At 68.8% G+C, this 57,671-nt stretch carries 38 protein-coding genes and 1 riboswitch (1 of these 39 only partly in view); of the genes, 21 read left to right on the top strand and 17 right to left on the bottom strand.

Translation table 11 applies throughout. The annotated features are described in order from the left end of the window. The 4 genes from AB0F72_RS01725 to AB0F72_RS01710 form a co-directional block, all read left to right on the top strand. Positions 1-693, top strand: partial view of a glycosyltransferase family 4 protein gene (locus AB0F72_RS01725; RefSeq protein WP_360423438.1) — the 3' portion only. 327 nt of this gene lie to the left of the window's left edge; the window shows 693 of its 1,020 coding nt (coding positions 328-1,020); its start codon lies off the left edge, out of view; it ends in the stop codon at positions 691-693. Positions 694-900: 207 nt separating this feature from the next. Next, positions 901-2,154 (top strand): glycosyltransferase, encoded by a 1,254-nt coding sequence (locus tag AB0F72_RS01720; RefSeq protein WP_360423435.1) that lies wholly within the window; start codon positions 901-903, stop codon positions 2,152-2,154. Then, a complete protein-coding gene (locus AB0F72_RS01715) occupies positions 2,151-3,284 on the top strand; it encodes a glycosyltransferase (RefSeq protein ID WP_360423432.1) in 1,134 nt (377 codons plus the stop codon). Before AB0F72_RS01720 ends, AB0F72_RS01715 begins: the two co-directional genes overlap by 4 nt. Positions 3,285-3,328: 44 nt before the next feature. Beyond that, positions 3,329-4,765, top strand: coding sequence for a glycoside hydrolase family 130 protein (locus AB0F72_RS01710; RefSeq protein WP_360423818.1), 1,437 nt, complete (start codon positions 3,329-3,331; stop codon positions 4,763-4,765). Positions 4,766-4,823: 58 nt separating this feature from the next. Here the strand turns inward: AB0F72_RS01710 and AB0F72_RS01705 are convergent, their stop codons facing one another. Beyond that, the gene (locus tag AB0F72_RS01705; RefSeq protein ID WP_360423429.1) at positions 4,824-5,675 is read right to left on the bottom strand and encodes a methyltransferase domain-containing protein; all 852 of its coding nucleotides are present in this window, start codon (positions 5,673-5,675) and stop codon (positions 4,824-4,826) included. 222 nt (positions 5,676-5,897) lie between these two features. Between AB0F72_RS01705 and AB0F72_RS01700 the strand changes: the two genes are divergently transcribed. Then, complete coding sequence (locus AB0F72_RS01700; protein WP_360423426.1) at positions 5,898-6,917, top strand: Gfo/Idh/MocA family oxidoreductase; 1,020 nt, start codon at positions 5,898-5,900, stop codon at positions 6,915-6,917. A gap of 31 nt (positions 6,918-6,948) precedes the next feature. Here AB0F72_RS01700 and AB0F72_RS01695 read toward each other — a convergent pair whose 3' ends face one another. The 5 genes from AB0F72_RS01695 to AB0F72_RS01675 all read right to left on the bottom strand — a co-directional run bounded on the left by AB0F72_RS01695 (position 6,949) and on the right by AB0F72_RS01675 (position 11,444). Further along, the gene (locus tag AB0F72_RS01695) at positions 6,949-8,001 is read right to left on the bottom strand and encodes an amidohydrolase family protein (RefSeq protein WP_360423423.1); all 1,053 of its coding nucleotides are present in this window, start codon (positions 7,999-8,001) and stop codon (positions 6,949-6,951) included. 161 nt (positions 8,002-8,162) lie between these two features. After that, positions 8,163-9,389 (bottom strand): kynureninase, encoded by a 1,227-nt coding sequence (gene kynU, locus AB0F72_RS01690; RefSeq protein ID WP_360423420.1) that lies wholly within the window; start codon positions 9,387-9,389, stop codon positions 8,163-8,165. Between the two features lie 86 nt (positions 9,390-9,475). After that, on the bottom strand, positions 9,476-10,327 hold the full coding sequence (gene kynA, locus AB0F72_RS01685) for a tryptophan 2,3-dioxygenase (RefSeq protein WP_360423417.1): 852 nt from the start codon (positions 10,325-10,327) through the stop codon (positions 9,476-9,478). Positions 10,328-10,366: 39 nt separating this feature from the next. After that, positions 10,367-10,768: a YchJ family metal-binding protein gene (locus tag AB0F72_RS01680; RefSeq protein ID WP_360423414.1), complete on the bottom strand. Its 402-nt coding sequence runs from the start codon at positions 10,766-10,768 to the stop codon at positions 10,367-10,369. A gap of 118 nt (positions 10,769-10,886) precedes the next feature. After that, entirely contained in the window at positions 10,887-11,444 is a 558-nt protein-coding gene (locus AB0F72_RS01675; protein ID WP_360423411.1) for a methyl-accepting chemotaxis protein, read from the bottom strand. Between the two features lie 275 nt (positions 11,445-11,719). Between AB0F72_RS01675 and AB0F72_RS01670 the strand changes: the two genes are divergently transcribed. The 6 genes from AB0F72_RS01670 (at position 11,720) to AB0F72_RS01645 (ending at position 21,752) form a co-directional block, all read left to right on the top strand. Next, positions 11,720-12,790, top strand: a complete 1,071-nt coding sequence (locus AB0F72_RS01670) for a LacI family DNA-binding transcriptional regulator (RefSeq protein WP_360423407.1) — start codon at positions 11,720-11,722, stop codon at positions 12,788-12,790. Between the two features lie 363 nt (positions 12,791-13,153). Further along, the gene (locus tag AB0F72_RS01665) at positions 13,154-14,500 is read left to right on the top strand and encodes a sugar ABC transporter substrate-binding protein (protein WP_360423404.1); all 1,347 of its coding nucleotides are present in this window, start codon (positions 13,154-13,156) and stop codon (positions 14,498-14,500) included. A gap of 124 nt (positions 14,501-14,624) precedes the next feature. Beyond that, positions 14,625-15,524 (top strand): sugar ABC transporter permease, encoded by a 900-nt coding sequence (locus AB0F72_RS01660; protein WP_360423815.1) that lies wholly within the window; start codon positions 14,625-14,627, stop codon positions 15,522-15,524. 7 nt (positions 15,525-15,531) lie between these two features. Then, a complete protein-coding gene (locus tag AB0F72_RS01655) occupies positions 15,532-16,404 on the top strand; it encodes a carbohydrate ABC transporter permease (RefSeq protein ID WP_360423401.1) in 873 nt (290 codons plus the stop codon). Between the two features lie 60 nt (positions 16,405-16,464). Further along, a complete protein-coding gene (locus AB0F72_RS01650; protein WP_360423398.1) occupies positions 16,465-18,192 on the top strand; it encodes a glycoside hydrolase family 13 protein in 1,728 nt (575 codons plus the stop codon). 167 nt (positions 18,193-18,359) lie between these two features. Continuing rightward, positions 18,360-21,752, top strand: coding sequence for a discoidin domain-containing protein (locus AB0F72_RS01645; protein ID WP_360423395.1), 3,393 nt, complete (start codon positions 18,360-18,362; stop codon positions 21,750-21,752). Positions 21,753-21,829: 77 nt separating this feature from the next. On the opposite strand, the gene AB0F72_RS01640 is transcribed toward AB0F72_RS01645, so the two are convergent. Beyond that, positions 21,830-24,310 carry a bifunctional SulP family inorganic anion transporter/carbonic anhydrase gene (locus AB0F72_RS01640; RefSeq protein WP_360423393.1) on the bottom strand — a complete coding sequence of 827 codons (2,481 nt, stop codon included), beginning with the start codon at positions 24,308-24,310 and terminating at the stop codon, positions 21,830-21,832. 298 nt (positions 24,311-24,608) lie between these two features. Next, positions 24,609-25,709, bottom strand: coding sequence for an NAD-dependent epimerase/dehydratase family protein (locus AB0F72_RS01635; RefSeq protein WP_360423390.1), 1,101 nt, complete (start codon positions 25,707-25,709; stop codon positions 24,609-24,611). Positions 25,710-25,959: 250 nt separating this feature from the next. Here AB0F72_RS01635 and AB0F72_RS01630 point away from each other — a divergent pair, with 250 nt between their 5' ends. The 5 genes from AB0F72_RS01630 (at position 25,960) to AB0F72_RS01610 (ending at position 35,585) form a co-directional block, all read left to right on the top strand. Beyond that, the gene (locus AB0F72_RS01630; protein WP_360423388.1) at positions 25,960-28,797 is read left to right on the top strand and encodes a carboxylate--amine ligase/circularly permuted type 2 ATP-grasp protein; all 2,838 of its coding nucleotides are present in this window, start codon (positions 25,960-25,962) and stop codon (positions 28,795-28,797) included. A 141-nt stretch (positions 28,798-28,938) separates the two neighbouring features. Continuing rightward, positions 28,939-30,879: an N-acetylglutaminylglutamine amidotransferase gene (locus AB0F72_RS01625; RefSeq protein WP_360423385.1), complete on the top strand. Its 1,941-nt coding sequence runs from the start codon at positions 28,939-28,941 to the stop codon at positions 30,877-30,879. 221 nt (positions 30,880-31,100) lie between these two features. Next, complete coding sequence (locus AB0F72_RS01620; protein ID WP_360423382.1) at positions 31,101-33,119, top strand: prolyl oligopeptidase family serine peptidase; 2,019 nt, start codon at positions 31,101-31,103, stop codon at positions 33,117-33,119. Positions 33,120-33,313: 194 nt separating this feature from the next. Beyond that, complete coding sequence (locus AB0F72_RS01615) at positions 33,314-34,633, top strand: MFS transporter (RefSeq protein ID WP_360423380.1); 1,320 nt, start codon at positions 33,314-33,316, stop codon at positions 34,631-34,633. Positions 34,634-35,084: 451 nt separating this feature from the next. Beyond that, positions 35,085-35,585: a DinB family protein gene (locus AB0F72_RS01610; protein WP_360423377.1), complete on the top strand. Its 501-nt coding sequence runs from the start codon at positions 35,085-35,087 to the stop codon at positions 35,583-35,585. 99 nt (positions 35,586-35,684) lie between these two features. Here AB0F72_RS01610 and AB0F72_RS01605 read toward each other — a convergent pair whose 3' ends face one another. From AB0F72_RS01605 to AB0F72_RS01585, 5 genes are all read right to left on the bottom strand, one after another. Next, entirely contained in the window at positions 35,685-37,271 is a 1,587-nt protein-coding gene (locus tag AB0F72_RS01605; protein WP_360423374.1) for an ATP-binding protein, read from the bottom strand. A 274-nt stretch (positions 37,272-37,545) separates the two neighbouring features. Continuing rightward, complete coding sequence (locus AB0F72_RS01600) at positions 37,546-39,204, bottom strand: FAD-dependent oxidoreductase (RefSeq protein ID WP_360423371.1); 1,659 nt, start codon at positions 39,202-39,204, stop codon at positions 37,546-37,548. Between the two features lie 94 nt (positions 39,205-39,298). Next, complete coding sequence (locus AB0F72_RS01595) at positions 39,299-40,498, bottom strand: NAD(+)/NADH kinase (RefSeq protein WP_360423812.1); 1,200 nt, start codon at positions 40,496-40,498, stop codon at positions 39,299-39,301. Between the two features lie 914 nt (positions 40,499-41,412). Continuing rightward, a complete protein-coding gene (locus AB0F72_RS01590; RefSeq protein ID WP_360423368.1) occupies positions 41,413-42,759 on the bottom strand; it encodes a DUF222 domain-containing protein in 1,347 nt (448 codons plus the stop codon). 251 nt (positions 42,760-43,010) lie between these two features. Then, positions 43,011-43,991: a methyltransferase domain-containing protein gene (locus AB0F72_RS01585; RefSeq protein ID WP_360423365.1), complete on the bottom strand. Its 981-nt coding sequence runs from the start codon at positions 43,989-43,991 to the stop codon at positions 43,011-43,013. Positions 43,992-44,332: 341 nt separating this feature from the next. Here AB0F72_RS01585 and AB0F72_RS01580 point away from each other — a divergent pair, with 341 nt between their 5' ends. Then, on the top strand, positions 44,333-44,830 hold the full coding sequence (locus AB0F72_RS01580; protein ID WP_360423362.1) for a substrate-binding domain-containing protein: 498 nt from the start codon (positions 44,333-44,335) through the stop codon (positions 44,828-44,830). A 92-nt stretch (positions 44,831-44,922) separates the two neighbouring features. Here the strand turns inward: AB0F72_RS01580 and AB0F72_RS01575 are convergent, their stop codons facing one another. Both AB0F72_RS01575 and AB0F72_RS01570 read right to left on the bottom strand, forming a co-directional pair. Beyond that, positions 44,923-45,648 (bottom strand): adenosylcobinamide amidohydrolase, encoded by a 726-nt coding sequence (locus AB0F72_RS01575; RefSeq protein WP_360423809.1) that lies wholly within the window; start codon positions 45,646-45,648, stop codon positions 44,923-44,925. 12 nt (positions 45,649-45,660) lie between these two features. Further along, positions 45,661-46,359: a GNAT family protein gene (locus AB0F72_RS01570; protein ID WP_360423359.1), complete on the bottom strand. Its 699-nt coding sequence runs from the start codon at positions 46,357-46,359 to the stop codon at positions 45,661-45,663. 147 nt (positions 46,360-46,506) lie between these two features. Between AB0F72_RS01570 and AB0F72_RS01565 the strand changes: the two genes are divergently transcribed. Continuing rightward, positions 46,507-47,511: a nitroreductase gene (locus AB0F72_RS01565; RefSeq protein ID WP_360423356.1), complete on the top strand. Its 1,005-nt coding sequence runs from the start codon at positions 46,507-46,509 to the stop codon at positions 47,509-47,511. Between the two features lie 113 nt (positions 47,512-47,624). On the opposite strand, the gene AB0F72_RS01560 is transcribed toward AB0F72_RS01565, so the two are convergent. Next, positions 47,625-49,406 carry a sulfatase gene (locus AB0F72_RS01560; protein ID WP_360423354.1) on the bottom strand — a complete coding sequence of 594 codons (1,782 nt, stop codon included), beginning with the start codon at positions 49,404-49,406 and terminating at the stop codon, positions 47,625-47,627. A 97-nt stretch (positions 49,407-49,503) separates the two neighbouring features. Between AB0F72_RS01560 and AB0F72_RS01555 the strand changes: the two genes are divergently transcribed. Genes AB0F72_RS01555 through AB0F72_RS01545 form a run of 3 tightly spaced genes read left to right on the top strand, consistent with a single transcriptional unit; the run spans position 49,504 to position 54,391 of the window. Beyond that, entirely contained in the window at positions 49,504-50,403 is a 900-nt protein-coding gene (locus AB0F72_RS01555) for a TetR family transcriptional regulator (RefSeq protein WP_360423351.1), read from the top strand. Beyond that, positions 50,397-52,244, top strand: a complete 1,848-nt coding sequence (locus AB0F72_RS01550) for an ABC transporter ATP-binding protein (protein WP_360423349.1) — start codon at positions 50,397-50,399, stop codon at positions 52,242-52,244. Before AB0F72_RS01555 ends, AB0F72_RS01550 begins: the two co-directional genes overlap by 7 nt. Positions 52,245-52,300: 56 nt before the next feature. After that, positions 52,301-54,391 carry an ABC transporter transmembrane domain-containing protein gene (locus tag AB0F72_RS01545; RefSeq protein ID WP_360423346.1) on the top strand — a complete coding sequence of 697 codons (2,091 nt, stop codon included), beginning with the start codon at positions 52,301-52,303 and terminating at the stop codon, positions 54,389-54,391. Positions 54,392-54,480: 89 nt separating this feature from the next. Here AB0F72_RS01545 and AB0F72_RS01540 read toward each other — a convergent pair whose 3' ends face one another. After that, positions 54,481-57,396 carry a Calx-beta domain-containing protein gene (locus AB0F72_RS01540; RefSeq protein ID WP_360423344.1) on the bottom strand — a complete coding sequence of 972 codons (2,916 nt, stop codon included), beginning with the start codon at positions 57,394-57,396 and terminating at the stop codon, positions 54,481-54,483. A 14-nt stretch (positions 57,397-57,410) separates the two neighbouring features. Continuing rightward, positions 57,411-57,490: riboswitch (cyclic di-GMP riboswitch) on the bottom strand. Positions 57,491-57,671 lie beyond the last annotated feature (181 nt).

The raw sequence follows: 57,671 nt of genomic DNA, 5'->3' as shown, positions 1-57,671 counted from the left end.
CTCACCACCGTCCACGGCTTCTCCGGGCCGAACATCCTTCCGGCGTACCGGCGGGCCCAGGCTCGCCGGGACAACCCGGCACACTTCGTCTCCATCTCCGACAGCGACCGTTCTCCCGACCTGGAATACCTGGCGACCGTTCATCACGGCGTCGACCTCAGCGGATTGCCGTTCCATCCGGACGGCGGGCGGGATCTCATCCTCTTCGGCCGGATCCATCCCGACAAAGGAACCGATATCGCCATCGAGATCGCCCGGCGCGCCGGACGGCGACTGGTCATGTGCGGAATCGTGCAGGACCACGATTACTTCGCCGAAAGCGTGGAGCCCCTGATCGACGGTGAGCGGGTCGTCTATCTGGGTTCGGTGGGCCCGGAGGAGCGGGGCACGATCCTCGGTTCCGGTGCGGCGCTGTTGCATCCGATCCGGTTCGCCGAGCCCTTCGGCCTCTCGGTGGTGGAGTCGATGGCCTGCGGGACGCCCGTCGTCGCGTACCGGAAAGGGTCTATGCCCGAAGTGGTCGACGAGGGTGTCACGGGATTCCTCGTGGAGACGGTGGACGAGGCGGTGGCCGCTGTCGACCGGATCGCGGAGATCGATCGGGCGGCCTGCTCGGCGCGGGCGCGGCAGCGGTTCTCGGCCGAGCGCATGGTCGAGGAGTACCTGGCGATTTACCGAAAAATCGTCAGTTGAATACCAGACTCTTGTTAACGTCGCAATGTGAATTGCGCGTTAAACGGGCCCTTTTCCTGGCGGTTGGTGCCGGGGGTGGTATCGGCCCGGTCGGGGTCAGCGCAGTTCTCGCGCGGCGAACAAACGAACCGTGCCTGAACGGCACCGTGCCCGCGCGCGCTGAGTCCGTGCTGCGGGGAGGCAGCCGGCCGAGGAGAAAGGCCTGTCATGCCTGCGACATACGGGTTTTTGAGCACATATCCCCCAACCCAATGCGGTTTGGCGACGTTCAATGCGGCACTTGCGACCCACCTCGTCGCGGAGCCGAACTCCGGCTCCGGCGTCGTGCGGCTGCTCGCCAGTGACAACACCAGTGGCGGGATCGCACTCGACCGGTCCGCCCCCCGGGTGGTGCACACCTGGCACACCGACCGGCCCGGCGGGTGGGTGGCCGCCGCCACCGCCCTGAACCGGTTCGGCGTCGCGATCATCCAGCACGAGTACGGCATTTATCCCGGCGACGCCGGCGCGGAGATCCTGCCGGTGCTGCGCGCGCTGCGGATCCCGGCGATCGTCGTCCTGCACACCGTGCTGACCCAGCCGGACCAGCTGCAACGGACGGTTCTCGAGGAGATCGCCGGCACCGCCGACGCGGTGGTGACCATGACCGACACCGCACGCACCCGGCTGGTCGGCCGCTACGACGTGGACGCCCGCAAGGTGACAGTGATCCCGCACGGGGCGGGCAGCCACAACGCCGTCACCCCGGAGAGTACCGGCAACGAGCGGCCGCACCTGCTCACCTGGGGGCTGCTCGGTCCGGGCAAGGGCATCGAGTGGGCGATCCGGGCGCTCGCCTTCCTCGACGACATCGAACCCCGCCCGATCTACACGGTCGCCGGGCGTACCCATCCGAAGGTCCTCGAACAGCAGGGCGACCAGTACCGGGACTCGCTCAAGGCCCTCGCCGAGGAACGCGGCGTCGCGGACTGCGTCCGCTGGTCCGACGTCTATCTGAAACCCGACGACCTGTCCCGGCTGATCTGCTCGGCCGACGCTGTCGTGCTGCCCTACGACTCCACCGAGCAGGTCACCTCCGGCGTGCTCATCGAGGCGGTGGCGGCCGGGATCCCGGTGGTGGCGACGGAGTTCCCGCACGCGGTCGAGCTTCTCGCGGACGGTCCGGGCCTGCTCGTGCCGCATCAGGACCCGGAAGCGATGGCCATGGCCATCCGGCGGGTTCTGGCCGAGCCGGGCCTGCCCGGGCGGCTCACCGGCCTGGCCGGCGGCCCGACGCTGCGCTGGCCCGCCGTGGCCGCCCGATACCAGGCGCTCGCCGCACGCCTGCTCGCCGATCGGCGGCCATTCGCCGCCGGCCCGATCACCAGCGGGCCGATCACCACCGGGACGATGCCGGCCGGGAACATGCCGGCCGGGAACATGCCTGCGGGGAACGTGCCGGCCCGGACGATCTCGGCATGAGCGTGGCGTTGCGGCTGCTCCCGCCGCCCATCCAGCTCCGTGACGTGCCCGAACCTCGCTGGGACCACCTGTTCCGGCTCTCCGACGACACCGGCCTGCTCGAACACGCCCGCAACGCGATACCCCGGCGTGAGCACGGCTACTGCGTGGACGACGTGTCGCGCGGCCTGCTGGTGGCCGCGCGCGAACCCCGGCCGACGCCGGAACTGACCCGGCTGGCCGAGCGATACCTGACGTTCCTCACCCACGCCCAGGGCGCGGCCGGGGGCTTCCGCAACCGGATGAGCTACGACCGCCGATGGCAGGACGAGCCCTCGCTGGGCGACTGGTGGGGCCGGGCCCTCTGGGGACTCGGCACCGCGGCGGCCCGGGCCCGCAGCCCCTGGCTGCGGCGGGAGGCGGCGAACGCGTTCCGTCAGGGCGTGCGCTGCCGGTCGCCCTGGCCCCGGGCGATGGCGTTCGCCGGGCTCGGCGCCGCCGAGGTGCTGCGCGCCGATCCGCGCGACCGGGAGGCCGCCCAGTTGCTCGGCGACGCGGCCACGGTGATCGGGCTGCCCGGATCCGATCCGGGCTGGGTCTGGCCGGAACGGGAACTGACGTACGCGAACCCGGCCCTCGCCGAGGTGGCGATCGCCGCCGGTGATCTCCTCGGCGACGAGGGGCTGCTCACCGACGGCCTGCGGATGCTGGCCTGGCTCTGCCGGGCGCAGGAGCATCGCGGTCACCTCTCCACCGTCCCGGTCTGTGGCTGGCGTGCCGGGGAACACCGGAACCGGATCCCCGACGCCGCTCCGCAGCTGGTCTCCGACTCGCGCACGTCGGGCGCGCTCGATCAGCAGCCGGTCGAGGCGGCGGCCACCGCCGACGCCTGCGCCACCGCCGCGGCGGTCACCGGCGACGAAGGCTGGGACGCGCCGCTGTTCCAGGCGATCGCCTGGTTCCTCGGCGACAACGACACCGGAACGGTGATGTGGGACAGCGAGACTTCTGGTTGTTATGACGGATTGACGGTTGATGGTCCTAATCTGAACCAAGGAGCCGAATCAACCCTCGCGCTCGTCTCCACGCTGCAGCATGCTCGCAGGCTGACGAGCCGGAGCGCGACCCGACCGTCAGGCGGCCTAGCGTGACCGCAACCGTGAATACGCAAGACATCACCCGTCACAACATCACCATGGCGCCGGACGGCCGCCGTGTAGTGATCAAGCTGTTCGTCCCCGGCGAGGACGCGCACGCCACCCACAACCGCACCTCATGCCTGATCGAACGCGTGCTGCAACTCGACGAGAGCGACATCAACACGTTGCTGGACGACGTGCTGAACCGTTTCGCCGGGCGGCATCACGACATCCTCGCCACGTTCCAGCACCACTACGAGGTCGTGCAGCACCGCGTCCCACCGGAGATCGAGTTGTCACCGGCGGCGCGGACGCTGATCGGGGCGTACTTCAGCCACGAGTTCTCGGTCGAGGCCGCGGCCCTCTGCAACCCGTCGATCGTCCCGCACCCCGACCAGGCGGACCTCGCGCCCGGCGAGATGCGGGCGGCCCTCAGCCTCCGGCAGATCGGCGAGGGACACATCTCGTCCATCGGCTTCTGCAGCGTCATCCTCGGGCCGGGGGCGGCGATCCGGCTCGAGGAGCGGGACGGCCCGCTCGCGATCGGCCATCGGGTCGGCGCCAAACACATGAAACACCAGCTCTTCGCGGCGCTCGGCGACGGGGACATCGACAACGAGGCCTCCGCGTACGTCCTCGGCGCGCTCCCGGACCGATTCGACGACCAGGTTTTCGAGGACATTCTCAGCCACCTGCCGCCCGAGATCCTGGCCCGGCCGACCACCCCGAAGACGCTGGACCTGATCCGGCGGATCGTGACGGACGACTACGCCGTCACGTTCCCGGCCACGATGCCGCTGCACCAGCGGGTGCTGTGGCCGGCCACCCCGAGCGAGAGCCGGGGCATGGAGGACGCCCGGTTCGTCCAGGTGATCGATCCGGACGGGCGGCCGGCGTATCAGGCGACCTACACCGCGTACGACGGGTTCAACATCTCCGGGCGCGTGATCTACAGCCGGGACCTGCGGCACTTCGAGGTCACCGCGCTGCACGGCCCGGCCGCCCGGAACAAGGGCATGGCGCTGTTCCCGCGCTACATCAACGGCAGGAAGATGGCGCTCTGCCGGTCCGACGGCGAGACCCTCGGCCTGGCCGTCCGCGACGAGAAGCACCGCTGGCAGCCGGCCGGCCCGCTCCTCGTCCCGCACCGGGGCTGGGACCTGATCCAGGTCGGCAACTGCGGCTCACCGGTCGAGACCGAGGCCGGATGGCTGGTGCTCACGCACGGCGTCGGGCCGATGCGCCGGTACGCGATCGGCGCCATGCTGCTCGACCTGGAGGACCCGTCGCGCGTGCTCGCGGACCTGCCGCAGGGCCTGATCGACCCGGACGAGATCGAACGGGAGGGGTACGTGCCGAACGTGCTCTACTCCTGCGGCGGGCTCGTCCACGACGGGCGGTTCTGGATGCCTTACGCGTCGAGCGACGTGCGGATCGCGTTCGCCAGCTTGCCGCTGGACCGGCTCCTGCACCGCATGGTCCCCGTCAGCTGAATGGTCCCGATCAGCTGAAAGATCCCGAACAGCTGAAAGATCCCGAACAGCTGAAGATCTATCCCGGAACCGTCCCCGCCACCACCCAGATGGTGAGGACGGCCAGGAAAGTGCCGCTCGCCCCGGCCGCGTCGACGCACGCGAGCCATTCGTCACGCAGGCCGGGCGGGGTGGCCCAGCTCTCCTCCGGCACCCGCGGGTTGACCATCGGAAGCACCACGGCGGCCGACTCCGGGCTGGTGAACAGGCACGTCACCGGCGTCGCGGTGATGCCGGTCAACCCGTTCGCCACGAGACGGCGCCGCAGCGTACGCCCCATGTCGTGCTGTTTCGGCGTGAAGTTGCCCCGGACGTGGGCCATCACCACCTCGCCCAGGCCCGACGGCATCCCGTCGAAGGCGAGCGACGACCAGTCCGTGTCGATCAAGCAGATCCGCCCCCCGGGACGGGTCACCCGGATCAGCTCGGCGATCGCCCCCTCGGCGCTGTCGACGTGCTGGAGGACCCGCTCGCACCACACGCCGTCGAAGCTGTCCGACGGCAGGTCCATGGCGCAGACGTCGCCGGTCACGTAGCGCACGTCGCTGCCGTCGTGCCGGGAGACGGCGGCAGCGGTGATCGACGCGGAGTGGTCGAGGGCGACCACCCCACCCGTCGGCTGCGTCTCGCCGGCCGGCTGGCGGGCGACCTCGCCGGCCAGTTGGCGAGCGACCTCACCCGCGCCGGAGCCCGCGTCCAGCAGCCGCTGGCCCGGCTGCGGGCACAGCGCCTCGAACGCGACACGGCGAACCCGCCGGATCTCGGGATGACGGCCCATTTCGGTCAGCGCATCGAGAACCATCGCGGACATCGAGGCCGGCAAGCCGTCGATGTCGGCGAACGGGGTCCGTTCCTTCTGAGCGGGTTCCATGGGTTCGATTGAACATCGCCGAGAAGCCCGACTGGTCGTCCTCGTCATCCATCCGACAGGGCCGGACCTGCCGTTTCACTAGATCGCCGGGTGCGGTGTGCGCCATCCGTACAGCATCGTGCCGGGGAATCCGATACATCGGAGAGTAATGGGGCGTGCATCACACGTAACGACGAAGATCATGTGCAACAGGACGGCAACGGATGTGAAAAACTTCCGGACATGATCGAGCGGGTTAAGTTCGGGCTGGTCGGCTACGGCACCGGCGGACGGGTGTTCCACGCGCCTCTGATCGCCTCGGCGCAGAACATCGACTTCGTCGGCGTGGTGACGACCTCGGAGGAGCGCCGGGCGCAGATCGCCGAGCAGCTTCCGGGCGTTTCGGCGTACGACTCCATCGCCGCGCTGGCCGCCGACGGCGTCCAGGCCGTGGCGATCTCCACCCCGGCAGCGACCCACGCCGCCCTGGCCGCCGAGGCCATCGCGGCCGGCTTGGCCGTGGTCGTCGACAAGCCGTTCGCCCTGGACGCGGCCGCGGCCCGCAAGGTCGTCACGTCCGCCGAGGAGGCGGGCGTGCTTCTCACCGTCTACCAGAACCGGCGCTGGGACTCCGACCTGCTCACCATCCGCCGCCTGATCGAGAACGGCTCGCTCGGCGAGATCCGCCGCTTCGAGTCACGAATGGAGCGCTGGGCGCCGGACCGTGAGCCGCCCGCGGCCGGTGGCGGCACCCTGCTCGACTTCGGCTCGCACCTGGTGGACCAGGCGCTGCAGCTGCACGGCCCGGCCACCCGGGTGTACGCGGAGATGCGTGGCGAGCCCCGCGACGACGACTTCTTCGTGGCGCTGCACCACGCGAGCGGCGTCGAGTCGCACCTGTGGGGCAGCTGGCGGCAGGCCGGACCGGGTCCGCGCTTCCGGGTGACCGGCACGGCCGGCACCTTCATCTCGCCGGACCTGGACTACCAGGAGACCCTGCTGAAGGACGGCAAGTCCCCGGCGAAGCTGGGCGACCGCTGGGGCGTCGAGCCGGAGCACCGCTGGGGCCACCTGTTCCGCGGCTCGACCGGTGCGCCGGTGGAGAGCGCCCGGGGCCGCTGGGACACGTTCTACCCGGCGGTCGCCGCGGCGGTCCTCGGCGAGGGCCCGCTGCCGGTCGACCCGTGGGACTCGATCCGCGCCATGGAGGTCCTCGACGCGGCCCGCCAGAGCGCCACGACCGGAACAGCCGTGACGCTCTGACCACCGGCTCCAGCGGCCCGCTGTGCGCTCTCTAACGGGGGCGCACGGAGTCGTCGAGCACTCGCGCTGTCGCCAGGGAGTCGGGGAATGCTTCCGGGTCGAGGTTCAGGCCGCCCGGCACCCAGCTCAGCTCACTGCTGCCGCTTTCGGTCACGCTGCTGCCGCTTTCGGTCACGCTGCTGCCGCTTTCGGTCATGGCGGAGAGGATCGCGTGAGGATCCAAGCCCACCTCCCGGAGGGCGCGGATCTCACGAGTGTTGACGCCGGCGGGTAGTGGGCCGTTGCCGAGGTCGGTTCCGTAACGGACGGTTCCCCCGTACCCGATGAAGCGCCGCGCGTTGGCGACGGCGATCTCGCGCGCCGGGTCGGGGTCTCCCCATCCGTGGATGTCGAGCGTGCTGATCCAGCGCATGCGTGCGGCGCAGTCCCGCACCAGAGCGTCGTCGAGCAGCTCCGACCAGGGTGTATGCGCCAGCATGTCGGCTCCGGCGGCCAGGGCGGCGGCGACCGTTCCGGGGCCTTCGGCGTGCACGACGACCTCCAGGCCGGACTCGTGCGCGGCCTCGACCAGCGCCCGCATCTCCTCCGGCGGCAGCATCGGGCCTCCGGCGTGCGCGGTCACCTTGATCAGGCCGGCGCCGGACGACGCCGCCTCGGCCACGGCCACTGCCGCGTCCGCCGGTGAGGTGATCTCCCGCCAGCTGCCGGCGGGGGCCCACGAGCGGTCGCTCGGATAGCCGCCGGGGGCGATCAAAAACGGTCCGGCATAGCGGATCCGCGGCAGCTGGGACCCCGGCTGCCGGGCCCGTGCCGCGAGATCTCGCACTTCGGTGGGTACGCCGCCCAGGTCCCAGACCGACCCGATGCCACCGGCCCGGACCGCTCCGAGATCGACCAGCGCCGAGTGCGCGTGCGCGTCGACCAGGCCGGGAAGGAGTGTTCCGGGGAAGCGGCGCGTCCCGGCCAGTGGCGCGAGCTCGGCCGGAACGGGCTTGATCACTCCGTTCTCGGCGATGCGCAGCGCGGCGCCCTTCCGCAGCCGGCCACCCCACCAGATCGAGTCGGCCACCAGCCAGCGCACCACCGGCGTCCCGTCGCCCGGCGTCCCGTCGCCCGGCGCTGAGCAGGCGCTCCGCAGAGCCGCGGCAGCGCATCCGCCACCGGAAGCCCCGCCGCAGCAGCCGCCCGCACCGGCAGCCGCGCCCCCAGCGCCAGACACAGCCGTGCCGGGAGACGGTGCGTTGCTCACTGGTGCTTCTCCAGCAGGTCGCGCAGGACCGACAACCCCTGATGCACCTCGGTGAAGCTGGTGCTCAACGGCGCCGGACCGATGCGCAGGCCATCCGGGCGGCGGTAGTCCGGGATCACCCCGCTGTCCCACAACGGTTCCAGGAACTGCTCGAACCCGGGCCGCCTCAACGTCACGTGCCCACCTCGCCGCGCCGGGTCGCGCGGGCTGACCACCTCGACGCCGTGACCGGCGAGCAGCGCGTCCGCGAGGTCCAGCACATAACCGGTGAGCAGCAGCGACTTGGCGCGGACCGCCTCGATGCCGGCCTCGGCGAGCATGTCCAGGTTCGCGTGGAGCGGGACCATCGCGAGGATCGGCGGGGTGCCGCTGAGCAGTGCCCGTACCCCCGGGGCCGGCTCGTGGCCGTGCCCCATCTCGAAGGCCGCGCGGTGTCCCATCCAGCCCGTGATCGGCTGACGCAGCTCGTCCTGCAGCTCGCGCCGCAGGTAGGCGAAGGCCGGCGCGCCGGGCCCGCCGTTCAGGTACTTGTACGTGCACCCGACCGCGAGGTCCACGCCCCACTCGTCGAGCGAGACCGGCACCGAGCCGGCCGAATGACACAGGTCCCACATGGTCAGCGCGCCGGCCTCGTGGGCGATCCGGTTGATCTCCGGAATGTCGGCGAGCCAGCCCGACCGGTAGGCGACGTGGCTGAACAGCACCAGCGCGGTTCGCTCGTCGACCACCTCGGCGACCTGCGCCGGGTGCACGCCGGTGACCGGGTCCGTGGAGATCCAGACCAGTTCGAGGCCTCGTTCGGCGGCGATGCCCTCCAGGACGTACCGGTCGGTGGGGAAGTTGTCGGTGTCGAGCACGACCCGCCTGCGACCCGGCCGGGCGTCGACGGCGGCCCGCGCCAGCTTGTAGATCAGCACCGTGGTCGAGTCGGCGATCACGGTCTGCCCGGCCGCCGCGCCGAGGGCGATCGCCCCGAGACGGTCCCCGAGAGTCAGTGGCCAATCCAGCCAGCCGTCGGTCCAGCCGCGGATGAGCCGGCCGCCCCACTGCTCCCGGATGAACTCGTCCATCAGCCGGGCGGTCGCCTCCAGGGGCCGGCCCAGCGAGTTCCCGTCCAGGTAGGAGAGCAGGTCAGAGGCGGGCGCGGTGAGGAAGCGGTCCCGGAACGACGCGAGCGGGTCGGCCGCGTCCAGGGCCGCGGCGCGGGAGAGCAGATCGCTCAACGGGGGCTCCGATCTAGCGAACAGGAGAAAGATCTAGGAAGGGACGGCGGTTCAGGAGGGACGGCGGTTCAGGACGGGACGGCGGTTCAGGACGGGACGGCGATCTCGGTACGGACGGCGTAAAGCTCAGGGAAGAATGTCAAATCGAGAGCCGCCTTCAGGAACGAGACCCCGCTCGAACCACCGGTGCCGCGTTTGAACCCGATCGTCCGTTCCACCGTCTTGAGGTGCCGGAACCGCCAGAACTGGAAGTTCTCCTCCAGGTCGACGAGCTCCTCACACGCCTCGTAGACGTCCCAGTTCTGCTCGGCCTTCTCGTAGATCTCCTGGAAGACCGGCAGGAGCGTCGGCTGGTACTCCCAGGGTTCGGTGACATCCCGCCGCAGGACCTCGCCCGGCACCGGGTGGCCGCGCCGCGCCAGGAACTGCAGGAACTCGTCGTAGACGCTGGGCGTCGCGAGCGCGTCCTCCAGCAGGGCCCGCGCCTCCGGCTGGTCGTCGAAGATCTTCAGCATCCGGCGGTCCTTGTTGCCGAGCAGGAACTCGATCGCCCGGTACTGGTACGACTGGAAGCCCGAGGAGGTGCCGAGGAAGCTGCGGAACTCGGCGTACTCGCTCGGGGTCAGGGTGGCCAGCACCGACCACTGCTCGGTGAGGGTGCGCTGGATGTGCTTGACCCGGGCCAGCCCCTTGAGCGCCGGGCGCAGTTCGTCCTTGGCCAGTTGCTGCTGCACGGCACGCAGCTCGTGGATGACCAGTTTAAGCCAGAGCTCGGACGTCTGGTGCTGGATGATGAAGAGCAGCTCGTCGTGGTGCTCCGGGACGCTGACCAGGCGCTGTGCGGTGAGAACCGCGTCCAGGCGCAGGTACTCCCCGTACGAGAGGTTGACCTTGAAGTCCTGGACGATCCCGTCCTCGAGTGGCCTCTGAGCCGGCATGGTGCTCTCCTTTCCTGCCCCATTGCAGGAGATTGTGATCTACAGAGGCAGTGGGCCCCAGTAAACCCACTGTCCCTCGGAGCGCACGAATCGGCTCTTCTCCTGCATCACACCGGGCTTGCCGCCCTCGCGGTAGTGCGCGCGGAACTCGACGGTCCCCTCCGCGTCGAACATGCCACCGCCGGACGTGCCGAGCACCTCGAGGCGTACCCATCGCAGGCCGGGATCGTCGGCGAGCTCCGCCGGATCGCTCGGGCGTGTCTCCGGGTGCCAGGTGCGGACGACGTAGTCGGTGCGGCCCAGCGCATACGCGCTGAAGCGCGAGCGCATCAGAGCTTCCGGGTCCGCCGCCGGCTTCCCGTCATGGAGAGGACCACAACAACGGGGGTACGAGGTATTGCCGCACGGACACACGGAGGGTGAGACACGCCGTTTAGCCATGCCGACAAGTCTGCCGGATCGAAGATCCAGCGGTGCCCGACCCGGTGGCCGGGGCCGGATCGAAGATTCGGCGGTGCCCGCGCCTTGTGAGCAGATGCTAGGCAGAGCTCACCGTAAATCAGCCAGCCTGTTGTTCCACCACGATCCCGCTGATCACCTTCTGGCAGCGGTCCAGTTCCTCGATCAGGCCCTGCATCTCCTCGATCGCGGAGACCGCGTTCTGGGTGTCGCTGCGGATGCCGCCGACCTGGGTGCCGATCTCGCTCGTCGCGGTGGCCGTCTCGTTCGCCAGGTCCTTGACCTCGCTCGCCACCACGGCGAAGCCCCGTCCCGACTCGCCGGCGCGCGCCGCCTCGATCGTCGCGTTCAACGCCAGCAGGTTGGTCTGCTTCGCGATCGTCGCGATCAGCTGGACCACCTTGCCGATCTCGGTGCTGCTCGCCTCGAGCCGCTGGATGACCTGGACCGCGGTCTCCGCCGCGCGCACCGCGGCCTGCGTGGCCACTGCCATGTCGTTGCTGACGTTGGCGAGCCGGTGCACGGAGTCGCGCTGCCGGTCCTGCGCGTTCGCCGACCAGTCGTCCTGAGCTGCCGAAGCGGGTGACGACCAGTCCTGCGTCCCGCCGGACGATGTGTCCCCCGTCGTCCAGGTGTCGTCCTGCTGCCAGTCGGACATGTGGTGGCGGCCCCTTTCTACCCGTCGCCTCAAAACATCCCATCCCGCCCACCCTCCGGGAGGCGTTTTGCCTGATCCAGCGCGCCGTACATCACTCCGTGCCGGAACCCGCGACGCCGGACCTCACGGTGCCGGACCCGGTGCCGGACCCGGTGTGGGCTCGGTGCCGGCTCGGCGCCGGCTCGGTGCCGGGCTTGCAAGGAGTGGCAAGTCCTCTCCGTTCGAAGCGCTTGCCGCTGTTCATTTCTTGCAAGGATCTGACGTAGGATTCCGTCGTGACCAAACGTCTCGCCGAAGTGGCGAAGAAAGCCGGCGTCAGTGAGGCGACCGTCAGCCGGGTGCTCAACGGGCGCAGCGGCGTCTCCGAGGCCACCCGCACGTCGGTGCTCACCGCACTCGACGTGCTGGGCTACGAGCGGCCCACCAAGCTCCGCGGCGAACGCGCCCGCCTCGTCGGGCTGGTGCTGCCCGAGCTGCAGAACCCGATCTTCCCGGCCCTGGCCGAGGTGGTCACCGGTTCGCTCGCGCAGCGCGGCTTCACGCCTGCCCTCTGCGCCCGCACGATCGGCGGCGTGCCCGAGTCCGACTACGTGGAGATGCTGCTGGACCACCAGGTCTCCGGCGTCATCTTCGCCGGCGGGTCGTACGCGCTGACCGACGCCTCGCACGAGCACTACCGCCGATTGACCGAGCGCGGCCTGCCGGTCGTGCTGGTGAACGCGGGCGTCGACGATCTGGGCTTCCCGCGGGTGTCGACGGACGACGCGGTCGCGGTCGAGCAGGCGTGGGGCCACCTGCGCTCGCTGGGTCACGAGCGGATCGGCATGGTCCTCGGCCCGGAAGGCCACGTCCCGTCCAGCCGCAAGCTCGCCGCCCTGATCAACGTGGCCGGAGCCAAAGCAGCCGGGATCAACGCGGCTGGGATCAACACGGCGGGGATCAACGTGGCTGGGATTGAGGTCGCGGGAGGGGAGCCGCTTCACGTCGAGCGCTCCAGCTTCTCCATGGAGGGCGCCCGGGTCGCCGCCACCAAGCTGGTCGAACGGGGTGTCACCGGCATCATCTGCGCCAGCGACGTGCTCGCCCTCGGTGCGATCCGGGCCGCCCGCCGGCTGGGCCGTGCCGTGCCGGCCGACGTGTCGGTGATCGGGTTCGACGACTCGGCGTTCATGACGTGCACCGATCCGCCGCTGACCACGGTCCGGCAGCCGATCGAGACGATGGGGCAGGCCGCCGTGGACATCCTGGTCAGCCAGATCGAGGAGGCGCGCGTGCTCAGCGACGAGTTGCTCTTCGAGCCCGAGTTGGTGGTCCGCGGCTCCACGGGACCAGCGCCCGCCCGCTGACGAAAGGTTCCTGACCAGCCACGACACGGCAACGGCCGTCGACTGCTTCCAGCGGTCGACGGCCTTTTTTCGTACCCGATCCGGCCTTTGACCTCGGGGTCGAACTCACCGAACCCCGGCAAAACGTTGCGCTGTCGAAATCTGCCGCGCCGAAGTCGTGTCTTTGCAGAGCACTATCGAAACCTTGCCGACATAAGTTGGCCTCGTTACAGTGACTCCACTCACTCCCGCGCCGGGAAAGCCAGCCACCGGAAGCACCCGGGCGCGGTGACGAAACACGCAGATCAAGCGATGGCCGTGGATAAGACCCGTTCCCGAAGGGATGGACAGATGTCCGTACCGCAATACCGGAAGCTAGGAGCTGTGGCGCTCGTGGCCGGCCTGGGGCTCAGCCTCACGGCGTGCTCCACGAAGAGCGACGACGACGGGCCGGAGGCCGCCGGCAAGGTCACCATCACGGTCGACTGTCAGCCGGTCGGCGCCCAGAAGGAGCTGCTGGCGAACTGGAACGCGGACGTCGCCGCGTTCCAGCAGGCCAACCCCGACATCGTCATCAAGAGCGTCAGCGTCGGCGAGCAGTGCAACAACCCGCCGGACTTCACGGCCCGACTGGCCGGCGGCACCATGACGGACGTCTTCTACGGGTACATGACCGACCTCCAGCAGGTGCTGGACTCCGGTCAGGCCATGGACATCACCGAGTTCGCGACCAAGGAGAGCATCCCGACCTGGGACAGCGTCGACCCGACGCTCAAGGAGGTCTTCACGGACGGCGGCAGGCTCTACGCCGTACCCGTGGACAACTATTCGATGGGCCTGCTCTACAACAAGGTCCTGTTCCAGAAGGCCGGCCTGGACGTCAACAACCCGCCGAAGACCTGGCCGGAGGTCCGCGCCGCGGCCAAGAAGATCGCCGCGCTGGGTGACGGCATCGCCGGGTACTCGGAGTACAGCGCCGGCAACACCGGCGGCTGGCACTTCACCTCGCTGCTCTACTCGCAGGGCGGCCAGGTCCTCTCCGAGGACGGCAAGAAGGCCGCGTTCAACACCGCGGAGGGCAAGCAGGTCCTGCAGAACCTCAAGGACATGCGGTACGGGGACAACAGCATGGGCAGCCGCCAGTTGCTCCAGTGGGCGGACCTGCTGACAAACGCCGCCGCCGGCAAGGTCGGCATGTTCATCGGCGCCCCGGACGCCACCCAGGCGATCGTCAGCCAGTTCCAGGGCAAGTTCGAGGACTGGGCGATGGCGCCGATGCCCGGCCAGGACGGCGCCGCGAAGGGCACCCTCGGTGGCGGCGAGGGCTACTTCTTCAAGAAGGGCCTCACCCCGGAGCAGGTCAAGGCCGGTCTGAAGTGGGTCGCCTACCAGAAGCTGACGGTTGGCAAGGGCCAGCTCGACTACGTGCGGTTCAAGCCGCAGAACTACCCGGTCGGCCTGCCGCAGCCGCTGCTCTTCGCGAACGGCACCGAGGCGCAGAAGCAGGAGTTCGAGCTCCGCAAGGCGAACGCCAACCTGGACACCGCGAACTTCGCCCTCTTCGAGGCGACCCCGGTTCCGATCAAGGGTGAGCCGCGGAACGCGCAGGCCGTCTACGCGGTGCTCGACTCCGCGATGTCCGGTGTTCTGACCGACCCGAAGGCGAACATCGACGCGCTGCTCAAGACCGCCGAGGAGAAGGTCAACCAGCTGCAGGCCGCCGGCAGCTGACCTGACGGGTGCGGGGGCTCGTTCCCCCGCACCCGTTTCGAACTGGATTTCTCGAGCTGAAGCTTTTTCGGACCAGGAGCTCCCCTTGGCGACCCTCACCGCCCCCGCGCCGCCCCGGCAGGCAGTGGCCCCGCCCGCGTCGAGGAACCGGCGCAAGATCCGGGACAACCTCACCGGACATGCGTTCCTGATCGGAGCGCTGCTCTGCTTCGCCCTCTTCATGTGGTACCCGATGATCCGCGGCGTCGTGATGAGCTTCCAGCGCACCCGCCGCGGCGAGACCAGCTGGGTGGGCTGGGACAACTACATCCGGATCATCAACGACCCGAGCTTCTGGACCGCGTGGAAGAACACCGCCTACTTCACGGTCCTGGCGCTGGTGCTCGGTTTCGTGGGGCCGTTCCTGGTGGCGATCCTGCTCAACGAGTTCCGCCACGCCAAGGGCTATCTGCGGGTGCTGGTCTACCTGCCGGTGATGCTGCCCCCGGCCTCGGCCCTCTTCCTCTTCAAGTTCTATGCGTACGATCCGAGCGAGGCGGGCCTGTTCAACGCGGTCCTCGCCGGGCTGGGCCTGCCCACGTCGGAGTGGATGCAGTCACCCACGATGACGATGCCGGCCATGGTCATCGCGTCGACCTGGATGAACATGGGCGGCGCCGTCCTGATCTATCTGGCGGCCCTGCAGAACATCCCCGGCGAGTTGTACGAGGCCGCCGAGCTGGACGGCGCCGGGATCCTGAAGCGGATCTGGCACGTCACGATCCCGCAGACCAAGCTGATCCTGGCGTTGCTCGCGATGCTCCAGATCGTCGCGACCATGCAGCTCTTCATCGAGCCGCTGATCCTGGCCAACGGCGCCGGCACCCAGGACTCGGCCACCTCGGTCGTGTACCTCATCTACCAGCACGGCTTCTTCCAGAACGACCTCAACGGGGCCGCCGCCCTCGGCGTGATCATGCTCCTGGTCCTGGCCGTCTTCTCCGCCGTGTACGTGCGGCTGAGCACCCGTTCGTCCGAGGAGTGAGGAACTCGTGACCCGCACACTGATCTCCCCGGCGCAGTTGCGGCGCGGCCGCGGCCGGGTCCTCTACTGGCTCGTCCTGTCGGTCGTCGTCCTGGTGTTCACGCTGGTCTTCATCGGGCCGCTGTACTGGATGGTCACCGGCGCGTTCAAGAGCGGCCAGGAGATCGCCCAGACCCCGCCGACGATCTGGCCGCAGGACCCGCAGACGCAGAACTACGTCGACGCGTGGACCAACCTGGCCCTCGGCAAGCTGCTGTTCAACACGTTCTACTACGCGGCCGGCGCGGTGCTGTTCCAGCTGATCCTCGACACCGCCGCGGCGTACTCGCTGTCGAAGCTGCGGCCGGTGTTCGGCAACGCGATCCTCGGCCTGATGCTGGCGACGCTGATGATCCCGGCGATGGTGCTGATCGTCCCGCAGTACGTCACGGTGATCGACCTGCCGATCCTGCACATCAGCCTGCTCGACTCGCCGTTCGCGATCTGGCTGCCGATGGTCGCGAACGCGTTCAACATCTTCCTGCTCAAGCGGTTCTTCGACTCGATCCCGGACGACCTCATGGCGGCCGCGATGGTGGACGGCGCCACACCGCTGCGCACCCTGTGGTCGATCATCCTGCCGATGTCCCGGCCGATCCTCGGCGTGGTCTCGATCTTCGCGGTGACGGCGGTCTGGAAGGACTTCCTCTGGCCGAAGCTGGTCATGCCGCACCCGGACACCCGCACGGTCAGCGTCGGCATCTACGCGTTCGCCGGCGGCACCCCGCAGAACGTGGTGATCGCCGCGTCGGTGATCGCCGCGCTCCCGACGGTGATCATCTTCCTGATCTTCCAGCGCAACATCATGTCCGGCCTGACAACGGGCAGCCTCAAGGGTTAGACCCCCGAATCCTGATTACGGCGGACAACGACGTTCGCCTGGTTGAGCATGCCGAAAAGCATGCCGAAGAGACGCAGAAAGCAGGTGCTCGTGTCCGCTAATGAGGCCCCCGGCAAGGACGCCCCCGGGTGGTGGAAGAGCGCGGTGATCTACCAGGTCTACCCGCGGAGCTTCGCCGACTCGAACGGCGACGGCCTCGGCGACATCGGTGGCGTCCGGGCCCGCCTCGGACATCTGCGCGACCTCGGGGTCGATGCGATCTGGATGAGCCCCTGGTACCCGTCGCCGATGGCGGACGCCGGATACGACGTCGCCGACTTCCGCGACATCGACCCGGTCTTCGGCACCCTGGCCGAGGCGGAGGCGCTGATCGAGGAGGCGCACGCGGCCGGCATCCGCATGATCGTCGACATCGTCCCGAACCACGTCTCCAGCGAGCATCCCTGGTTCCAGGCGGCACTGGCGTCGCCGGACGCTCCGGAGCGGGACTACTTCTGGTTCCGGCCCGCTCACGGGGACCATATGGCCGGCGGGGACAATATGGCCGGCGGGGAGAACATGCCGACGAACTGGACCGGTGAGTTCGGTGGCACCACGTGGACGCAGGTGCCTGACGGGGACTGGTACCTGCACCTCTTCACCCCGCAACAGCCGGACCTGAACTGGGAGCATCCGGTGGTCCGGGCCGAGTTCGAGAGCATCCTGCGGTTCTGGTTCGACCGGGGCGTCGACGGCATCCGGATCGACTCGGCGGCGCTGCTCTTCAAGGACCCGGCGCTGCCCGAGGTGACCGACGGCGAACCGCACCCGTTCCACGACCTGGACGCGGTGCACGACGTCTACCGGTCGTGGCGCCGGGTGGCCGACGAATATCCGGACCGCGCGCTCATCGGCGAGGTGTGGATGCCGGACGTGGAGCGGTTCACGAACTATCTGCGCCCGGACGAGCTGCACGCGGCGTTCAACTTCGACTTCCTCGGTTGTGCCTGGGATCCGGCGCTCATGCGGGCGTGCATCGACCGTACCCTCGAAGCTCACGCAGCCGTCGGCGCGCCGCCGACCTGGGTCCTCTCCAACCATGACGTCACCCGGCACGTGACCCGGTACGGCCGCGCGGACACCACGTTCAGCTTCGACAACAACCTCGACCGCACCCCGGTCGACCTGGAGCTGGGCACCCGGCGGGCCCGGGCCGCCGCGCTGCTCTCGCTGTCGCTGCCCGGGTCGGCCTACGTCTACCAGGGCGAGGAGCTGGGCCTCTGGGAGAACGAGCACATCCCTGAAGACCGCATTCAGGATCCGATGTACGCGCGACGCGGCCACACCCGAGACGGATGCCGGGTGCCGCTGCCGTGGTCGGACGACGAGCCGCCGTTCGCGTTCACCGAGGGCGGGCCCTGGCTGGCCGAACCCTCGCTGGCCGAACCCTCGCTGGCCGAACCCTGGCTCCCGCAGCCGCGCGAGTGGAAGGACCGGACCGTCCAGGCGCAGACCGGGGATCCGAACTCGATGCTGGAGCTCTACCGGCGGGCGATACGTCTGCGGCGGGCCGAGCCGGGCCTGCACACACCGGAGATGAGCTGGCTCGATCATGGCCCGGACGTGCTCGCCTACACCCGCGGGCCAGATTTCGCCTGCGTGCTCAACCTGTCCGGCACGGCCGTCCCGCTGCCGGACCACGTCTCCCCGCTGCTGCTCAGCGGGCCGCTCGAGGACGGCGGTCTCCTCCCCCCGGACACCGCCGCCTGGCTGCGCCTGCGACAACCGCGCTCGACACAGCGCGAATGACACAGCGCGAATGAAAGACCGCGGATGACACAGCGCGGCTGAGTCGTCCGGGCGTCAGAGGTTCCACCGCCGCTGACGCCCGGCGTACCACCCCCGTATCCCGATCAGAGAGGCGCTCCCCGATGTCTCGATCAAGGATGTCTCGATCAAGATCGTTCCGACTGGGCGTGCTCGCGATAGCCGCGAGCGTCGTCGCCACCCTCGGTCACGCACCGGCCGCATCGGCGGCCGGCCCCAACCTGGCAGCCGGCCCCAATCTGGCAGCTGGCAGGGCGTTCACGGCCAGCAGCCAGTCCGACGTCTACGGACCGGGCAACGCCGGCGACGGCAACGCGAACAGCTACTGGGAGAGCGCGAACAGTGCTCCTCCGAACAGTTCTTTCCCGCAATGGTTGCAAGTCGATCTAGGCGCCGCTGTCGAGGTCAACCAGGCGGTGCTGAAGCTGCCGCCGGCGACCGCCTGGGCCACCCGCACGCAGACGCTCAGCATCTCCGGCAGCACGAACGGCTCGTCGTTCAGCGCGCTGAAGGCCGGCGCCGGTTACGTCTTCAATCCCTCGTCCGCGAACACGGTGACCGTCGACCTGACGGCCACGAGTGTGCGGTATCTGCGGCTCACGTTCACGGCCAACACCGGATGGCCCGCAGGGCAGCTCTCCGAGCTGGAGGTTTACGGCCCGGGCGGCGGTGGCAACCCGGATCCCGATCCGCCGGCCGGGACGAACCTCGCGGCCAAGAAGCCGATCGAGGCGTCGTCGACAGTGCACACGTTCGTCGCGACGAACGCCAACGACGAGGACGTCAGCACGTACTGGGAGGGTGGCGCCTACCCGGCCACGCTCACCACGAAGCTGGGCGCGAACGCGGCCCTGACCTCGGTGGTCGTCAAGCTCAACCCGAGCAGCGCGTGGGGCACCCGCACCCAGACGTTCGCGATCCTGGGCCGCGAGCAGTCGTCGTCCTCTTTCACGACGGTGAAGGCGAGTGCCACGTACAGTTTCAATCCCTCGTCGGGCAACCCCTCCTCGGGTAACGCCTCCTCGGGTAACACAGTGACCGTCCCGGTCAGCGCGACCGTCGCCGACCTGCGTCTCTCGTTCACCGCGAACTCCGGCGCTCCCAGTGGGCAGGTCGCTGAGCTGCAGGCCTACGGTTCCTGGGCGCCCAACCCGGACCTGACGATCACGTCCACCGGCTTCACGCCGTCCGCGCCGGTGGAGACCGACGCGATCACGGCGTCGGCCACGGTGCGCAACGCGGGCACGGCCGCGTCCGGGGCCTCCACCGTCAACTTCTACCTGGGTACGGGCTCGGCCGCCGCTGTCCGGGCCGGCACCGTGGCAGTCCCCGCACTGGCCGCCGGAGCTTCCACGACGGTCTCGGTGAGCATCGGGGCACGCGACGCCGGCAGCTACCAGCTGTCCGCCAGGGTCGACGAGGCGAACACGGTCGTGGAGACCAACGACGCGAACAACTTGTGGACCCACCCGTCGGCTCTGGTCGTCACCCCGGTGAGCAGCTCCGACCTGGTCGCCTCGGCGGTCTCCTGGTCGCCGGCCACGCCCGCGGCCGGCAACACCGTCACGTTCTCGGTGATTCTGCGGAACCAGGGCTCGGCCGCGTCGGCCGGGGGCGCGCACAACGTCACGCTGACCGTTCTCAACGGGACGACGGTGGTCCGCACGCTCACCGGCTCGTGGAGCGGCACGCTCGCCGCCGGAGCGTCCTCGCCGGCGATCAACCTGGGCACCTGGACCACACCTGCGGGGACCGGGGCGAACGGCCGCTACACGGTCCGGACCGTGATCGCGAACGACGGCAACGAGCTGCCGGTCAAGCAGGCGAACAACACCAGTGAGAAGCCGCTCTTCGTTGGGCCCTCTCTGATCAACCGCGGGGCGAACATGCCGTTCGACTTCTACGAGGCCGAGGACGGCCAGACCGGCGGGGGCGCCACGGTGGTCGGCCCCAACCGTACCGTCGGAGATCTTGCCGGTGAGGCGTCCGGGCGCAGGGCCGTGACGCTGAACGCGACGGGCGCCTACGTCCAGTGGACCACCCGGGCCGCGACCAACACGGTCGTGGCGCGGTTCTCGATCCCGGACGGCACGAACAGCTCTATCAACGTGTACGTCAACGGGTCGCTCAACAAGACGCTGCCGCTGACCTCGCGTTTCGCCTGGCTCTACGGCAACGAGGCGAACCCGCAGAACTCCGGGACCGGGCCGCGGCACATCTACGACGAGGCGAACATCATGCTGACCGGCTCGTTCCCGGCGGGCAGCACGATCAAGCTGCAGAAGGACGCCGTCAACGGTGACATTGAGAACCGTGGCCCGATCACGGTCGACTTCATCAACACCGAGCAGGTCGCGCCGGTCGCCAACCCGGACCCGGCCCGCTACGTGGTGCCGACCGGTTTCGACCAGCAGTCGGTGCAGAACGCGCTGGACGCCGCACGGCAGGACAGCACCAAGATCGGCGTCTACCTGCCGGCCGGTGACTACCAGACGTCCAACAAGTTCCAGGTCTACGGCAAGTCCATCCGGGTGGTCGGGGCCGGTCCCTGGTACACGAGGTTCTTCACCCCGGCGGCCCAGAGCGAGACGGACGCGGGCTTCCGGGCCGACGCCACCGCCAACGGCTCGACGTTCGCGAACTTCGCGTTCTTCGGCAATTACACGATCCGCATCGACGGCCCCGGCAAGGTGTTCGACTTCGCGAACGTCGCCGACATCACGATCGACAACATCTGGGCCGAGCACGTGGTCTGCCTCTACTGGGGCGCCAACACCGACCGCATGAAGATCACGAACTCGCGGATCCGGAACACGTTCGCCGACGGCGTCAACATGACCAACGGCAGCACCGACAACCTGGTCGACAACAACGAGGCCCGGGCCACCGGCGACGACAGCTTCGCGCTGTTCTCGGCGATCGACGCGGGCGGCTCCGACGAGATCAACAACGTCTACTCGAACCTCACGTCGATCCTGACCTGGCGCGCGGCCGGCATCGCGGTCTACGGCGGCTACGCCAACACGTTCAAGAACATCTACATCGCGGACACCCTCGTCTACTCGGGCATCACGATCAGCTCGCTGGACTTCGGGTACCCGATGAACGGGTTCGGCGCCTCGCCGCCGACCGTCTTCGACAACATCTCGATCGTCCGGGCCGGCGGCCATTTCTGGGGCAATCAGGTCTTCCCGGCGATCTGGCTGTTCAGCGCGTCGAAGGTGTTCCAGGGCATCCGGGTGAGCAACGTCGACATCGTCGACCCGACGTACTCCGGGATCATGTTCCAGACCAACTACGTGGGCGGTCAGCCGCAGAACATCATCAAGGACACCGTGTTCACCAACGTCACGATCACCGGTGCTCAGCGCAGCGGTGACGCCTATGACGCCAAGTCCGGGTACGGCATCTGGGCCAACCCGATGCCGGAGGCCGGTCAGGGCCCGGCGGTGGGGTCGGCGACCTTCACCAACCTGCGGATGAGCAACAACTACCGCGACATCGAGAACCCGACCAGCACGTTCACCATCATCCGCAACTGACCCAAATGCCAGCAGGGGCCCGCGCCGAGTCGGCGCGGGCCCCTACTGCTCTCTCCGTCGATGCGTCTCGGGCCGGGTCAGGCAGCTGCCCCGGTCAGGCGGTCGTCGTCCTCACGGTTGCCGCGGGAGGCGGGTCCCTGCGGGTCGTCCGGGTTACGGGGCTTCACCGGGTTGTCCGGGCTTCCCGCGCTCTCCGGCCTTCCCGCGCTCTCCGGGTTCGCGCTCTCGGAGTTCGCGGTCTCGGAGTTCGCGGTCTCGGAGTTCGCGGTCTCGGAGTTCGCGGTATCGGAGTTCGCGGTATCGGAGTTGGCCGTCCCCGGCATAGCGCCCGGGGCCGTCACCGGGCGCGCGCCCAGGTCGGGATCCACCTCGTACATGCGGGCCTCGGCCAGGTCGAAGTACATGCCGGTGAGGCGCAGCCGTCCGGCCGCCTCGGCGGCGCGAACCGTCGGGTACGTCCGCAGGTTCGCGAGCTGCTGCACCACGTTGTCGGTACAGCAGCGCTGCTCGTCACTGGAGTCGGAGAACCGTACCCCCGAAAGCGCGAGCCAGTCCCCCAAGGCCGACCCCCTCTCGGCGGCATTCCCCATGATCGCGCGCACCGCGCCGCAGCCGGAGTGGCCGCAGACGGTGATCGTGGTGACCCCGAGGACGTCGACGGCGTACTCGATCGCCGCGCCCACGGAGGAGTCCGGGCCAGCCTGTGCTGGGCCGGCCTGTGCTGGGCCGGCCTGTGCTGGGCCGGCCTGTGCTGGGCCGGTCTGTGCTGGGCCGGCGGCGTCCGGGTCGTGGGGCGGCACGATGTTGCCCACGTTCCGCACGCAGAACAGGTCGCCCGGACCACTCGCGGTGATCAGATTGGGTACGAGACGCGAGTCGGCGCAGGTGATGAAGAGCTGCTCCGGCCGTTGCCCGTCCCGAGCCAGATCGGCGAGATGCGGGCGGACCACCGGCGCGACCGCACGCTCGAACTCCGCGATCCCGGCCGCCATGGCGTCCCGGCGCTGGTGGTCCATGCCCTGCCAGCGCGACCACGAGCCGACCACGCCCGCGCGGGTCAGCCCGGGAGTGCGCTTGCCGCCGCCCAACCGGCCGGACGTGCCCTGATGGAACCAGGAGTCGTGCACCTCCCGGATCCGCACCCGGCCACCGGCGCGTTCATAGCCCTCACGCCAGTCCCGGACGGTCTCGAAGGCGCCGTGATCCAGGTAGTCCAGGTGCAGCTCCAGGTCGACCTCGGCGCCCGGCGGCAGCGCGCCCAGCTCACGGATGAGCCGTGCGGACTCGACGAACGACAGGGTTCCGCTGATCGTTACCTGCCACTGCCCCGGTCCCTGCTGGACCTTGCGGATCTCACATCGGGTGAGCCGCCACAGGATCATCACGGCTGCCGTGATCATGCCCAGCGCGACGCCGGTCAGCAGGTCGATGAGGACCACGCCCAGCAGCGTGACCAGGTAGGTCGGCAACTCCCGGTGCCGGGCGTAGGTCCGGATCTGGGCGAGGCTGACCAGGCGCAACCCGACCACGATGAGCACCGCGGCGAGCACCGCCATCGGGATCGTCTCCAGCAGACCGGCGAAGAACAGCACGAACGCCGCGATCCAGACACCGTGCATGATGGCCGAGGCCCGGGTACGCGCGCCGGCCGCCACGTTCGTCGAACTGCGCACGATCACCCCGGTGACCGGCAGGCCGCCGAGCAGGCCGGACACCGTGTTCGCGGCGCCCTGCCCGACCAGCTCCCGGTTCAGGTTGGCCCGCGGACCGTTGTGCATGCGGTCCACGGCCACCGCCGAGAGCAGTGACTCCACGCTTGCCACCAGCGCGATAGTCACCACCGCCACGAGGATCTCGCGCAGCGGCGCGTCCGGCCAGGCCGGCCGGATCAGCCCGGCGAGCGGCTCGTCCGGCAGGTTCACCCGCTCCACGTCCGCGCCGATCGCGGCGGCCAGCGCCGTCATCGACACCACGGCCACCAGGGCGGCGGGCAGCAGGGACAACTTCACGTGCAAGAGCTTTTCGAGTTTGGGCCAGAGGACCAGGATGGCCACGGTGAACACGCCCAGCATGGCCGCCACACCATGGTGCTCGGCGATCTGGACGGGTAGCTCCCGCAGGTTCTGCCAGGCGGAGCTCTGTGGAGCGCCGCCCAGCATGACGTGGATCTGGCTGAGCGCGATCACCAGGCCGATGCCGGCGAGCATGCCGTGCACGACCGCCGGTGAGAGGGCTAGAGCGGCGCGGCCCATCCGGGACGCGCCAAGGATGATCTGGATGAGCCCGGCAACCGCGACGATCGCGGCTGTGCCTGCGAAACCGAAGTTGGCCACGGTCCCGGCCACGATCACGGTCAGGCCGGCGGCGGGGCCGCTGACCTGTAACGGAGCGCCGCCGAGGGCGCCGGCGACGATGCCGCCGACAACCGCGGCGACCAACCCCGCCAAGAGCGGGGCCCCGGATGCCGCAGCGATACCGAGCGACAGCGGGATGGCGATCAGGAACACGACGATGGACGCCGGCAAGTCCCGGCGCAAGAGTTGCGTCAAGTCGGACATTTCAGCAAAATACCGAATAATGGTTAACGGGTCATTACGCAACTGGCCCTTACCTGCAAAACACAGCAAACTGACGCCTGGCACTCAGCCAGATCCCAGCAAACTATGGATCATGAGCAGTGGAGTCCGGGCGCGTCACTCCGGAGAATCTGCGCTCCCGGGGCAGCGAGACCGGAAGTCTTCCGCCCGCATGGGCGCACAACGCGCAGAAACAAAGCTGGCCCCCGTTGACACGGGAGCCAGCATGATCAAAAGATCAGACCTATCCAAAGGTCAGACCTATCCAAAGGTCAGAAGGTCAGGCCTTCCAGACATCCTTGTTCGACTCGTACATGTCGCGAAGGATCATCGGGACGTCGTACTTGACCTTCCAGTCCGGGTAGTGCTCCTCGAACCGGGCCGTGCTGCTGATCCACCACTGGTGGTCGCCGACCCGGTTCTCCGGGACGTACTCCGTCTTCGCCTCGACACCCGCGATCGACGAGGCGATCTGGAAGGCCTCCAGAACGCTGCAGTTCGACGTGCGGCCGCCACCCATGTTGTAGACCTCGGCGACCCGCGGCGCCCGGTGGAACGCCTCGAACGCGGAGACCAGGTCACTGGAGTGGATCGCGTCGCGGACCTGCTTGCCCTTGTATCCGAAGATCCGGTACAGGCGCTGCTCCATGACACAGCGCATCACGTACGCGAGGAAGCCGTGCAGTTCCGCCGCGGAGTGACCCGGCCCGGTCAGCGTGCCGCCCCGGAACACCGCGGTGGGCATGTCGAAGTAGCGGCCGTACTCCTGGACCATCACGTCCGCGGCGACCTTCGAGGCGCCGAAGACGGAGTGCAGGCACTGATCGATCGACATGGTCTCGTCGATGCCGTCGTACCACTTGTGGTCGGCGGGCAGTTCCCAGCGGGTGTCCTGCTCGATCAGGGGCAGCGAGTTCGGCAGGTCGCCGTAGACCTTGTTGGTCGAGGTGAAGATGAACGGCGCGTCGATCGCGTGCCGGCGGGTCGCCTCCAGCATGTTGATCGTGCCGACCGCGTTGACGTCGAAGTCGGTGAACGGCTCGCGGGCGGCCCAGTCGTGGCTCGGCTGCGCGGCCGCGTGGATCACCAGGCCGATGTTCCTGCCGAGGCCGGCGAAGAGCTTGTCGAGGCCGTCCCGGTCCCGGATGTCGACGACGTGGTGCGTGTACCGGGCGCCGACCTCCTTGGTGAGCCGCTCCAGGTTCCACTTGGTGGAGCCGTCGGCGCCGAAGAAGTAGCCCCGCATGTCGTTGTCGACGCCGACCACGTCCATGCCGAGCGCCGCGAAGTGCCGGACCGCCTCGGACCCGATCAGGCCGGCCGATCCGGTGATCACAACAACACTGCCGGTCGAACCAAGACTGCCCGAACCGCTGCTCATCAGGACCTCCGTTGGATGTGGGGCGCCACCGGCCGAGGTTACACAGGGCCGGCTGCTCGCGGACGAGCCGGTCGGTGATGACGCCCAGGGTAGTGACGGGCACGGCGGCCCGGTGTGCGACGAACGCGTGACGTAGTCGGCCGTGATGCTTGACCGGCGCGCGAAACGGGCACGTCACAGATTCGCTACATCAAATGGGAAAGCTCCGGCGGATACGAACCGTTTTGCCGGAACTCATGCGGAGGCGTCGATGACGGAGTCCCTTCAGGCAGCCACCCCCCAAGCTGCTGCTGGATCCCGAGAGACCGATAAGTCCGGAAAGAACACTTTCAACTCCGAGAAGAACACCCTCACCCTCGGCGTGGAGGAGGAACTTCACGTCGTCGACCTGGGGACGCGGGAGCTCGTACCGCAAGCTCCGGAGATCCTGGATCGCCTGGACACCGCGCACTTCTCCGCCGAGCTGCACCGGTCCGTCGTGGAGACCAACACGCCGGTGAGCGACACCCTGGACGGTCTGCGGGCCGGCATCACCGAGCGCCGGCGGTCGGCGATCGCCGTGGCCGAGTCGCTCGGGCTCGGCCTGGTCGCCGCCGGGACGGTGCCGCTGGTGGACCTGGACCGGTTGCCGGTGACACCGACGAGCCGGTACCAGCGGATGCTCCACGAGTACCAGATGCTCGTCCGGGAACAGCTGATCTGCGGCACCCAGGTGCACGTCGGCGTGCCGGACCGGGACGAGGCCGTCGCGGTCGCGCAGCGCGTCGCGCCGGTGCTGCCGGTGCTGCTCGCGCTCTCGGCCAGCTCGCCCTACTGGATGGGCGAGGACTCCGGGTACGCCAGTGTCCGCTCCCTGGTGTGGATGCGCTGGCCGACCGCCGGCGACAGCGGGCCGCTGCACTCCGCGGCCGAGCATGAAGAGCTGGTCAGCGACCTGATCGCGTCCGGGACGATCAGCGACCCGAAGATGGTCTACTTCGACGTCCGGCCGTCGGCGCACGTGCCGACCGTGGAGCTGCGGGTCACCGACGCCAGCCCGGACGTGGAGACGGTCGTGCTGATCGCCGGCCTGTTCCGTGCGCTGGTGTTGCGAGCGCAGCAGCAGCACAGGGCTTATCTGAGCGGCGCTCCTTCGAATGGCGCTCCTTCCAATGGCGCTTCTTTGAACGGCGCTCCTTTGAACGGTGGGCCTCTGAACGGTGGGCCTCTGAACGGCGGGCCTCTGAACGGCGGGCCTCTGAACGGTGCTGGCGGGCCGATACCGCCCGCTCGGCCGCCGCTGCACCGGGCCGCGATGTGGCGAGCCGCCCGGTCCGGGCTGGAGGGTGACCTGCTCGATCTGCCGCGCTCCCCCGTTCCGGTGCCGGCCGGAGTGGCGGTCGAGCGCCTGATCGGCGAGCTGCGGCCGCAGCTGGAGGAACTCGGCGACTGGGAGCAGGTCTTCGACCTGTCGCTGCGGGCGCTGAGCCGGGGAAGTTCGGCCGCGCGGCAGCGTCGTGCGCTGGCCCGTCGTGGCCGGCTCGCCGACGTGGTCGACATGCTGGTCAGCGAGACCCTCGGGGATACCTCCTGGAGCAGCGGTGTTTCCCCGACCGGTACTGGGCTGACCGGTGCTGGGCTCACCGGTACTGGGCTGACCGGTACTGGGCTGACGGGTGCTGGGCTGCCCGACGCGCCTCGGCTGGAGGCGTACGGGGCAGCCGGCGACGAGGCGTTCCCGGACGGACGGGTGCAACCGGCCTACGCGGGGATCCTGCCGGTGCTCACCGCGCTCGGGGCGAGCGGGCTGCGGCAGCGGGAGGACAAGCGGGACGACGAGCAGCGGGCCCGCGGGATCACGTTCAGCGTGGCCGGCGAGGCGGCCACCCGGCTGTTCCCGTTCGACCTGGTGCCGCGAATCGTCCCGGCCGCCGACTGGGGACACCTGCGGACCGGCCTCACCCAGCGGGTGCAGGCACTCGACGCGTTCCTCACCGACGTGTACGGCGAACGACAGATCGTGAGCGACGGCGTCATCCCGGAATGGGTGGTCACCGGGTCGCCGGAACTGCGGGCGAGCGGCGCGCTGATCCGGCGCCGCGCGGTGCGGACCCAGGTGGCCGGTGTCGACCTGGTGAAGGATTCGTCGACCGGTGAGTGGCGTGTTCTCGAGGACAACCTGCGGGTGCCGTCGGGAATCGCGTACGCGATGCAGAACCGCCGTCTGACCTGGAACGTCCTGCCCGAGCTGCCCCGCCCGGCCGGCCTGGTCTCCGTCGAGGAGACGCCCCAGCTGCTGAAGCGGGCGCTGCTCGAAGCCGCCGGCCCGGCCGCCGGCGACGATCCGCGTCTCGTGGTGCTCAGCCAGGGACCCGACGACTCGGCGTGGTTCGAGCACAAGATGCTCGCCGAGGCGATGGAGGTGCCGGTGGTCCGCAGCACCGAGCTCTTCGTCGACGAGGGGCGTGTGTGGCGGCTCAAGGACGGCCACCGGCACCCGGTTGACGTGATCTACCTGCGGATGGGTGAGGACAGCCTGGTGCACTCCCCCGGCGCGGACGGGATGCCGCTCGGGCCGAGCCTGGTGTCCGCGCTGCACGCCGACACCGTCGTGCTGGCGAACGCCCTGGGCAACGGCATCGCCGACGACAAGGCGGTGTACGCGTACGTGCCCCGGATGATCGAGTACTACCTGGGCGAGAAGCCGATCCTGGCCGACGTGCGGACCTACCTCTGCGGGCTGCCCGACCAGCGGGTGGAAGTCCTGTCCCGCCTGAACGAGCTGGTCTGCAAGCCGGTCGACGGGTACGGCGGCGACCGGATCGTGATCGGCCCGCACGCCACCGCCGACGAGCTGGACGCGCTGCGCCGGCAGATCCAGACCGCGCCGCACCGGTGGGTGGCCCAGGAGCTGGTGCAGCTCTCCACGCATCCGGTCTTCGACGGCCACCGGCTCGCCCCGCGGCACGTGGACCTGCGGGCGTTCGTGTTCACCGGCAAGCACTCGACCGTCGCGCCGGCGGCACTGACCCGGGTGGCCCCGGCCGGCAGCATGATCGTCAATTCCTCGCGGGGCGGCGGTTCGAAGGACACCTGGTTGCTGGGCTGAGCAGCCGTTCATGGGGCCGGTGTCCAAGTAGAGCAGGCGTTCAACAGAGCACGGATCGAACAAGCACGTATCTAGCAAGCACGTATCTAGCAAGCACGGATCCACCAAGACAGAGCAGGTATCCAACAGGGAGGTCAATTCATGTGCGGGATCGCCGGCGAGCTGGTTTTCGGCGACCGGGCCGCGGACACTGATGCGGTCCGCCGGATGCTGCCGTGCCTCGAGTCGCGAGGCCCGGACGGCGACGGGCTGTGGGCGCGCGGGAGGGTGGCGTTCGGCCACCGGCGGTTGAAGATCATCGACTTGTCCGAGAACGGCGCGCAGCCGATGACGGACGAGCGGCTCGGGCTCACCGTGGTCTTCAACGGGTGCATCTACAACTACCGGCAACTGCGCGAAGAGCTTCAGGGGTACGGCTACACGTTCTTCTCCACGTCGGACACCGAGGTGATCCTGAAGGCGTACCACCGCTGGGGCGCCGACTGTGTCACGCACTTCCTGGGCATGTTCGCGTTCGCGATCGCCGAGCACGAGAGCGGGACCGTGACGCTCGCCCGGGACCGCCTCGGGATCAAGCCGCTCTACCTGGCCGAGACGCCGGGCTCTTTTCATTCTCCGGCGCGGCTGCGGTTCGCGTCGACGCTGCCGGCCCTGCTCGCGGCCGGCCGGTCGGCACGGGGTGGGTCGGCACGGGGTGGGTCGGCAGGGGGTGGGTCAGCAGGGGGCGGGTCGGCAGGGGGCGGGTCGGCAGGGGATCAGATCGACACCAGCATCGACAAGGTGGCGCTGCATCACTACATGACGTTCCACTCGGTGGTCCCGGCCCCGAGGACCATCATCAACGGGGTGCGCAAGCTGCCGCCGGCGACCGTGCGGGTGATCCGCTCGGACGGGACGTCCACGGAGCGGGTGTACTGGGAGGCGAGCTTCACGCGTACCCCGTCGCTCAGCACCCCATCGCTCAGCATCCCGTCGCTCAGCACCCCGTCGCTCAGCACCCCGTCGCTCAGTAAGGGCGAGTGGGCTGAGGCGGTGCGTGACAAGCTCCGGCTCGCCGTGGAACGGCGGATGGTCGCCGATGTTCCCGTCGGCGTGCTGCTCTCCGGCGGCCTGGACTCCAGCCTCATCGTGGCGCTGCTCGCCGAGCAGGGGCAGACCGGGCTGACCACGTTCAGTATCGGGTTCGAGTCGGCCGGCGGGGAGAGCGGCGACGAGTTCGAATACTCGAACCTGATCGCGGCGAAGTTCGGCACCCAGCATCACCAGATCCGGATCGGGCAGGACCGTTTCCTGCCGGCCGTGGAGCGGACCGTGGCGGCGATGAGCGAACCCATGGTCAGCCACGACTGCATCGCCTTCAACCTTCTCAGTGAGGACGTGGCGAAGCAGGTCAAGGTCGTACAATCGGGACAGGGTGCGGACGAGATCTTCGCCGGTTACAGCTGGTATCCGCCTCTCGGCGGCGTGCCCCGGGACAGGGCCGTCGAGGCGTACGCGAAGGAGTTCTTCGACCGTCCCCACAGCGCGCTGGCAGGCCAGCTCAACCCCGAGTGGCTGGCCGAGAACGATCCCTCGCTGGCGTTCGTGCGGGCGAGCTTCGGGCGTCCGGGGGCGACCACGGCCGTCGATGCGGCACTGCGTCTCGACTCACAGGTGATGCTCGTCGACGACCCGGTCAAACGGGTGGACAACATGACTATGGCGTGGGGCCTGGAAGCGCGCGTACCGTTCCTGGATCACGAGTTGGTGGAACTCGCGGCGGCCTGCCCGCCCGAGCTGAAATTGGCGCAGGACGGCAAGGGGGTGCTCAAGGACGCGGCCCGCGGCCTCGTTCCCGACGAGGTCATCGACCGGCCGAAGGGCTACTTCCCGGTCCCCGGCATCCGGCATCTGGAAGGACCCATGCTGGAGAAGGTGCGCGACGCGCTGCACGCGCCGGCCGCGCGGGACCGGGCACTGTTCCGGAGCGAGTACGTGGACGCGCTGCTCGCGGACCCGAACACTCCGCGCACGACGCTCGGGGCGAACCAGTTGTGGCAGCTCGCGCTGCTGGAGATGTGGTTGCAGGAAAACGGGATTTAGGAGATTTCTTAGTGGGTGGTCAGCTCCGCCGTGCCGACGTGACCGTGCTGCCGGAAGGGTGGAGCGGGTCTTCCGGGTCCGGCCCTTCCTGGGACGTCTCGCCAGCTCAGTCTCAACAGCCCCGATCCCGGCAACCCAGGTCCGAACCGGTCCCACCTCCACCGGCCGAGTCGGAGATCGCCGGCAACTGGTCGCCGGCGCTCTCGCCGGACGGGCGGCACATGGCCTACGTCTCGGACCGCGGTGGCGTGCCGGCCGTCTGGGTGCAGCCGGTCGGCAGTGAGCTGACGTTCCGCGTCGACACCGGTCCGGAACCGGTCGCCGCGGTGCGCTGGTCCTCCGGCGGTGGCTGGCTGGCCTGCGAGATCACCCCCGGTGGCGCGCCACGGCACGAAGTGTGGCTGGTCCGGCCGGACGGCACCGATCTGCACCAGGTCGGCGGCTTCGGGACGGACACCGCGGACAACATGCGGTGGCTCCCCGGGCGGCCAATTCTCGCGCTGACCGAGAACCTCACCACGGCCGTGCTCATCGACGTGGTCGCGGAAACCCGGACGGTGATCGCTCAGGGCGACCTTCTCGCGCTTCTCGACGTGGACCCCGCGGGGCGCTTCGCGCTTCTCCGGTACGGGCCACGCGGCAGCCGGGACATCGTCCTGCGGGAACTGTCCAGTGGCATCGAGAAGCCGGTGACGCGCGGGGAGCGGGCGGTGTTCAGCCCTGGCGGGGGGTGTGTGTACGCGCTCAGCCAGGACGGGGAGCTGCCCGTGCTGCTCCGGGTCGACGGGGACGCGGTGGAGGCGTTGACCGGGGACGGGCCTGCGTCCGCGGTGAACGGGAGCCACGGGACGGGGTCCGGCGGGCTCGGGCTCAGCGGGACCGGGCTCAGCAGGGCCGGGGTCAGCGGGGCCGGGGTCAGCGGGGCCGGGGCCAGCGGAGCCGGGGCCAGCGGAGCCGGGGCCAGCGGAGCCGGGGCCAGCGGAGCCGGGGTCAGCGGGACCACCGACTCGGGCGGCGGCGTCAGGTCGGCCTTGCGCCGTGACCAGCCGGTCGGCACGTCTCTCGGGGAGGTCGAGAACTTCGTGGTGACGGCCGATGGCCGTACCTGCGCGGTTTTGTGGAACGTCCGCGGCGGCGAGTCGGAGGTCGCGCTGATCGGCCTGGACCACGACGGGGACCGCGTGCCGCGGCTGGTCTCGCCGCTACCGGGCCTGGTGATCGGGGAGCTCGCGTGGAGCTTCGACGGATCGACGCTGGCGTTCACGGCGGAGGGGCCCGGGCAGCCGCACGGTGTCTGGGTGTGGTCGCGGGAGACCGGTGAGGCGCAGGCGGTGTCCGCGGAGCCGGCCTCCCCTGACGCGGTGCGGCCGACGCTGGAGGTGTTTGCGGCGCACGACGGGGTGACGCTGACCGGGTGGCTGTTCCGTCCCAGAGTGTCCGATGGCCGTCCGGACGGGCTGGATCCGACCGGGTCCATCTCAACTGGGCCCAATCCGACTGGACCCAATCCGAGCGAGCCCTATCCGAGCGAGCCCTATCCGACTGAGCCCTATCCGACCGTGGTTTGGTTGCATGGCGGGCCTGAGGCTCAGGAACGGCCGGGGCACGGGCCGTTGTTCCAGTCGCTCGTCAACCGGGGCATCGCCGTCTTCGCGCCCAATGTGCGGGGATCGTCGGGGTTCGGGCGAAGCTTCGTCGACGCGGACAACGGGGACCGGCGTTATGCGGCAGTGGAAGACGTCCGGACCTGCGTGGAGCACCTGCGGAAGATCGGGGTGGCCGGGGCGGTCGGGTGCATGGGGCGGTCCTACGGCGGATACCTCACGCTGGCGGCGCTCACGACGTTCCCCTCGCTGTTCTCGGTCGGGGTGGATGTGTGCGGGATGTCTAACTTTGAGACGTTCTATGAGCACACGGAGCCGTGGATCGCGGCGGCGGCGGTCAGCAAGTACGGGGATCCGGTGCATGACGCGGATCTGCTGCGGGATCTGTCGCCGATCAACCGGATTGATCAGTTGCGGGCGCCGCTGCTCGTGGTTCACGGGGAGAACGACAGCAACGTTCCGGTGATCGAGGCCGAGCAGGTGGTGGCGGCGTTGGCGGCTCGCGGGGTGGAGCATCGCTATCTGCTCTTCCCGGACGAGGGGCACGAGTTGTTGCACCGGTCGTCGCGGGCGGAGTATCTGCGGGTGGTGCTGGAGTGGCTTGATGAGCACCTGGTTCGGGCGCCCGTCATGTGACCTCACAGTTCGCCGAGTAGTCAGTCCTTCGAGCAGTCAGTCCTTCGAGTAGTCAGCCCGCCGAGCCAGTTAGTCCGTTGAGCAGCCAGTCCGTTGAGCAGCCAGTCCGTTGAGCAGTGAACAAGCGCACGTTGCTGTGTGGCTGGTGGCGAGAAAGGCTTGACGGGCACGTGTCCCGTTACGGAAGGCGAATCATGCCCCTGCGTCCCGAAACCCGGGCCTGGGCGGTGTGGTCCGCCGGACTCGCCGCCTACGTCATCGCCGTTCTGCATCGCACCTCGCTCGGCGTGGCCGGACTGGATGCGCAGCACCGGTTCGACATCGGCGCCAGCGCGCTCGCCACTTTCGCGGTGTTGCAGCTGCTCGTCTACGCCGGCCTGCAGATTCCCGTCGGCATGCTGCTGGACCGGTTCGGATCACTGCGGCTGGTGCTGTCCGGCGCGCTGCTGATGGCGGCCGGGCAGTCCCTGATGGCCTTCACCGACGACATGACCGGCGCGGTCGTCGCACGAGTGCTGGTCGGCGCTGGCGACGCGATGACGTTCATCAGCGTGCTGCGTCTGGTGCCGCACTGGTTCCCCGCCCGGCGGGTGCCCGTTCTCACCCAGCTCACCGGCATCGTGGGACAGATCGGTCAGGTGCTTTCCGCCGTACCCCTCGCTGCCCTGCTCGCCGGCCCCGGCTGGACCACCGCGTTCGTGGGCGCCGCCGGCGCCGGCGTGTTCGTCGCGCTGGTCACGTTCGCCGCCCTGCACGACACGCCGGAGCGCCGGGTGAACAGCGGCAGCGCTGTCACGTGGCAACGGCTCGGCTCGGATCTGAGCAGCGCGTGGCGGCACCCCGGCACCCGGCTCGGGCTGTGGACGCATTTCACGACCCAATTCACCGGTACGGTCTTCGCGCTCATGTGGGGTGTGCCGTTCCTGATCGCCGGCGAAGGGCTGAGCCGTAGCGCCGCCAGCTCGCTGCTGATCCTGTTCGTGCTCACCGGCATGGCGTCCGGACCGGTGCTCGGCATGCTCACCCAGCGGTACCCGCTGCGCCGCTCGCTGCTGGTGCTCGCCATCGTCGCCGCGAACATGGGCGCCTGGGCGCTCGTCATCGCATGGCCTGGTCAGGCCCCGATGCCGCTGCTCGTGCTGCTCGTCGTCGCGCTCGGCCTCGGGGGTCCGGGTTCGATGATCGGCTTCGACTACGCGCGGACGTTCAACCCGCCGAGCCGCCTCGGCACCGCCACCGGTGTCGTGAACGTGGGCGGATTCGTAGCGTCGCTGCTCACCATCCTGTTGATCGGGTTGATCCTCGACGCTCGTACCGGCGGAAGTGCGGACTATCACATCGACGATTTCCGTGTGGCGATGTCGGTGCAGTTCGCTGTCGCGGCGATCGGTGTCCTGGGCATCCTGCGGACCCGCCGTCTGGCTCGCCGCAAGATGGAGCAGGAGGACGGGATCGTGATCCGGCCCCTGCTCAAGGTCCTTGCGGAGCGGCGGGAGCTCGCGCGTCAGCGCTGAGTGAGAGGTTCGGCGGCGGCCGGACTTCCCGGCCGGCAAGTGGGGACTGGTTGTCGACAGCGAGGCTGGGTGCCGGGCGGGCTGGCTGTCGGCGGGTGGCTGTCGGCGGGTGGCTGTCGGCGGGTGGCTGTCGGCGGGGGCGCGGTTTAGTCCGGGGACGGGCGGTAAAGGCCAGAAAGCTGGTCATGACACCTACCGTCCTCAGAGGAGGGAAATGGCGGACCGCACCCCCGTATCCGGCCCTGCCACCCTGGAGGAACGAACCTTCCTGGCAGCAGATCGAGACTCATCTTCGGACCGTGCTCAGCCCGCGGACTATGCCCAGCCCGGTAGCTGAGCGCCCGCCGTACATCAAAAGAGGGCCCGCCAATCAGGGGCGCCGGGCATCAGCACACGGACAATGTGATCGCCAGCAGCAGTTGGAACTCACTCAGGAAGGCACTCACAGACCATGGACGCCAAGGACATCCTGATCGAAGCGCACGGCCGGCTCCCCGAACTCGTCGACACCGCCGTCCGTGACCTCACCCCGGAGCAGCTCCGCTGGTCCCCAAAGCCCGGCGCGAACCCCATCGGCTGGCTGGTCTGGCACCTCACCCGCGTCCAGGACGACCACGTCGCCGAACTACTCGAAGCCGACCAGGTCTACCTGACCGGCGACTGGGCCCCGCGCTTCGGCCTCAAGGCGGATCCCTCGGACAGCGGCTACGGTCACTCGGCCCAGCAGGTAGCCGCCGTGGCACCGCAGAGCTGGCAGGTTCTGGCCGATTACTACGGTGCTGTCCATGCCCGTACCCTCGAATTTCTCCAGAACCTCTCCCCGGACGACCTGGACCGCGTGATCGACGAGAGGTGGGACCCGCCGGTCACGCTGGGCGTCCGCCTCGTCAGCGTCATCGACGACGACGCCCAGCATGCCGGTCAGGCGGCCTACGTCCGAGGCCTACTCTGACCCAGCCGACTCTGACCCGGCCGACTCAGATCCAGCGAGCTCGGGCCCGGCCAACTCGGGCCCGGCCGACTCCGCCCGCGGATGGGGGCTGAGATTGGCTCACGCGGAAGCGGGCTCCGCCAACGGCAGCCGGACCAGGAACTTCGTGTCGCCCGGCTGAGTGTCCACGGAGATGTCCCCACCGTGCCCATTCACCACGATCCGGTACGAGATGTCCAGGCCCAGGCCGGTCCCCTCGCCCACCGGTTTCGTGGTGAAGAAGGGCTCGAACACTCGCTTACGTACCTCCGGCGGCATCCCCGGCCCGGTGTCAGCGACCGACACCACGACACGCTCGTCCTCGCGATACGTCCGGATGGTGAGCGTCCCCTGCCCACCCATCGCATGCACCGCGTTGTCGATCAGGTTGGTCCACACCTGGTTCAGTTCCGCCGGGTGTGCCGGGATCTGCGGCAGCGTACGGTCGTACTCCTTGACCACCCGCACGCCCTCACCGAGCTTGTGGGAGAGCATCACCAGGGTGCTGTCGAGGCCACCGTGAACGTCGATCCACTGGTGTGCGGCGCGGTCCAGGTGCGAGTACTGCTTAGCCGCCGACACCAGTGACGACACTCGACCCGTGGCGTCCTCGATGTCGGTCATCAGCTGTTCCGTCTCGAGCGCGTACCCGATCCAGTGGATCGCCTGGTCGAGCAACTCCGCCACAGTAGCTTGAGACCCAGCAGCTTGAGACCCAGCAGCTTGAGACCCAGCAGCTTGAGACCCAGCAGCTTGAGACCCAGCAGCTTGAGACCCAGCAGCTTGGGACACACTGGCTTGCGGAGCGAGCCGCTGCTCGATCTCGGAGAGGCATGCGGTGTCGATGCCGCCCTGAGCGAATACCGGTGCGACGTCCCATGCACCGGTGATGTTGCGCTCCTGCATCCAGTCGCCGAGTTCGTCCTCCAGGTCGGCGGTCTGCATCGCGGTCAGCACCGGCGCCTTGGCAGCCCGTTCGATGACCTCCTCCTGAAGTTCGAGCAGCGCGGTGAGCCGATCCGGGGCGACCTTGCCGGCGGCGAGTTTGCCGAGCTTCATGCGCATCGCGGCGACACGCTGCCGCAGCGCTGCGGTGGCCCGGGCAGCGGCGGCGGCCGGATTGTTGAGTTCGTGCATGAGGCCCGCCGACAGCGCGCCGAGCGCGGCCAGCCGCTGCCGTTCGCCGATCGCCGCCTGGGTGCTCCGCATCCCCAGCGTCAGGCCCTCCAGCAGGTGGATCGCCATCGGGAACCACTCGCGCATCATCCAGCCGAAGTCCTCGGCGGACAGCATGAAGAACTCGCTGTCGGACAGCGCCCGCATCGACGCCATGTACTTGCGCGGGACCCCGTCGTCGCGCAGGTACGCCTGGGTCGCACCCATGTAGACGCCACGCTGCTCGGTCCTGGTCGTCTGCACCTCGTCCTGGCCGACCCGCCGGGTGAGCGCGATCGTCCCGCTGAGCAACACGAAGAACGACTCGGCCGGGTCGCCTTCACGCAGCACCAGGCCACCGGCGGGCACTCGCATGGTGCAGCCGTGCTCGGCGAGCCAGGTCAGCTGGTCGCCGGTCAGCTTCTCGAAGAGGAACAGGGTGCGCAGTTCTTCCGGGGTGAGCGCACCGGGCTCACACGGTTCGAGCCGGATCTCTTCTGTCTCCGTAGTCATGACTTACTGCGCTCCCATGCTGATTGCGCTCCTGTACCGACTGCTGCGCTCCTGCACCTACGAGGCGCTCCCATAATCACCGGACCCACAGGTACTACTGGACCCGCAGCTCGTGGACCCATAACTGCTGGACCCGTAGCTCGAGAACCCATAACTACTGGATTCACAGCTACCGGACCCACAGCTACCGGACGCACAGCTACCGGACCCACAGCTACCGGACCCACAGCTACCGGACGCACAGCTACCGGACGCACAGCTACCGGACCCACAGTCACTGGGCCTCCAAGTAACGGTGGACCAGCGCGACCGCCATCGCTCCCTCGCCGACCGCCGAAGCCACCCGCTTGATCGAGTTGGCCCGGACGTCGCCGGCGGCGAAGATGCCCGGGACACTGCTCTCCAGATAGAACGGATCCCGGTCCCGATCCCATCCCCGCGGGCGATCCCCGTTCGCGACGAGATCCGGCCCGGTGCGGATGAAACCCTTCTCGTCGCGAGCCACGACGTCTCCGAGCCAATCGGTACGCGGCTCAGCTCCGATGAACACGAAGAGGTAACCGCACTCCACGGTGGCCTTCGTACCGTTCTTGCTGTCGCAGATGGTGATCGCCTGCAGGTGTCCGTTGCCGTGCGCGCCGATCACCTCGCACCGGGTACGCACCTCGATGTTCTCGATCCGGGCGAGCTGCTGGATCAGGTAGTACGACATCGAGCTCTCCAGCGAATCACCGCGCACCAGCAGGGTGACCTTCCGGGCGTACTTCGCGAAGAAGAGCGCGGCCTGCCCGGCAGAGTTCGCACCGCCGACGATGTAGACGTCGGTGCCCGCGCAGGCTGGTCCTTCGGTGGACGCCGAGCCGTAGAACACGCCCGAGCCGGTCAGGCCGGCGACGCCCTCGGCCAGCAGCGGCCGGTAGGAGACTCCGGTGGCGAGCAACACCGCATGTGCGGAGATCTCCCGGCCGTCGGCGAGGGTCAGCGTCCGCGCGGAGCCGTCGGCCCGGAGTCCGACCACCTCACGGGTGTTGAGCGTCTCCGCCGCGAACTTGTCAGCCTGCCGCCGGGCCCGTTCGGTGAGCTGGGCGCCGGAGATCCCGTCGGGGAAGCCGAGGTAGTTCTCGATCCTGGAGCTCTGTCCGGCCTGCCCGCCGACCGCCTGCCGCTCCACCAGCAGCGTCTTGAGCCCTTCCGAGCCGCCGTAGACAGCGGCGCCCAGACCCGCGGGTCCACCACCCACGATGATCAGGTCGTAGAAGTCGCGGCCCGGCGTGGTGGAGAGCCCGGCGATCTCCGCCACCTGCTGCACGGTCGGCCGGGACAGCGCCCGCCCGTCGGCGGTGACCACGAGCGGGACCGATTCCGGCCCGGCGTCTGCCGCCTCCAGCAGGCGGCGCCCCTCCGGCTCGTCGGCTCCGAAATATTTGTACGGGACCAGGTTGCGCGCCAGAAAATCACGAATCTGGTACGACGGTTCGCTCCACCGGTGGCCGACCACGCGAATGTCCGGGAGTTCGGCGTCGCCGGTCGCCTGCCACGCGTCGAGCAGCGCGTCCAGCACCGGGTACAGCTTCTCCTCCGGCGGATCCCACGGCTTGAGCAGGTAGTGGTCGACGTCCACCACGTTGATCGCCTGGATCGCGGCGTCCGTGTCCGCGTACGCGGTGAGCAGCGCCCGGCGCGCGTGCGGAAACAGATCCATGGCGTGCTCGAGGAACTCGATGCCGTTCATCTGGGGCATCCGGTAGTCGGCGAGCATCACCGCGACCCGTCCGCCACGCAGCTTCAACTCCCGCAGCACGTCGAGCGCTTCGGACGCGGAGGAGGCCCGGATGACCCGGTACTGGTCGCCGTAACGGCGGCGCAGGTCGCGTGCGATGGCACGGGAGACCGAGGGGTCGTCGTCGACGGTGAGGATCGCGGGCTGGCCCATGTTTCAGTACCTCAGCTCTGGGTGAGTCCGGGAGTTTCTACGGTGTCGGCTCGGGTTCGGTGTCGGCTGGTTCGGTGAATCGGCCTTGTCGGCGCTACGAGCCCGGACCAGCGGTATCGGTCTCCGAGGTGCCGGTCTCCGAGGTGCCGCCTGCCGGGGTGCCGGCGAGTTCCGGGTGGCGTTCCAGGTAAGAGGCCACGAACGGACACGTGACGACGACCGGAGTCGACCGCGCCCGGGCATCCTTCAACGCGGCGGAGGCCAGACGACCGGCCAGCCCGCGACCGGAAAAAACCTGGTCGACCTCGGTGTGCAACAGCTCGACCCGGTCGCCGTGACGTCGATAGTGCAGCACTCCGGCGACCTCGCCACCGAGGATCACCTCGTATCGCTGCAGCTCGAAGCTGTCCACGACCACCGCGTCGCCCTGGTCCGGCGCGCCGACCTGAGCGCTGCCCTCGACCCGCAGCTTGCGACGCGCCCGCTCGTAGAACGAGGTACGCCCGAATCGGATCACCTGGGCCGCGCCGGGCACCGGACGAATCTCCAGGCGTGTCCCGGGCTCCGCGTACCCCTCGATGATGCCGTCCACCTCGATCGCGAGACGGCCGCTGGTCGGCAGCACGTCGAGGGCGAGGTGTTCGGAGGTGTCGAGCACGAGGGAACGGTTGAACGACGAGTGCGCAGCGGCCGCGCTGACGATCAGAGCCTCCACGTTCGGGGAGACGATCGGGCCGCCGGCCGAGAAGCTGTACGCGGTCGAGCCGGTCGGCGTGGAGACGATCACCGCGTCCGCCGCGTAGTTGACGAATCCACGGCCCTCCACCCGGATCCCGACCGCCGCGAGTCCGTGCCCCGGCACGCGGACGAGAGCGACATCGTTGAACGCGGACACCTCGCGACCGTCCGGCAGCGTGGTCCGCACTGCGGTGCGCGACTCCACGGTGTACCGATGCTCGTCGATCGACGACAACGCGTCACCCAGGTCCGGCAGATCCACTTCGGCGAGGAATCCGAGCCGCCCGACGTTGACACCGAGCACCGGAGTCTTACGGCCCTCGACGAGTCGCATCGTCCGCAGCATGGTCCCGTCGCCGCCGAGACTGACCAGCAGGCCGGCCCGCTCCACCATCTCCTCAGCCGGCACCGGTACCGCGCTGCACGCGATCCGGGTGATCTCCTCCGGCAGCCCGAGCACGGTGACACCCCGCTCGGCCGCCCAGTTCACGATGGCGTCGACCGCCGAACCACAGTCACGGCGCGGATGCAGCACGAGACCCACGACTTTGACCATTCCCACGGCTGCTCCCAGCTCTCTTCCAACCCTATGCAGCCTCGCACGCCGTTCCCGCTTCGGCGACAGTCCCAACCGTGGTGGCGCACACGCCGCAGCCCGCTTTAAGGCTCCTTGCGCACCTTCGGCTCGATGCCCGTTTTCGGGTCACTGCGCGCTTCGGGGCCCGTCGCGCACTTTGGGCGGTACACCCACCGGGCCCGATAGTGGCTTCAACGCGCGGTGAAGCTTACGCACGATCCGCACTCGACCCAGCCGCTCGCCCGGGCTGGCGCGCACTTGGGCTGGGAGTGCACTCGGGCGGCGCGCACTTGGGCTGGGAGTGCACTCGGGCGGCGCGCACTCAGGCCGTACGCGCACTCAGGCCGTACGCGCACTCAGGCCGTACGCGCACTTGGGCTCAGTGCACACCATCACCGGAACCCACTTCGGTTACACCGGTGATCGAGCCGCCGGCACGGACTGGCCAACCGCCTTCGACGCGATGATTGAGTCGCTGCGCGCGGACAGACTTCTGGAACGTGCCGCTCCGCCGCTCGACGGAGTAGTGCGCCGGCACCACGACGTGCTGTCCACGGTCACTCGCCCCACTTTGCTGCACTTCGACCTCTGGGACGGCAATGTGCTGGTCGCGCCGGAGGACTCGCCGACCGGCCTGCCCCTCTCAGCGAACAGCGCACGGCCCGGCTCGTTCGTCGGCATAGTCGACGGCGAGCGCTACCTCTACGGCGATCCGCTGATGGATTTCGTCTCCCCGGCGTTGTTCCGGCGCATCGAGGACGAACCGGACCATCCCGTTCCTCGCCGGTTACGCCCGAGCGGAACCCTGGGACACGAGTGCTCGAATCCGGCTGGCGCTTTATCGCATCCATCTCTATGTGCTGATGTGCGGACACGGACTATGCCGGAACCCCTCAGTTCCGCCGATGGTACGGATTGGTTCTCGGCGCTCGTTCGGGATCAACCCATGCCGGCGGCCGGTACTCCGGATGGCCGTCCGGTCCCATCGCCACCTGCCAGCCACTCTGGCTGGGAACACCGTCGCAGTGAACACCGCCGTGAGCAGCGCCGTGAACACCGCCGTGAAGATCGCCGTGAAGATCGCCGTGAATGGCGTGATGGTGATGCGCGCAGAGCAACGCCAGGTTGTCCAGCGAGGTGGGGCCGCCCTCGAACCACGGAACCACGTGATGGGCTTCGCACCAGCGGGCGGGCCTGTCGCAGCCGGGGAACGTGCAGCCTCGGTCCCGGGCAACCAGCGCGCGACGTAGCGGCCCGGTCACCAGGCGGCGGTTGCGACCTGCGTCGAGCACCTGACCGGCTCCGCCGAGAACCAATGGCAGAACCATGGCGTCGCACGCCAGCTTCCGCACCGTCGCCGGGGAGAGCGGCTCGCCGGTGTCGCAGTCGCCGCCGGCAAGCCGCTGCTTCAGCGCATCGAATCCGACGGTCACGACCATTTGGGGGCGGTCCCCGCCATTGGCGGGAAGCTCGCCGCCGGCGAGGACCAGCCGGCACACATCGGTCAGGGCGTCGGCGCGCCGCTGCCCAGGAGTCCGCGCCGTGCCGCTCTCCGCGAGCTCGGTAGCGGCTCCGTCCGGTCGGCAGAGCGGATCGATAGCCGCGGTGACGACAGCGGCGGCTTCCGCATCGAGCATGCCGCGCACCCGAACCCGGCCGTCACCGAGCGGACTCAACGTGAGGAACCGCTGCTCGTACGCATCGCGCTCGGCCTTGCGCAACGCGGCTTCATCTGCCGCGTCCACCACCTCAGGGGCCACATGCTCGAGAATCCGCCGACCGGCATAGCCCAGCTGGACCGGATCCAGATCGGGCGCCCACTCGATCAAAGTCGAGGTGGCCTCGGCGCGGGTCGGCGCGTCCAAACCCGTCGGCAAGGTCTTGAGCACGCGGGCGATGACGTCCAGCTGATCGGTGTTCACCCGGCCGCCGGTGAGCGCCTCGTTCAATGCCGGGTCAGCATCGAGCAGCCGAGCCTGCCGGAGCAGGCCGGCGGCCGCACCCGCGCTGATCCGCAATCGATTCCGCAACCACGCGGCCGACGTGGGCGCCTGCTGAGTGGCGGGTATCCCGCGGCCCTCGATCTCGCGAACCGCATGTGCCTTGGCTGCTCGCAGCAACTGCTCGGCACTGTGAACCGCATCCAGGAACGCGAGGAGCTCATCCTCCGACAGCGGCCACATCGGCGCGGCGCCGCACTCCGCGGCCGCAGTGGTCAACTGACTCAAGAACTCCTTCATGCCAGCCATCTTCGAACACACGTACGACAATCCCGTACGCTCAAAGCCGCGTTACGCCCCCTTCCGCAGAACCTGAACCGTCGCCCAAATCGCCCAACTCAAGCAGCCACCCGGCAGTGGGGTAGCGAGAAGACAGCTCCAGCCGGAAGCACGGGCCGAACAGCACCAGCCGAACAGCACCAGTCGAACAGCACCAGTTGCAGAGCACCAGTTGCAGAGCACCAACTGCAGAGCACAGGCTCCGGCGAAACTCAGGAACAGCGGGTGGCGAGAGCCAGGAACCGATCCGGGACATCCTCATAGCTCTGCAGCGCCCACCCCGACCCATCGAGCAGGGGACCGAGCCGCTCACTGCTCATCGGCTCGCCCGGGCGCAGTGTCCGGCCGTGCCGGGCCGCCAGTTGCGCGCGGCCAGTCGGATGGAAGATCACCAGCGTGCCGCCGGGCCGGGTGACACGGGCCAGTTCGGCGAGGCCCGCCTCAGGGTCGGGAAGATGGTGGACCAGACCCGCCGCGAAGAGCACGTCGGCTGCCGCATCGGCGACGGGCAGGCGGCGTGCGTCGCCGAGGAGCAGGGTGGCGCACTCGTCCCGGCCGGCTTTGCGGGCGGCATCCAGCATGTCGGGAGTGAAGTCGAGGCCGACCACCCGGCCGGTCGGGCCGGCGGCGGCAGCGAGCGCGGGCAGCGCGCGGCCGGTACCACACCCGATGTCGAGGACGACGTGACCGGCGCGGACTCCGGCCAGGCGGATGGCTTCCGCGTACCGCGGCATGTCAGCGCCGAACTTGCTGTCCCAATCGGCGGCCCTGGCGGCGAAGAAGGCCCGGCTCTCGGAGAGGTACCACTGGTCGGGTTCGGCGAGGTCCGGATCGATCTGCCGGATGACCGGCCATTCCGGGTCGCGGTGGTCGATCACCACCTGGGCCCGCCGCTCGCCGTTGCCCTCGGCGAACCGGTGCCGGGGTCCGCCCCGGAGGAAGACGAGGACACGGTCGGTCGCCGGCTCCAGCACGTTGAGCGCCGAGTCCGAAGCACCCCCGCCGGGGCCGGTCAGGCCCAGCACCGCGTCGATGCTCCAGGCGCGCGAGGAGGACGGGAACGCCGCGGCAAGACGCGAGGCGAACGCGGCCGCCGCGCCAGGATCACCACCGTCGACGATCACGGTGAGCGGGGCGCGTGGTGCCAGCACCTCGGCAAGCAGGGCGGTAACTTCGGCGATGCGTTCTGGCACGCCCCCAGCATGCGGGGTACGAGTGACGTGCGCAACGCCCTGACGGGGAGTGCTTTGTGCCGTTTCGTCACCCGCTCAGGAGCCCCCTGCCGGAGCGACAACTCATCAGGAGACGAGCCACCAAACGGCCCAGCCACCACACGACCCAGTCACCAAGCGGCCTAGTCACCAAGCGGCCTAGTCACCAAAGGCCCAGCCACCACACGACCCAGCCACCAAACGATCCAGCTAACACACGACCAGCCACCAAAAGAGTCAGCCGCCATGAAAACAGCCGGAGGCGGCACCAAAAACAGGACGCGACCGGCAGACTCCTGCAGACAGGAGGTGCCAGGGTGAAAATGCCCAGATTGCTCATCTTCCTCACCGCTCTCGTCCTCGCCGGGTGCGCGACGACACCCACCGGGGATGGAGCCGACGGCCGCAATGCTGACGGAGGCAGCGCGAACAGCACTCCGGCCACCAGCCTCGCGCCGGAAGCAGCCGGCCGGATCAGAGTGCTCGCTTCCACCTCTCTGACCGAGGCGTTCACCACGATCCGCGAGGATTTCCAGGCCCGGAATCCCCAGGTAGAGGTACTCCTGTCGTACGGCGAAAGCGCAAGCCTGACCGGGCAGGCAGCCGGCGGCGAGCCGGTGGACGTCATCGCCACGGATGACCCTCGGACGCTGGGCGAGGTAGCCGTCCACGGTGAGCCGGAGATCTTCGCCGGCGGCCGCCTGGGCGTCGCTGTGCTGGAGAAGTCCGCGGATCCGACGAATGCGGCACTCTTCGTCGACTACTTACGTGAGGGAGCGGCGCAGCGGATCCTCACGGACAGCGGAGTCTTCAAGCCCTGACCAGCGGCGCGCCACCTGCAACCCGACTTGCCCAACCCCCGGCCGACCAGACCCCAGCCGACCAGACCCCAGCCGACCAGATCCCCGACCGATCAGACCCCCGACCGATCAGACCATGACCGGCCGGTCGCCAAATTCGCCGCGCCGCCGTCGAGGACCGCCTGATGCACCGCCCGGGCCATCGGCGCACCCCACAGTGAGCGCGGACCACCGTAGGGCGCGACCGTTCCGTCCAGCGGACAGAGCACAACGACCGCATCGGTAGCCGTCCCGGTCGCGGCAAGACCCAGTTCGGCGATCGCCTGCGCTTTCGCCTCGGTAGCGGTGGCCACCGCGTTGATCAGGGCGCCGTCCGCGAGCCGCTGCGGCACCCAGACCACGATGTTGACGGTCCCCGGGGCAGGATGCTCGAAGCCCGCCGCGTCCGGATCAGCGGCCGCGATCGGAGCTCCCAACCCCACCGTGGCCCAGACCTGAACCACATCGTCCCGTCCAACATCCCCACGTCCCGGAACACTGGCACGTCCAAGAACACCGGCACGGGCGGACACCACGTCACCGACGTCCACGCCGGTCATCAGCCCAACCCCGGGCCCGGCGAGACCGAGCTGAGCGGCAAGCTCACGGAGATGCGCGTCCGGGTCACTCCGGGAGTACGACATGGGCACGCTCGCGTTGATCAGCCACTCCCGCGGCCCGACCCCGCCACCGAGAACCGCCGTGGACACCGCAAGCAGCGGCCGCGGGAAACGCCACAGCAGCAGCGGCACATCCCGCCCGTCTTCCCGGCGACAAGTGCGGGACGGCTCAGACAACATGATCAAGCGCAACTACTCGGAGACGCTCAACTGCTCGGAGACGCTCAACTGCCCGGAGACGCTCAACTGCCCGGAGACGCTCAACTGCCCCGAAACCCAGTCACCAGCAAGGACGGCCCAGATCTCGGTGTCTCGGCGGGTGCCTTTCCATGGGTACGCGGAACGCAGCGTCCCCTCGAGAGTCATCCCGAGCCGCCGGGCAACATTGGAACTGGCCCCGTTCCGCGGATCGCAGTGCCACTCCACCCGCTGCATCCCGCGCGTCCGGAACGCCCAGTCGATGAGCACCCGGACCGCCTTGGTGATCAGTCCACGACCAGTGCCGGCCGGCTCCAGCCAGCAGCCGATCTCACAGTTGCCCGACGCGGCGTCAAAAGCCACGAACATCGTGCCCCCGACAAGCGTGCTCTCCCTCCCAAGCCCACCCGGCCCGAGCCCGCCCTCCGGCTCGAGCCCGCCCGGCCCGATCCCGGCCGGCCCGAGCCCGCCCTCCTGCCAGATCCCGAACAGCCGCCCGGTGTCGGCGGCCTGCTTGTCGGCATAGCGCTGCAGGGTCGCTGTCGCTGTCGCGAGATCGGTGCTGATGCTTGCCCACGGAATCCACGGGTCGACCAGCTCCCGGGCCCGGTCCATGTGCGCGAGGAACTCTTCGGCCTGCCAGGGTTCGAGCGGACGCAGCTGAGCACCGTCGCCGAGATCAATAGAGAACACCTGAGCAGAGTAAAGAACCGGGCAAAGCAAAGAACCGGGCAGGCTAAAGAACCGGGAGGAAGGAACGGAGCACGAGCCCGCCCCAACCGGCACGGGTAGGGTCGCAAGGCCGTACTAGGAGGCCCTGGTTCCGGGAATACTGGGGTCATGAGCAACGCGGAAGAGGTCAAGAAAGCTCTGGTGCAGGCTGCGGACGCCGCCCGGTTCGCGCCCTCGATCCACAACACGCAGCCGTGGCGCTGGGTGGTGCGTGACGGTCAGCTGGAGCTGTTCGGTGTCGCCGAGCGGCAGCTCACCGAGCAAGACCCGGAGGGCAGGATGCTGCTGCTCAGCTGCGGCACGGCCCTGCATCACGCCCAGGTGGCGCTCGACGCCGAGGGCTGGCGCTACGAGGTGACCCGCCCCGAGAGCCCGGACAGCCCGGACAGCCCGGAAGCCCCGGGAGACCGGCCCCTCGCGGTGATCCGGCCGACCGACCGGGAGGCGATCCGCCCCGAGGCCACCCGGCACTTCCAGATGCTGCAGGTCCGGCGCACCGACCGGCGCACGGTCACCGACGACGCGATCCCGGAGAGCACGCTGGCGTTCCTCGTGAAGGCAGCCGAGGAGGCCGGCGCACGCCTGCACGTTCTCGACCGGGACCAGGTTCTGGAACTCGCGGTGGCCGTCGAGCACGCGCAGAAGGCTCAGGACACCGACGACCGGCTGCGCGCCGAGATGGCGACGTGGGTCGGCGGCGAGCGCACGGGCGACACCGGCATCCCGGCCTCCGCGCTGCCCGAGGAGCTGCCCCTGACCACCGTCGCTGAGCGCGACTTCCAGGCCCGGGGCACGCTTCCGGCAGGCGATGGGCACGACCGAGGAGCAACATACGGAGTTCTTTACGGTACGGGTGACGACGCCGTCGACTGGCTGCGCGGTGGCGAGGCGCTGAGCCGGTTGTGGCTGACCTCCGCCGAGCAGGCGGTGAGCCTGCTGCCGCTCAGCGGACCCGTGGAGATCCCGTCCACCCGGTTCGCCCTGCGGAGGATGCTCGGTGACGTGGGCTACCCGTTCCTCGCGCTCCGGCTCGGCAGCCTGGACCCGGCACACTCGGCGCCGCCCCGCACACCCCGCCTGCCGGCCGGCCAGGTCATCGAAATCGCCGACTGACCGCCCTGCCTACTGGCTGCCCTGCTAACCGACCGCCCTGCCAACCGACCGCCCTGCCAACCGACCGCCCTGCTAACCGACCGCCCTGCCAACCGACCGCCCTGCAGGAAGGGTCAGTGCGGATCCCCCTCCGGCCCGTAGGCCGCGAGGAACCGATCCCGGAAGGTGTCCATCCGCCACACCGGAGCATCCGCGGCCGGCTTCAACCCTTCACTCCAGCCCCACGAAGCGATCCGATCGAAGACCTTCGGATCCTTGGCGACGATCGTGATCGGCACGTCATGGGTGGCGTTCTGACCGACCACGACCGGCGCCGGCTGGTGGTCGCCGAGAAAGACCATCACCAGGTCGTCGTCGGCGTACCGGGTGACGAAACCGAGCAGGCTGTCCAGCGAGTACCCGACCGAACGGGCGTATTCACTCTTGACCCGATCGCTCTGCTTCCACAGGTTCTGCGGTGACTCGGCGCTCGCGACCATCGGGCCGTACACGCTGCCGTCGCCGACCGCGTCCCAGTCGACCATGCTGGGCACCGGCGCCCACGGGGTGTGACTCGAGGTCAGCGTGATCTCCGCAAGCAGCCCGCCCGCGCCCCGATCCCGCCCTGTTTTATCCCGCCCTGCTTTATCCCGCCCTGCGTACTCCAGCTTCTGGAAGGCCGACATCACGTACTGATCAGGCATCGTGGACCAGCTGAAGGCCGGCCCGTTGTAGCCCAGCGTGTGCGAGTCGTAGATGTGGTCGTACCCGTAGAACTGCCCTTCCGGCCACGCGAACGTGATGCCCGGCTGGACACCCACCGTGCGGTGCCCCGACTTCCCGAACGCCTCGGTCAGCGTGAGCCGGTCGGAGGAGACCAGACTGCGGTACCGCTGTTCGTTGTCGATCCAGAGCCCGGACAGGAACGTGGCGTGCGCCAGCCAGCTGCCGCCGCCCGCCGTGGACGAGGTGAGGAATCCGCTGCGCGCCCCGAAGCCGGCCTCGGCGAGCCGAGCGCTGTTCGCCGTGAGGCTGTCCAGCACCGCGCCGTTGAACTGCGGGTTCTCCAGCGCGTCCCGCCCGTAGCTCTCCACGAACGAGATGATCACGTCCTTGTCCCGCAGACCGGTGAGCAACTGGTCGGCGGGCCGATCCCGGTACGCGTCGACCTGGACCTCCTCGGCGAACCGTTTCCGGTCACGCAGGTCGTTCGGCAGCGCCAGAGCGGTGTGCGCGGCGAGTTCGGCAGCGGTGTGCGACGCGACCGGAATGCCGCCGATGAGCTGGGTGCCGAGCGCCGCGAGGGCAACCCAGGCGGCGGTCACCGCGCCGAGCCCCCGCAGCGCCCAGGTACGCCGCCGCCCGGCACCGTTGACGCCCAGAACGTTGACACCCAGAACGTTGACACCCAGAACGTTGACACCCAGAGCCCTGACACCCAGAACGCTGTTCAGCCGCAGGACGGCCCACGTCATCCCGGCGACCAGGACGACCGCGACGACGACGGCGCCGGCGGCCGCGCCGATGGCAGCGGGCTTGCCGACCGAATCGGTCAGGAAGTTGAAGCCGTCGTCGAGCAGAATCCAGTCGAGGGCCGGGTCGAAGCGACGGGCGAGAACGGCGAAGAACCCGATGTCGATCAGTTTCACGACGGTGAGCAGACCGAGCAGCACGCCGAGGGTAGCGGCGAGAGGTCGCCGGACCCGGCCGAGTCGCCCCCGCTCCGGAAGCAGGAGCAGGATCGCCCCGGCGATCAGCGCCTCGATCGGGACGCGCAGGAGAGCAGTGAAAACCGAATTTCCCGGCGGTAGCCGGAAGATCTGATCGGGCACGATGAGTGCCAGGAAAACCAGGACTGCTGCGAAACCGGTGGTCAGGTGCCTGACAACCCGCCGGTACGGCTTTTCGTTGCTCACAATTTCTAGATACGCCACTTCGCCCGATCCGGTTCGACGGCACGCCCATGACAAAACTCAGTGGATGAGTGAGTACTCGCTCATTACAGTGGCGAACATGCAGAGCACGCCCGGCACCAACGACACACCGGGCCCGGAAAACACAACGGGACCGGAGAACACGGCAGGCCGGGAAAACACAGCAGGCCGGGAAAACACAGCGGGCCCCGAGAACCGGCGCAGGCGCGTCCCCGCGATGGCCCCCGAAGAGCGCCGGGCTGCTCTCATCGCAGCGACCATCCCTCTCCTGCACGAACACGGCCTGGACGTCAGCACCCGCCAGATCGCCCATGCCGCCGGCGTCGCCGAGGGCACGATCTTCGGCGTCTTCGAGAGCAAGAGCCAGCTCGTGATCTGCTCAGTGATCAAGGCGCTGGACCCGCAGTACACGCTCGACGCACTCGCCGCCATCGATCCTGCCACCGACCTGCGAGACAGGGTGGCCCGCACCGCCGAGCTGATTCATGCCAGGTTCACCGAGCACGCTCACCTGATGAGCGCCGCCCGCAAACTGATCTTCAGCCCCGCGGAGACCAGCACAGGTAAACCCAGCACAGGCAAGCCCAGCACAGGCAAGCCCAGCACAGGCAAGCCCAGCACAGGTAGACCCAGCACAGGTAAACCCAGCGGCCCCGATCAGGACGCTCAACAGCGGATGATGTCGTCCCGGCAGAAACTCCACGCCGCGGTCACCGAGATCTTCACGCCGGACGCCGCCCGCCTCCGCGTCTCTCCCGATCGAGCAGCCCGGATACTCCTGCTCCACTGCGGCGCCGACGCGTTCGGACCGTTCGGCGAGCCGGGCGTGTTCCACGGCGAGGAACTGGCCGAGCTACTGCTGGACGGCATCTTGATCAGCGGCAGTAGCGACAGCACTACCGAGAAAACCGACAGCGATACCGGCAGAACCGAAAACCAGAACACCGAAACGGACCGGGGGGATCAGGCGACGTGCTGATCAAACTACTTCGCGTCCACCTGCGTCCGTACCGAACTGCGATCGCCCTCGTGGTGCTCTTCCAGTTCCTGCAGACGCTGGCGACGCTCTACCTGCCCGCGCTCAACGCCGACATCATCGACAACGGTGTGGTCAAGGGCGACACCGGCTACGTGCTGCGGATCGGCGGCGGCATGCTCGGCATCACCGTGCTGCAGATCGCCGCGCAGGCGGTGGCCGTGTACTTCGGCGCGCGCACCGCGATGGCCGTCGGCCGGGACCTGCGCGCCACGATCTTCGAGCGGGTCCAGACCTTCTCCGCCCGTGAGGTCGGGCAGTTCGGCGCGCCCTCGCTGATCACCCGGACCACCAACGACGTGCAGCAGATCCAGATGCTGGTGCTGCTCACGTTCACGCTCATGGTGTCGGCGCCGATCATGTGTGTCGGCGGCATCGTGCTGGCGCTGCGCGAGGACGTCCCGCTCTCCTCGCTGCTGCTGGTGATCGTACCGATTCTGATCACGGTGGTCGGCCTGATCATCGCGCGGATGCGCCCGCTGTTCCGGCTCATGCAGGTGCGGCTCGACCGGGTCAACAAGGTGATGCGCGAGCAGATCACCGGCATCCGGGTGATCCGGGCGTTCGTCCGGGACGACCACGAGCGGGAACGGTACGGCGTCGCGAACGACGAACTGACCGACGTCTCGCTCCGGGTCGGCCGGATCATGGCGCTGATGTTCCCGACGGTCATGCTGATCGTGAACATCTCCAGCGTCGCGGTGGTCTGGTTCGGCGGCCACCGGATCGACTCCGGCGGCATGCAGATCGGCGAGCTGACCGCGTTCATCAGCTACCTCATGCAGATTCTCATGTCGATCATGATGGCCACTTTTATGTTGATGATGATCCCGCGCGCCGAGGTCTGCGCCGAGCGCATCAAGGAGGTGGTGGACACCGAGACCAGCGTGACGCCGCCCGCCACAGGTCCATCGGGTACCGGGATCACCACGCTGCCGCGACACGGCGAACTCGAGCTCCGGGACGTCGACTTCCGCTATCCGGGGGCTGAGGCCGCAGTGCTTTCGGGGGTACGTCTGATAGCGCGCCCCGGTGAGGTGACAGCGATCATCGGCAGCACTGGCAGCGGCAAGACCACCCTGCTCAACCTCGTCCCGCGGCTCTTCGACGCGACGAGCGGAGCGGTCCTGGTCGACGGTGTGGACGTCCGCGAACTGAACCCGGACCTCCTGGCCCGCACGATCGGCCTGGTCCCGCAGCGGCCCTACCTGTTCACCGGCACGATCGCGTCCAACCTGCGTTACGGCAACCCGGACGCCACCGACGAGGAACTCTGGAAGGCCCTGGAGATCGCCCAGGCGAAGGACTTCGTCGAGGCGATGGAGGGCCGGCTGGACGCCCCGATCGCGCAGGGCGGCACGAACGTCTCCGGCGGCCAGCGGCAGCGGCTCGCGATCGCCCGCACGCTGGTGCACCGGCCCGAGATCTACCTCTTCGACGACTCGTTCTCCGCACTGGACTACGCCACGGACGCGGCGCTGAGGTCCGCACTCACCGAGCACCTCACCGCCGGCCGGAACTTGACCGGCGGGGACTTGGGTGACCGGGACTTGACCGGTGGCCGGGACTTGACCGGTGACCGGGACATGACTGGGGGACAGCAGGCGACCGTCGTCATCGTGGCGCAGCGGGTCAGCACGATCCGCGACGCGGACCGGATCATCGTGCTGGACGACGGCAAGGTGGTCGGCACCGGGACGCACGACGAGCTCATGGAGAGCAACCCGACGTACCGCGAGATCGTCCTCTCACAGCTCACCGAGAAGGAGGCGGTCACCCGATGACAGCCCCGGACAGAACAGCCCCGAATAGTGCGGAGAACCGCCCGCAACCGCGCCCCATGGGCGGCCCGCCGGCCGCCCGGATGATGATGGCGGGTGGACCGCCGGAGAAGCTTCAGGATTTCAAAGGCTCCACGAAGCGCCTGCTCGGCCTGCTGAAACCCCAGCGAGCCCTGGTCGGCGCGGTGCTCGCCTTCGGGATCGCCAGCGTGACCCTCTCGGTGCTCGGTCCGTACCTGCTCGGCCACGCCACCGATGTGATCTTCAACGGTGTGATCGGCCGGATGTTCCCGGCCGGTGTCACCAAGGAGGAGGCAATCGCCGGACTGCGCGCCAGCGGCAACAGTGGCACCGGCAACAGTGGTACCGGCAACAGTGGTACCGGCAACAGTGGTACCGGCAACAGTGGCCTGGCTGACGTCCTCGCCGGCTCGGACGCCGTACCCGGGCAGGGCATCGACTTCACCCAGTTGTCGCACGTGCTGGCCTGGGTGGCGGTCGTCTACGTGTTCGCCTGGGTGTTCGGCGTCCTCCAGGGAAGGCTCACCGCCCGGGTCGTGCAGACCGCCGTCCTCGACCTGCGCAACCAGGTGGAGGCGAAGCTGGCGCGGCTGCCGCTCTCCTATTTCGACCAGCAGCCGCGCGGTGAGGTGCTGAGCCGGGCCACCAACGACACCGACAACATCGCGCAGACCCTCCAGCAGACGTTCGCGCAGCTCGTCACGGCTCTGCTGATGATTGTCGGCGTACTCGGGGTGATGTTCTGGATCTCCCCGCTGCTGGCGCTGATCGCGCTGGTCACGGTGCCGGTGTCGATCTGGCTCACCACGATGATCGGCAAGCGGTCCCAGCCGCAGTTCGTCGCACAGTGGAAGACCACCGGCCGGCTCAACGGCCACATCGAGGAGATGTTCACCGGGCACACGCTGGTCAAGGTCTTCGGCCGGCAGAAGGAAGCCGCGGAGACCTTCCGCGAGCACAACGACCATCTGTACGCGTCGAGCTTCCGGGCTCAGTTCATCTCCGGACTGATTCAGCCCACGATGATGTTCATCTCGAACGTCAACTATGTCCTGGTCGCGGTCGTCGGCGGTCTGCGTGTCGCATCCGGCACCCTGTCGCTCGGCGAGGTGCAGGCGTTCATCCAGTACTCCCGGCAGTTCAGCCAGCCGCTCACCCAGGTGGCCAGCATGGCGAACCTGGTGCAGTCCGGCGTGGCCTCGGCCGAGCGGGTGTTCGCCCTGCTCGACGCGCCGGAGCAGAGCCCCGACCCGGCGCCCGCGGCGATGCCGGTCTCGGAGAACGGCAAGGTCCGGGGGCGGATCACCTTCGAGAACGTCTCGTTCCGCTACCTGCCGGACAAGCCGCTGATCGAGAACCTCTCGCTCTCGGTCGAGCCCGGCCAGACCGTGGCGATCGTCGGCCCGACCGGCGCCGGCAAGACCACCCTGGTCAACTTGCTGATGCGCTTCTACGAGGTGACCGGCGGGCGGATCACGCTGGACGGCGTGGACATCGCCACGATGCCCCGCGAGCAGCTGCGCGAGCAGATCGGCATGGTCCTCCAGGACACCTGGCTCTTCGGCGGCACGATCGCCGAGAACCTGGCCTACGGCGCTGACTTCACGATCGGCCCTGATTTCAAGACCGGCCCTGATTTCAAGACCGGGCCTGACTTCAAAACCGGCCCTGACTTCAAAACCGGGGCCGACAGCCCGGAGACTGCGGCGATCGTGCGGGCGGCCGAGGCAGCCCACGTCGACGGCTTCGTGCGCACGCTCCCCGAGGGCTACGACACGAAGATCGACGAGGAGGGCGCGAACGTCAGCGCCGGCCAGAAACAGCTCATCACCATCGCCCGGGCGTTCCTCGCCGAACCGAGCATCCTGATCCTCGACGAGGCCACCAGCTCGGTGGACACGCGCACCGAGGTTCTGATCCAGCGGGCCATGAACACGCTGCGGACCGGCCGGACCAGCTTCGTCATCGCGCACCGGCTCTCCACGATCCGCGACGCCGACGTGATCCTGGTGATGGAGAACGGCAGCATCGTCGAGCAGGGCACTCACGACGACCTGATCGAGGCCGACGGGGCGTACGCCCGGCTCTACTCGGCCCAGTTCGCCCAGGCCGTCGTGGAAGTGGACTGACGACAGGGTGACGACAGAGTAAAGCGGGGGCGGCCGACCGGCCGCCCCCGCCCCTTGCTCGAAGCGCTTGCTTACCTCACAGGGCTTGCTTACTTCACAGTGACCTTCTTGGTGGTGCTGTAGCTACCCAGCAGGCCAACCCCGGTGTCACCGGCGACGAATCCCCGCATCGTCAGGGCCTTGCCGCTGGCCAGCTTGACGGTCCGCGTGTAGACCCCGTTGCTGCCGGTCTTGCCCTTGTAGACCGTCTTCCAGGCGCCACTGACGTAGCTCTGGACCAGGATGCCCTGCCCGGCGGCCTTCGGGTTACCGGTGACCGTGACGGTGAAGGAACCCTTGCTCGGCGACGTCAGCGTGAAGACCGGGTTCTGCTTGACACGGACCGCGAGCTCCTTCGAGATCAGTTCGCCGACCCCGGTCTGGAAGATGAAGCCCTGAGTGATCCGGTGCGTGAACGAGTAGTTCCCGGTCGCGTTCGCCTGGACGGACTTGATCTTCGTGGGCTCGCCCGGCGCGCCGAACGGCTTGCCCCACAGGTCGACAGTGGCGTTGGCCGCGGCCCGGCCGGCGATCGTCGCGTTGCCCACACCGGCGATCGCGGCAGCCGGCGTGGAGATGCTGGGCGCACCCGGCGCCTCCGGCTCGGTCGGCTCGGTCGGCTTGCCACCGTCGCTGGCCGCGATCGTGATGGCGCCTTCCAGGACCGTGCCGAAGTTGCCGAGCGTCGTGCCGGTGACCCGGATCGTTTCGTTCGGCTCGTTGACCTCGTCATCCGTGATCATCACGTCGGTGATCGGAATGACAGTTCCGGGCTCGGTTCCCGGGTCGACAGTGACGGTCTGCGTGCCCGGGTTGGTGAAGTCTGCCGAGTCGGCAGCCTTGACACCCTTCACCGAAGCGCCGGTGAAGGTGACGCTGGCGGTCAGTGCCTGGTCCGAGACACCGGTGATGGTGCCGGTCACCGAGGCCAGCTCGCCCTCCTCCGCGGTCACGTCGTTGACCTCGAACGTCGGCGCCTTGTCCTCGTCCTCGATGGTCAGCGTCGCGGTGTCGGGCGAGGCGGACGCCAGGTAGTCGTCGCTGTCAGTGTCCGGAGCGACCGCCAGGTTCACGGTCTCGTCCCGCTCGTTGATGTCGTCACCGTTGAGCAGCAGCACACCGGAGCCGGACGTGGCCTCGGCCCGGATGGTGACGCGTCCGCTGGCCAGCGTGTAGTCGTCACCGCCGACGGCGTCCTCGCCGCTCTGCGCGGTACCGGTCGCCGCGTCGGCGAGTTCGAAGACGAGCGTGTGGTTGCTCGGGTTGCTGAGCTTGACCGGCAGCAGCACAGCCGAGGTGAGGTTGCCCTCCGGCAGCGCGGCGTCGTCGAACGTGACACGCGGCCGGTCGTCGTCGTCCCGGATGGAGATCTCGGCCGGGCCGGCGGTGGTGGCGCCGACCGCGTCGTCGAAGCTGACCTGGAAGGCCTCGCCGTCGCCCTCGTCGATGACATCGCCGGTGACGTCGACCTGGAAGGTCTGCGTGGTCGTGCCGGCCGGGAAGGTCAGCGTGCCGGTCTTCGGCGTGAAGTCCTTGTACGGCGTGGCGTCGGTGATGTCGGTGCCCGCGGCGGCGGCTGTCCAACCGACCCGGACGGTACGGCCGGAGGCAGCGTCCAGCTTCGCGGTGATGGTCCGGCTGGCGCGCCCGGAATTGCCCTCGTCGACGGTGAGCGAGCCGGTGTCGATGCTGACCTCGGGCTGCGTGGCGTCGTCGTCCTCGATCGAGACATCGATCTTGGAAGGGGTGCCGAGCTCGGAGTTGGTCGGGTTCGCGAGCTGAATGCCGAAGTCCTCGGTCGCCTCGTTCAGCGAGTCGTCGGTGAGGGAGATGGTCGCGGCCTGCTCCAGCGTGCCGGCCGCGATCGTGACCGTCCGCTGGGTCGAAGCCGGGTAGGCGAAGTCGGTTCCCTGCGTGGCAGCCTCGTGTTCCTCCACCTTCTCAGAGGGAGGCGTGGCGTCCCAGCGAACCGTGACCGCCTTGTCGGACCGCCGGTCCAGGGTGAGCGGCAGCTCGAAGCTTCCGCCCTCATCACCGGAGTCCAGGACGGAGTCGTCCACGGTGACCTTGGGAAGCGGGTCGATGTCGTTGATGGTCACCTGAGTCGAGGTGTTGGCCGGAGCCGCCGTGTTGGTGGCGGTGGCGTTCACCGTGAAGTTCTCCGCCTCGGCCGAGTCGCGGGTGTCGTCCTTGCCGATCGCGATGTCCTTGGTAGCCGACGTCTTACCGGCATCGATGACGATCCGATTCTCGACCACCTCCAGCGTGTCGCCGTCGTCGACCGGAGCGGTGAAGTCCGCACCCGCGATGGCGGTACCGTTCGTGGTGGTCAGCGTGACCGCCACCGGCAGGCCGGACGGCGCGTCGAGTCTGGCCGTGACGGTCGCCTTGGCGCCGTTGGCCTCGGTGACCGGGCTGTTCGTGGTGATCGTGTATCCCGGAGCGTCGTCGTTGTCGTTGATCGATCCGACCACTGGGATGGGATCACCCGTCGTGCCGCCCGTCGGCGTGGCGGTGAGGGTGATCTGCTCCGGCAAGGCGCCTTCGAAGAGCGCGTCGTCAACGGTTCGGACCACCACGGTCCGCGTGACGTTGGCGGTCGAGGCCGCCGGGAAGCTGATCGTGGTGGGCGACGGCGAGCTTACGTAGTCCGACCCGGCCCTCGGTGTGTAGTTGGTTTCTGACTCTTCCTTGGGCGTGACCGCGAGCGAGTAGGAGGCGGCCGGGATTTCGGCGCCTCCGGTCCGGACGAACCGGAAGCTGAGTTCGCCGCCCTCGGTCACGCTGACGGCCGCGACGCTGATGTCGCCGGGGTCTGCGTACGCCGGGGAGGTGACCATGACCGTCGGGACAAGGCCAATCGCCGCCGCAACGGCGACCGAGAGGGCCGTTCGCATGGACTTCGGGCCACGCAGCGCGAACGGAATCGAGCCGCTCTTGGCCGCATGGGCTTGTGGATAGCGCATGTGTTTCTTTCTCCTTCGGCGGCTGGGCTACCTCCGTTCGGGGAGGCCCCTGGCTTTGCGTCCCCGCCTCGCGACGGGTTTGCCTGTTCGGGTACCGCGCCTGCCGGCCGTCGGAGGGCCGCTCAGGCACCGGGGAACCGGTTCGAGCAGCGCAATGCTGGATCATCGACAGGACTGAATCGTGGTCCAGCAAGAGGTCGCGCCTTCCGTAATCTAACCGGCCTATCGTCCCCTTACCGGCAGAACGGCTTTTTGAGTCGAATCGCCCTCAAGTA

Origin of the sequence: Actinoplanes sp. NPDC023936, assembly GCF_040639325.1 — a bacterium.
Classification (GTDB): Bacteria; Actinomycetota; Actinomycetes; order Mycobacteriales; family Micromonosporaceae; genus Actinoplanes.
This window is presented reverse-complemented; position numbering and strand designations above follow the sequence as displayed.

Coding starts and splice junctions, on each gene's coding strand:
- AB0F72_RS01720 (WP_360423435.1), top strand. CDS start 901: ATGCCTGCGACATACGGGTTTTTGAGCACATATCCCCCAACCCAATGC.
- AB0F72_RS01715 (WP_360423432.1), top strand. CDS start 2,151: ATGAGCGTGGCGTTGCGGCTGCTCCCGCCGCCCATCCAGCTCCGTGAC.
- AB0F72_RS01710 (WP_360423818.1), top strand. CDS start 3,329: ATGGCGCCGGACGGCCGCCGTGTAGTGATCAAGCTGTTCGTCCCCGGC.
- AB0F72_RS01705 (WP_360423429.1), bottom strand. CDS start 5,675: ATGGAACCCGCTCAGAAGGAACGGACCCCGTTCGCCGACATCGACGGC.
- AB0F72_RS01700 (WP_360423426.1), top strand. CDS start 5,898: ATGATCGAGCGGGTTAAGTTCGGGCTGGTCGGCTACGGCACCGGCGGA.
- kynA (WP_360423417.1), bottom strand. CDS start 10,327: ATGCCGGCTCAGAGGCCACTCGAGGACGGGATCGTCCAGGACTTCAAG.
- AB0F72_RS01680 (WP_360423414.1), bottom strand. CDS start 10,768: ATGGCTAAACGGCGTGTCTCACCCTCCGTGTGTCCGTGCGGCAATACC.
- AB0F72_RS01675 (WP_360423411.1), bottom strand. CDS start 11,444: ATGTCCGACTGGCAGCAGGACGACACCTGGACGACGGGGGACACATCG.
- AB0F72_RS01650 (WP_360423398.1), top strand. CDS start 16,465: ATGCCGAAGAGACGCAGAAAGCAGGTGCTCGTGTCCGCTAATGAGGCC.
- AB0F72_RS01640 (WP_360423393.1), bottom strand. CDS start 24,310: ATGTCCGACTTGACGCAACTCTTGCGCCGGGACTTGCCGGCGTCCATC.
- AB0F72_RS01635 (WP_360423390.1), bottom strand. CDS start 25,709: ATGAGCAGCGGTTCGGGCAGTCTTGGTTCGACCGGCAGTGTTGTTGTG.
- AB0F72_RS01630 (WP_360423388.1), top strand. CDS start 25,960: ATGACGGAGTCCCTTCAGGCAGCCACCCCCCAAGCTGCTGCTGGATCC.
- AB0F72_RS01625 (WP_360423385.1), top strand. CDS start 28,939: ATGTGCGGGATCGCCGGCGAGCTGGTTTTCGGCGACCGGGCCGCGGAC.
- AB0F72_RS01620 (WP_360423382.1), top strand. CDS start 31,101: ATGGCCTACGTCTCGGACCGCGGTGGCGTGCCGGCCGTCTGGGTGCAG.
- AB0F72_RS01615 (WP_360423380.1), top strand. CDS start 33,314: ATGCCCCTGCGTCCCGAAACCCGGGCCTGGGCGGTGTGGTCCGCCGGA.
- AB0F72_RS01610 (WP_360423377.1), top strand. CDS start 35,085: ATGGACGCCAAGGACATCCTGATCGAAGCGCACGGCCGGCTCCCCGAA.
- AB0F72_RS01605 (WP_360423374.1), bottom strand. CDS start 37,271: ATGACTACGGAGACAGAAGAGATCCGGCTCGAACCGTGTGAGCCCGGT.
- AB0F72_RS01600 (WP_360423371.1), bottom strand. CDS start 39,204: ATGGGCCAGCCCGCGATCCTCACCGTCGACGACGACCCCTCGGTCTCC.
- AB0F72_RS01595 (WP_360423812.1), bottom strand. CDS start 40,498: ATGGTCAAAGTCGTGGGTCTCGTGCTGCATCCGCGCCGTGACTGTGGT.
- AB0F72_RS01590 (WP_360423368.1), bottom strand. CDS start 42,759: ATGAAGGAGTTCTTGAGTCAGTTGACCACTGCGGCCGCGGAGTGCGGC.
- AB0F72_RS01580 (WP_360423362.1), top strand. CDS start 44,333: ATGCCCAGATTGCTCATCTTCCTCACCGCTCTCGTCCTCGCCGGGTGC.
- AB0F72_RS01575 (WP_360423809.1), bottom strand. CDS start 45,648: ATGTTGTCTGAGCCGTCCCGCACTTGTCGCCGGGAAGACGGGCGGGAT.
- AB0F72_RS01565 (WP_360423356.1), top strand. CDS start 46,507: ATGAGCAACGCGGAAGAGGTCAAGAAAGCTCTGGTGCAGGCTGCGGAC.
- AB0F72_RS01555 (WP_360423351.1), top strand. CDS start 49,504: ATGCAGAGCACGCCCGGCACCAACGACACACCGGGCCCGGAAAACACA.
- AB0F72_RS01545 (WP_360423346.1), top strand. CDS start 52,301: ATGGGCGGCCCGCCGGCCGCCCGGATGATGATGGCGGGTGGACCGCCG.
- AB0F72_RS01540 (WP_360423344.1), bottom strand. CDS start 57,396: ATGCGCTATCCACAAGCCCATGCGGCCAAGAGCGGCTCGATTCCGTTC.